Source organism: Candidatus Cloacimonadota bacterium (genome assembly GCA_028706475.1).
Lineage (GTDB): Bacteria > Cloacimonadota > Cloacimonadia > Cloacimonadales > Cloacimonadaceae > UBA5456.
Map to the genome: position 1 here is coordinate 1 of JAQWBI010000003.1, position 57671 is coordinate 57671.

55 protein-coding genes, 1 tRNA gene and 1 other RNA gene (1 of these 57 running past the window's edge) are annotated in these 57671 nt (G+C 45.4%); 28 read left to right on the forward strand and 29 right to left on the reverse strand.

All coding sequences use genetic code 11. The features are described from left to right. The 28 genes from PHF32_01345 to PHF32_01480 form a co-directional block, all read left to right on the forward strand. Nucleotides 1–1079: THUMP domain-containing protein (locus PHF32_01345; GenBank protein MDD4559377.1), on the forward strand; the 1079-nt coding region annotated here is incomplete at its 5' end. 9 nt (nucleotides 1080–1088) lie between these two features. After that, nucleotides 1089–1829, forward strand: a complete 741-nt coding sequence (locus PHF32_01350) for a transporter substrate-binding domain-containing protein (protein MDD4559378.1) — start codon at nucleotides 1089–1091, stop codon at nucleotides 1827–1829. A gap of 291 nt (nucleotides 1830–2120) precedes the next feature. Next, nucleotides 2121–2477 (forward strand): preprotein translocase subunit SecG, encoded by a 357-nt coding sequence (gene secG / locus PHF32_01355; protein ID MDD4559379.1) that lies wholly within the window; start codon nucleotides 2121–2123, stop codon nucleotides 2475–2477. A 7-nt stretch (nucleotides 2478–2484) separates the two neighbouring features. Beyond that, a tRNA-Leu gene (locus PHF32_01360) sits at nucleotides 2485–2572 on the forward strand. 124 nt (nucleotides 2573–2696) lie between these two features. Beyond that, nucleotides 2697–3050: a hypothetical protein gene (locus PHF32_01365; GenBank protein ID MDD4559380.1), complete on the forward strand. Its 354-nt coding sequence runs from the start codon at nucleotides 2697–2699 to the stop codon at nucleotides 3048–3050. A gap of 10 nt (nucleotides 3051–3060) precedes the next feature. After that, a complete protein-coding gene (surE, locus tag PHF32_01370; GenBank protein MDD4559381.1) occupies nucleotides 3061–3831 on the forward strand; it encodes a 5'/3'-nucleotidase SurE in 771 nt (256 codons plus the stop codon). 1 nt (nucleotide 3832) lies between these two features. Continuing rightward, on the forward strand, nucleotides 3833–4474 hold the full coding sequence (locus PHF32_01375) for a protein-L-isoaspartate(D-aspartate) O-methyltransferase (protein MDD4559382.1): 642 nt from the start codon (nucleotides 3833–3835) through the stop codon (nucleotides 4472–4474). Between the two features lie 3 nt (nucleotides 4475–4477). After that, on the forward strand, nucleotides 4478–4960 hold the full coding sequence (locus PHF32_01380) for a cyclic nucleotide-binding domain-containing protein (GenBank protein MDD4559383.1): 483 nt from the start codon (nucleotides 4478–4480) through the stop codon (nucleotides 4958–4960). Next, complete coding sequence (locus PHF32_01385; protein ID MDD4559384.1) at nucleotides 4947–6008, forward strand: AI-2E family transporter; 1062 nt, start codon at nucleotides 4947–4949, stop codon at nucleotides 6006–6008. The genes PHF32_01380 and PHF32_01385 overlap by 14 nt, the downstream gene beginning before the upstream one ends. A gap of 10 nt (nucleotides 6009–6018) precedes the next feature. After that, complete coding sequence (locus tag PHF32_01390) at nucleotides 6019–7197, forward strand: pyridoxal phosphate-dependent aminotransferase family protein (protein MDD4559385.1); 1179 nt, start codon at nucleotides 6019–6021, stop codon at nucleotides 7195–7197. A gap of 84 nt (nucleotides 7198–7281) precedes the next feature. Continuing rightward, entirely contained in the window at nucleotides 7282–9012 is a 1731-nt protein-coding gene (locus PHF32_01395) for a phosphoenolpyruvate carboxykinase (ATP) (GenBank protein MDD4559386.1), read from the forward strand. Between the two features lie 572 nt (nucleotides 9013–9584). After that, nucleotides 9585–10778 carry a poly-gamma-glutamate synthase PgsB gene (gene pgsB, locus PHF32_01400; GenBank protein MDD4559387.1) on the forward strand — a complete coding sequence of 398 codons (1194 nt, stop codon included), beginning with the start codon at nucleotides 9585–9587 and terminating at the stop codon, nucleotides 10776–10778. Next, entirely contained in the window at nucleotides 10771–11226 is a 456-nt protein-coding gene (pgsC, locus tag PHF32_01405; protein ID MDD4559388.1) for a poly-gamma-glutamate biosynthesis protein PgsC, read from the forward strand. The genes pgsB and pgsC overlap by 8 nt, the downstream gene beginning before the upstream one ends. A gap of 1 nt (nucleotide 11227) precedes the next feature. Next, on the forward strand, nucleotides 11228–12355 hold the full coding sequence (pgsW, locus tag PHF32_01410; GenBank protein ID MDD4559389.1) for a poly-gamma-glutamate system protein: 1128 nt from the start codon (nucleotides 11228–11230) through the stop codon (nucleotides 12353–12355). A 15-nt stretch (nucleotides 12356–12370) separates the two neighbouring features. Further along, nucleotides 12371–13195 (forward strand): hypothetical protein, encoded by an 825-nt coding sequence (locus PHF32_01415; GenBank protein MDD4559390.1) that lies wholly within the window; start codon nucleotides 12371–12373, stop codon nucleotides 13193–13195. A 4-nt stretch (nucleotides 13196–13199) separates the two neighbouring features. Beyond that, nucleotides 13200–14336 carry a hypothetical protein gene (locus tag PHF32_01420; GenBank protein MDD4559391.1) on the forward strand — a complete coding sequence of 379 codons (1137 nt, stop codon included), beginning with the start codon at nucleotides 13200–13202 and terminating at the stop codon, nucleotides 14334–14336. Between the two features lie 16 nt (nucleotides 14337–14352). After that, nucleotides 14353–14667, forward strand: coding sequence for a hypothetical protein (locus PHF32_01425; protein MDD4559392.1), 315 nt, complete (start codon nucleotides 14353–14355; stop codon nucleotides 14665–14667). After that, on the forward strand, nucleotides 14664–15689 hold the full coding sequence (locus PHF32_01430) for an NAD(P)-dependent glycerol-3-phosphate dehydrogenase (protein MDD4559393.1): 1026 nt from the start codon (nucleotides 14664–14666) through the stop codon (nucleotides 15687–15689). Before PHF32_01425 ends, PHF32_01430 begins: the two co-directional genes overlap by 4 nt. A gap of 280 nt (nucleotides 15690–15969) precedes the next feature. Then, entirely contained in the window at nucleotides 15970–16239 is a 270-nt protein-coding gene (locus PHF32_01435; GenBank protein ID MDD4559394.1) for an acylphosphatase, read from the forward strand. Beyond that, nucleotides 16220–17449: a LysM peptidoglycan-binding domain-containing protein gene (locus PHF32_01440; protein MDD4559395.1), complete on the forward strand. Its 1230-nt coding sequence runs from the start codon at nucleotides 16220–16222 to the stop codon at nucleotides 17447–17449. Before PHF32_01435 ends, PHF32_01440 begins: the two co-directional genes overlap by 20 nt. A gap of 8 nt (nucleotides 17450–17457) precedes the next feature. Next, nucleotides 17458–18345, forward strand: coding sequence for an RNA polymerase sigma factor RpoD/SigA (locus PHF32_01445; protein ID MDD4559396.1), 888 nt, complete (start codon nucleotides 17458–17460; stop codon nucleotides 18343–18345). Between the two features lie 17 nt (nucleotides 18346–18362). Continuing rightward, nucleotides 18363–19265, forward strand: coding sequence for a bifunctional enoyl-CoA hydratase/phosphate acetyltransferase (locus PHF32_01450; GenBank protein ID MDD4559397.1), 903 nt, complete (start codon nucleotides 18363–18365; stop codon nucleotides 19263–19265). Continuing rightward, nucleotides 19262–19729 (forward strand): 23S rRNA (pseudouridine(1915)-N(3))-methyltransferase RlmH, encoded by a 468-nt coding sequence (locus PHF32_01455; protein MDD4559398.1) that lies wholly within the window; start codon nucleotides 19262–19264, stop codon nucleotides 19727–19729. The genes PHF32_01450 and PHF32_01455 overlap by 4 nt, the downstream gene beginning before the upstream one ends. Nucleotides 19730–19744: 15 nt before the next feature. Further along, nucleotides 19745–19897 (forward strand): hypothetical protein, encoded by a 153-nt coding sequence (locus PHF32_01460; protein ID MDD4559399.1) that lies wholly within the window; start codon nucleotides 19745–19747, stop codon nucleotides 19895–19897. Further along, a complete protein-coding gene (gene porU / locus PHF32_01465) occupies nucleotides 19894–23757 on the forward strand; it encodes a type IX secretion system sortase PorU (GenBank protein MDD4559400.1) in 3864 nt (1287 codons plus the stop codon). Before PHF32_01460 ends, porU begins: the two co-directional genes overlap by 4 nt. A 10-nt stretch (nucleotides 23758–23767) precedes the next feature. After that, nucleotides 23768–25159 carry a cysteine--tRNA ligase gene (cysS, locus tag PHF32_01470; GenBank protein MDD4559401.1) on the forward strand — a complete coding sequence of 464 codons (1392 nt, stop codon included), beginning with the start codon at nucleotides 23768–23770 and terminating at the stop codon, nucleotides 25157–25159. Further along, the gene (locus PHF32_01475; protein MDD4559402.1) at nucleotides 25156–25971 is read left to right on the forward strand and encodes an SMP-30/gluconolactonase/LRE family protein; all 816 of its coding nucleotides are present in this window, start codon (nucleotides 25156–25158) and stop codon (nucleotides 25969–25971) included. Before cysS ends, PHF32_01475 begins: the two co-directional genes overlap by 4 nt. After that, nucleotides 25971–26591, forward strand: coding sequence for a hypothetical protein (locus PHF32_01480; protein MDD4559403.1), 621 nt, complete (start codon nucleotides 25971–25973; stop codon nucleotides 26589–26591). Before PHF32_01475 ends, PHF32_01480 begins: the two co-directional genes overlap by 1 nt. 217 nt (nucleotides 26592–26808) lie before the next feature. On the opposite strand, the gene ffh is transcribed toward PHF32_01480, so the two are convergent. The 29 genes from ffh to pheT form a co-directional block, all read right to left on the reverse strand. Next, the gene (gene ffh / locus PHF32_01485) at nucleotides 26809–28140 is read right to left on the reverse strand and encodes a signal recognition particle protein (protein MDD4559404.1); all 1332 of its coding nucleotides are present in this window, start codon (nucleotides 28138–28140) and stop codon (nucleotides 26809–26811) included. Continuing rightward, nucleotides 28141–28782 carry a ribulose-phosphate 3-epimerase gene (rpe, locus tag PHF32_01490; protein MDD4559405.1) on the reverse strand — a complete coding sequence of 214 codons (642 nt, stop codon included), beginning with the start codon at nucleotides 28780–28782 and terminating at the stop codon, nucleotides 28141–28143. Next, nucleotides 28779–29117: a DUF721 domain-containing protein gene (locus PHF32_01495; GenBank protein MDD4559406.1), complete on the reverse strand. Its 339-nt coding sequence runs from the start codon at nucleotides 29115–29117 to the stop codon at nucleotides 28779–28781. Before PHF32_01495 ends, rpe begins: the two co-directional genes overlap by 4 nt. A 27-nt stretch (nucleotides 29118–29144) precedes the next feature. Continuing rightward, nucleotides 29145–29720 carry a hypothetical protein gene (locus PHF32_01500; protein ID MDD4559407.1) on the reverse strand — a complete coding sequence of 192 codons (576 nt, stop codon included), beginning with the start codon at nucleotides 29718–29720 and terminating at the stop codon, nucleotides 29145–29147. 18 nt (nucleotides 29721–29738) lie between these two features. Next, complete coding sequence (rplI, locus tag PHF32_01505; protein MDD4559408.1) at nucleotides 29739–30194, reverse strand: 50S ribosomal protein L9; 456 nt, start codon at nucleotides 30192–30194, stop codon at nucleotides 29739–29741. Beyond that, nucleotides 30191–31027, reverse strand: a complete 837-nt coding sequence (locus tag PHF32_01510; protein ID MDD4559409.1) for a hypothetical protein — start codon at nucleotides 31025–31027, stop codon at nucleotides 30191–30193. Before PHF32_01510 ends, rplI begins: the two co-directional genes overlap by 4 nt. Before the next feature lie 5 nt (nucleotides 31028–31032). Continuing rightward, nucleotides 31033–31269 carry a 30S ribosomal protein S18 gene (gene rpsR, locus PHF32_01515; protein MDD4559410.1) on the reverse strand — a complete coding sequence of 79 codons (237 nt, stop codon included), beginning with the start codon at nucleotides 31267–31269 and terminating at the stop codon, nucleotides 31033–31035. 8 nt (nucleotides 31270–31277) lie between these two features. Beyond that, nucleotides 31278–31724, reverse strand: coding sequence for a single-stranded DNA-binding protein (gene ssb / locus PHF32_01520; protein ID MDD4559411.1), 447 nt, complete (start codon nucleotides 31722–31724; stop codon nucleotides 31278–31280). A gap of 8 nt (nucleotides 31725–31732) precedes the next feature. Continuing rightward, nucleotides 31733–32026 carry a 30S ribosomal protein S6 gene (gene rpsF / locus PHF32_01525; GenBank protein MDD4559412.1) on the reverse strand — a complete coding sequence of 98 codons (294 nt, stop codon included), beginning with the start codon at nucleotides 32024–32026 and terminating at the stop codon, nucleotides 31733–31735. Then, a complete protein-coding gene (pth, locus tag PHF32_01530) occupies nucleotides 32019–32621 on the reverse strand; it encodes an aminoacyl-tRNA hydrolase (GenBank protein MDD4559413.1) in 603 nt (200 codons plus the stop codon). Before pth ends, rpsF begins: the two co-directional genes overlap by 8 nt. 8 nt (nucleotides 32622–32629) lie before the next feature. Then, nucleotides 32630–33238, reverse strand: a complete 609-nt coding sequence (locus PHF32_01535; GenBank protein MDD4559414.1) for a 50S ribosomal protein L25 — start codon at nucleotides 33236–33238, stop codon at nucleotides 32630–32632. A gap of 19 nt (nucleotides 33239–33257) precedes the next feature. Next, nucleotides 33258–34205, reverse strand: a complete 948-nt coding sequence (locus PHF32_01540; protein MDD4559415.1) for a ribose-phosphate pyrophosphokinase — start codon at nucleotides 34203–34205, stop codon at nucleotides 33258–33260. Next, complete coding sequence (gene ispE, locus PHF32_01545) at nucleotides 34190–35035, reverse strand: 4-(cytidine 5'-diphospho)-2-C-methyl-D-erythritol kinase (GenBank protein ID MDD4559416.1); 846 nt, start codon at nucleotides 35033–35035, stop codon at nucleotides 34190–34192. The genes PHF32_01540 and ispE overlap by 16 nt, the downstream gene beginning before the upstream one ends. Further along, on the reverse strand, nucleotides 34995–37283 hold the full coding sequence (locus PHF32_01550) for a polysaccharide biosynthesis tyrosine autokinase (GenBank protein ID MDD4559417.1): 2289 nt from the start codon (nucleotides 37281–37283) through the stop codon (nucleotides 34995–34997). The genes ispE and PHF32_01550 overlap by 41 nt, the downstream gene beginning before the upstream one ends. A gap of 18 nt (nucleotides 37284–37301) precedes the next feature. Further along, nucleotides 37302–37784, reverse strand: coding sequence for an SLBB domain-containing protein (locus tag PHF32_01555; protein ID MDD4559418.1), 483 nt, complete (start codon nucleotides 37782–37784; stop codon nucleotides 37302–37304). A gap of 426 nt (nucleotides 37785–38210) precedes the next feature. Further along, entirely contained in the window at nucleotides 38211–38984 is a 774-nt protein-coding gene (locus PHF32_01560; protein MDD4559419.1) for a hypothetical protein, read from the reverse strand. A gap of 8 nt (nucleotides 38985–38992) precedes the next feature. Continuing rightward, a complete protein-coding gene (locus PHF32_01565; protein ID MDD4559420.1) occupies nucleotides 38993–40000 on the reverse strand; it encodes a hypothetical protein in 1008 nt (335 codons plus the stop codon). An 11-nt stretch (nucleotides 40001–40011) separates the two neighbouring features. After that, nucleotides 40012–45033, reverse strand: a complete 5022-nt coding sequence (locus PHF32_01570; GenBank protein MDD4559421.1) for a C25 family cysteine peptidase — start codon at nucleotides 45031–45033, stop codon at nucleotides 40012–40014. A gap of 11 nt (nucleotides 45034–45044) precedes the next feature. Then, nucleotides 45045–46286 (reverse strand): phosphoribosylamine--glycine ligase, encoded by a 1242-nt coding sequence (purD, locus tag PHF32_01575; protein ID MDD4559422.1) that lies wholly within the window; start codon nucleotides 46284–46286, stop codon nucleotides 45045–45047. 1 nt (nucleotide 46287) lies between these two features. After that, nucleotides 46288–47532: a competence/damage-inducible protein A gene (locus tag PHF32_01580; protein MDD4559423.1), complete on the reverse strand. Its 1245-nt coding sequence runs from the start codon at nucleotides 47530–47532 to the stop codon at nucleotides 46288–46290. Continuing rightward, complete coding sequence (proS, locus tag PHF32_01585; protein ID MDD4559424.1) at nucleotides 47516–49039, reverse strand: proline--tRNA ligase; 1524 nt, start codon at nucleotides 49037–49039, stop codon at nucleotides 47516–47518. The genes PHF32_01580 and proS overlap by 17 nt, the downstream gene beginning before the upstream one ends. A 599-nt stretch (nucleotides 49040–49638) precedes the next feature. After that, a complete protein-coding gene (locus PHF32_01590; GenBank protein ID MDD4559425.1) occupies nucleotides 49639–52161 on the reverse strand; it encodes a hypothetical protein in 2523 nt (840 codons plus the stop codon). After that, on the reverse strand, nucleotides 52154–53107 hold the full coding sequence (locus PHF32_01595) for a bifunctional 5,10-methylenetetrahydrofolate dehydrogenase/5,10-methenyltetrahydrofolate cyclohydrolase (GenBank protein MDD4559426.1): 954 nt from the start codon (nucleotides 53105–53107) through the stop codon (nucleotides 52154–52156). Before PHF32_01595 ends, PHF32_01590 begins: the two co-directional genes overlap by 8 nt. Then, nucleotides 53107–53886 (reverse strand): TIGR00282 family metallophosphoesterase, encoded by a 780-nt coding sequence (locus PHF32_01600; GenBank protein ID MDD4559427.1) that lies wholly within the window; start codon nucleotides 53884–53886, stop codon nucleotides 53107–53109. Before PHF32_01600 ends, PHF32_01595 begins: the two co-directional genes overlap by 1 nt. Continuing rightward, nucleotides 53887–55452, reverse strand: coding sequence for a ribonuclease Y (gene rny / locus PHF32_01605; GenBank protein MDD4559428.1), 1566 nt, complete (start codon nucleotides 55450–55452; stop codon nucleotides 53887–53889). 54 nt (nucleotides 55453–55506) lie between these two features. Continuing rightward, nucleotides 55507–55683, reverse strand: a non-coding RNA gene (ssrS, locus tag PHF32_01610) — 6S RNA. Nucleotide 55684: 1 nt separating this feature from the next. Further along, nucleotides 55685–55951 carry a cell division protein ZapA gene (locus PHF32_01615; protein ID MDD4559429.1) on the reverse strand — a complete coding sequence of 89 codons (267 nt, stop codon included), beginning with the start codon at nucleotides 55949–55951 and terminating at the stop codon, nucleotides 55685–55687. A gap of 3 nt (nucleotides 55952–55954) precedes the next feature. After that, nucleotides 55955–56278: a hypothetical protein gene (locus PHF32_01620; protein MDD4559430.1), complete on the reverse strand. Its 324-nt coding sequence runs from the start codon at nucleotides 56276–56278 to the stop codon at nucleotides 55955–55957. A 2-nt stretch (nucleotides 56279–56280) separates the two neighbouring features. Then, nucleotides 56281–57671, reverse strand: the 3' portion of a protein-coding gene (gene pheT, locus PHF32_01625; protein ID MDD4559431.1) for a phenylalanine--tRNA ligase subunit beta. Its footprint extends 1108 nt past the window's final position; the window shows 1391 of its 2499 coding nt (coding positions 1109–2499); the start codon falls outside the window, past its right edge; the stop codon is at nucleotides 56281–56283.

Sequence of the window (57671 nt, forward strand, 5' to 3'; positions counted from 1 at the left end):
CCCGGGGACTCCATTTCTGCTGCAGCAAAGAAAGCCTGTATCGCATTTTGTATGAAGCGCGGCTCATACAACGGGTGCTGATGCCGCTTCTGCATTTTGACTGCCACAGCATCAAATATCTATATCAGCAAGCGTTTAAAAATATCCCCTGGCATACGATGTTTGGGCTGAGTCAAAGCTTCGGAATCGATACAAACGTAAGCAACTCATTCACCAGACATTCATTGTATGCAGGACAAATCCTCAAAGATGCAATCTGCGATAACTTCCGGGAACGCTTTGGCGAACGTCCTGCTTTCACAAACAAAGAGCCGGACATCCTCTTCAATCTGCATATTCATGACAATAAAGTGACTATCTCATTGGATATTTTGGGGCAAAGCCTACACAAGCGGGGCTATCGGAAAGCCTCTGTGGAAGCTCCCCTACAGGAGACTCTGGCAGCAGCGATCATCCAAATGGGCTCTTGGGATCAGGAAATGCCCTTGTGGGATCCCATGTGCGGTAGCGGAACGATCCTGGCGGAAGCTTTGATGCTGTATTGCAGGATTCCCGCAGGCTATCTGAGGAATCATAGCAGGCTGGAGCTGATGCCGGCTTTTGACTCCGGATTGTGGCAAGAGGTCGTGAAGCAGGCAAATGCCGGGATACGTGAATTACCTCAAGGATTGATCAGAGGATCAGATATCAATGAGACAGCAATCAGGGCAGCGGAAGAAAACCTGAGACTATTACCCTTTGGAGATCGGGTAAAATTTGAGACCATGCGCTTCGAGAGCTATTCCGGGGATTTTTGCGGCATCATCTTCAGCAATCCCCCTTATGGAGTGCGTCTGGGAAATCATGATGACGTTGGCATACTATACTCTGCACTGGGCGATTATTTGAAACAGCATTGCAAAGGAAGCACAGCCTATATCCTTTGCGGATCAAAGGAATTGATCCCAAAGCTTCGCCTACGAGCTCATTGGTCCAAAAGCATAAAGAACGGGGATCTGGATTCCAGATTGGCGAAGATTGAAATTCGCAACTCAATAAGGCCTAGTGTTGCCAATAAATCAAATAAATGCCCAGCATAGGAGCAAGAAATGTACAAATCACTTGTATGTCTATCGCTTGTAATCGCAGTGCTGACCATCAGCTCGTGCTACAAAGCACCGGAAGAGCTCAGGCTTCTCACTGAAAACTATCCTCCTCTCACCTTCATTCAAAATGAGGAAGTAACCGGATTTGGAACCGATGTAGTAAATGCCATCCAAGCTGAACTGGGTACAGATTTTCCCATTCAGCTAACCAGTTGGGAGGACGCCTATGCCACAGCCCTTAGTGAAGAGAATGTAGTTTTGTTCACTATGGACAAGACTCCGGAGCGGGAAGAATTGTTCCACTTCATAGGTCCTCTGGGATCAAACGTGGCAAGCTTCTATTGCCATCGCGACAGGATGTTGGTACCAAATGATGTTGAAAAAGCCAAAACCTACAAATCCATAGCCACTACTACCAATTGGTTTACAGAACAACACCTCAGGGAGCTTGGCTTCAAAAACATAGTAAGCAACAAAGATCCGATTCAGTCTGTAAAGCTTCTGGCAAATAAGCAAGCTGATCTGGCAGTATTCACAGATGTCACTCTGGCGGAATTGTGCAGAGAAGCGGAAGTGGAACCGGATACTTTCACACCAGTTTTGGAGCTGCTATCTACAGATTACTACATAGCCATATCCAAGATCACAAACGTAAAGATAGTGGAAAAATGGCAGAAGGCTTTCAATACCATCAAAGCAAACGGAGAATTAGCCAGACTCCACAGTAAGTGGTTTGACTACTAATACCGTCAATTGATGGGGTCATACCTGCTGATGTTGCGCACTGCAGCGTTATGGGGCTTTGCCTTTGTGTCACAAAGCAAGGGCAGTCAGAGCCTAGCAGGAGTGTTTGCGCTATTGGGTTCACATCTTTTTCTAGCAGAAGCGTTGTCCACTAGAAACGTAACGGTTGCATTTCTAATGCTTTCAGCTATGGTTATAGTTGTCCTGTCTAAAATAAATATTGACAGAAACGGCAATCAGAATTTGAGTGCTCAAACGTAAAGAATAGAACACTAATTTGAGGATAGATAAATGGTTTTATACACAATAGCCCTGATCATTCATGTGATTATCAGCATCGTACTGGTGCTGGTGATCCTTGCGCAGACTTCCAAAGGTGGTCTTGATGCCAACCTTGGTGGAGCTGCAATGAATGTGTTTGGCGGTAGCGGTGCGTCTCAGATGCTAAAGAAATGGACTCAGATCCTGGCTCTTGTATTTGCCGCATCATGCATCCTGCTTGCTTTTCTGGTAAAGGATCTTCGCGGTGGTAGCCTGGAAGAAGTGCAGCAACGTCAAAGCAAACTTGCTGATACTGAAGCTCCCGCTGAACCCGCTGCAGTTCCCGCACCGGCAGAGACTCCCTCACAGCCTGTTCAGGGCGAATAGAGCTTTCGCAGAAGTGGTGGAATTGGCAGACACGCAAGACTAAGGATCTTGTGCCTGTAACGGGTGTGCGGGTTCAAATCCCGCCTTCTGCACCAAAAATAAGCCTCCCAAGTGGAGGCTTATTTTTACATTGAACCGGTGGAAATACCAAAGCCAAAGTCTAAAATTCCCTTGACAAATAGCCTGTACCAAAAAGAGATAAGAAAAACAGGAGCATAAATGAGTAGAAAACGGACTAAGATTGTTAAAGAGCTTGATCCACAGGAAGTTGAAGGCTTCAGCCAAGCTCGCATAAACCACTATTTGAGCTTGGGGTACAAGCCATACCTGGATGAGAAATCACATGTTAAGTGGCTCACACAGGCACAACTAGGTATGCGGGATGCTGTAACCAGACACCGGCCATTCCGGATTCAACGCCCTCCACACTACATCCGCAAAAAGCACCGTCGCAGATGGATGCGTCCCAGCCTTTGGCACATAGTCTGCAGCTCTTGGCCTTTCTTACTGCTATTAGGAATACTGGCGGTTGGAGTGGCACTAATGCTCATCAGACCGAATATCTTATTCTAAGGAGAATGCATTGAGAATACTACTGGTAAATGATGATGGTATCAACGCACCCGGAATCCGCAGTTTACAAGCAGCCTTGGCTGAAGCAGGACACGAACTGATTATTGTTGCTCCCGACAGTGAACGCAGCGCCGCATCTCACTCCATCACACTCAGGAAAGACATCACAGCCACACGTATTGGGAAGAATGAATGGGCGATTGGCGGGACCCCAGTGGATTGTGTGGTAATAGCTTTACAGAAGATAATTAAAGACAAGATAGATTTGGTAGTCTCCGGGATCAATGCCGGGCAAAACATGGGAGAAGACGTTCTCTATTCTGGCACTGTGTCTGCAGCGGTGGAAGCTGCCATGTTTGGTCAGCGTGCCATTGCTCTGTCCATAAATGCCTACAAGTGCCAAAACTTCGATTCTGCCACAAAGTGGTTCATGAAGCTTCTGGGACATGGCATCGATAATCTAGCAAAACCTTATGAAGTGCTCAACGTCAATTTCCCCAATATCCCTTTTGAAGATGTAAAAGGTGTTCGTCTTACCCGCACCGGGCATCGTAAGTATTACAATTTTATTTCCATAGTATCGGATGCCGAAGACAGCTTCAGCTATCGAATAGGTGGAGATGTTCCCCAATGGGATCGTGAGCCGGGCACAGATTCAGAAGCTGTAAACGACGGTTACATATCCATTACACCCTTGGGATTCGAGCTAAACAAAGCTGAAGCCTTCCCACCCATCTTGAGCTGGATCGAATCACAGAAGCTATTGGAGTTTACTCACTAAAATGCGTTTTGAAGATCAGAGGCTGCAACTGGTTAAAAAGCTAAAGAATTCCGGGATTTCCGATCCCTTGGTCTTGGAGGCATTTGCCAAGATACCCAGAGAGGACTATGTGTTACCTGAATACCGTGAATATGCCTATCGCAATCAACCTCTGCCGATCTTAGAAGCCCAAACCATCTCTCAGCCGACTATGATCGCCCTGATGCTTAGTGAACTGAGGCTTAGCCCCGCCGATATCGTATTGGAAATTGGTACAGGCAGTGGTTATCAAACTGCGCTTTTGGCAAGCATTGTAAAAGAAGTGTGTTCGGTGGAGCTTTTGGACGGCCTTTCTCTTAGGGCACAGAAAACCCTGAGAGCTGCCGGATTCCGCAACCTTTATTTCCGCATCGGTGATGGCTGGCAGGGTTGGCAACAAGCATATCCCCCCTACATCGAATTCAACAAGATTATAGTATCTGCCGCTGCTGATGAAGTACCTTCCCGATTGTGCGAGCAACTGGCGGAAGGCGGGATTATGGCAGTTCCAGTGGGTGAAGCCGGAGCTCAAACTCTTTACATCATCCATCGTGAAAACGGAGAACTTAGATATCGAAAGAACGTATCCTGCGCGTTTGTCCCCCTTGTGAGGAGTGGGAGGTAATAAATGGACAGCTTCTTCAGATGGTTAAAGAACCGCTTTACAGCATCTCGCAAACATCTGGAACTCAAACAATACCAGGTTTTTGCAGATTTAAATGATTTTGAGCTATATCTACTAAATGAGCTGATACATACACGCAGTTTCAAAGCTGGCGAATTGATCTACGAAGAGGGCTACCCTCTGGAAGTGATCTATTTTGTGCAAAGCGGAGAGATTGAGCTGAGTGGCATCTACGGCAGTAAATTGAACAAGACAGTAGGTCCGGGGGGACATCTGGGCATCCTGGATATGTACCATGGTAACCAGCGCAGCAGCACCGCAACAGCCAAGACAGATATTGAGGCACATGTGATTTCCAAATCCGATCTTAGCTCGTTTGTGGAATTGAAGCCTCGAGCAGGATTGAAGATCCTATCTGCCATAAACCAAGAGTTTTGCCACTTCATATTTGATCTGGCAGGCACTAAAGAACATGAATTGGACTAAGCTGATTTTCAACCTTATCCTGGGCATTCTGTTTGTTGCCGGCTTAATCTTTTACCGCTGGGTATTCATCTATTTGATCTTTGCCGTGATCTTCACATATATCCTGGATCCTGCAGTTACCTGGCTGGAATACAAGCATTGGCCCCGTTGGCTGGGAGTGATTGCCTTGTACCTTAGCATTCTGGGCATTCTTGCCTGGTTTACCAGCCGTCTGATTCCGGAGTTGATTGCTCAAGGCAACAGCCTGCTTGCTATTTTGGGTCATGAAGAGGTCATGAATGTGGATTATCTGATCCAGATTCCATTTGTAAACAGTATTTACGAATATGCCCTCAATCTGGACGCTCAGATTCCCGGATTGGATGCCGCCACCTGGCTTACGAGTGTATTGGACAGTGCCGTAGATTTTTTGGCTTACCTGCCAAAATTCCTTCTGGACAATTATTCTTCCATCATCGGCGCCGTCTCGTTCATTGGAATGGTTCCCCTGATCAGCTTTTTCTTACTACAAGACAAGCACAAGATTCGTAGAAGTATGTTGGGACTAAGTTCAAACCGCTATTTCGAGCTTGCGATCATTTTGCTGAGTAAGATAGATAAAACTGTGGGAACATACTTGCGCGCCATGCTGTTTGAAGTGATTGCCGTGAGCATTATGGCTTCCACAGCACTGAGTATTGTAGGGGTCAGCAATCCCGTGTTAATCGGTATTTCAGCAGGATTTGCCAATATCATTCCCTATTTCGGACCCTTCTTTGGTGGAGCGTTAGCTGTCTTCACCGTATTCTTTGCAGGTGGCCCTTTCCTGCAGATGGTATATGCCGCTTTTGCCATGTGGCTTGTGCAAGTAATAGATAATAATATCGTTTACCCTGTAGTTGTTGGAACCACCATAAATATGCACCCGCTGCTGGTACTGCTTACTGTTCTTGCCGGCGGATGGTATGGTGGCATACTATGGATGCTGATTTCCGTACCCCTGGTTTTTCTGATCTATAGTATAGTAAGTGTGTTGTATAAGAATTTGAAAGTATATCGAATAATATAAGAGGAAACTGATGAGCATATTGGATAAGTGTTTCAATTTCACCGATGCCCGTAAAGCCATGGCTTTGGGCTACTATCCATATTTTAGGGAGATATCCTCCGAGCAGGACACCGAAGTAATTTGCAACGGTAAAAAAATGCTTATGATGGGTTCAAACAGCTATTTAGGCCTTACCAACCACCCCAAAGTGAAGGAAGCCGGCATCCAAGCCATGAAGAAGTATGGTAGCGGATGTGCCGGTTCCAGATTCCTGAACGGCACTTTGGATATCCATCTGGAGCTGGAAGCAGAATTGGCACTCCTGGTTGGAAAGGAAGCAGCCCTGGCATATCCCACGGGTTATCAGGCAAACGTAGGCTGCATCTCTGCCATGGTAGGCAAAAACGAATATATCGTTACTGATAAATACGATCACGCTTCCATCATCGACGGCTGTAAACTGTCGGACGGCATTATGGTGCGTTACAATCACAATGACATGAACTCCCTGGAACGCTGTTTACAAAAGCTGGGAGGTAAATCCGCACTTATTGTTGTGGATGGCATATTCTCGATGGAAGGTGATATTGCCAATCTGCCCCAAATATCCGCTTTGGCAGATAAATACGGCGCTATCCTGATGGTTGATGAAGCACATTCTCTGGGTGTTTTAGGCGAAAAGGGAGCCGGAGCTACAGCTCATTTTGGCCTGACGGCAAAGACCGACTTCATCATGGGAACATTCAGCAAATCTTTGGCTTCAGTGGGTGGATTCATCGCAGCAGATGAGCCGCTGATTCACTATTTGAAGCATAAATCCCGCGCTTTAATCTTTAGCGCATCGCTTCCTCCTGCTTCTACGGCCAGTGTTTTGGCTGCCCTCAAGATTATGGAAGAAGAACCTGAACGCATAGCAAAGCTTTGGGAGAATACCGATTATATGATGCAGGAGTTCAAGGCAATGGGATACGACACAGGGTCCAGCTGTACTCCTGTGATACCATTATATGTGGGCGACATGATGCGTGCCTTCCAAATGTGGGCTCGCTTGGGAGAAGAAGGTGTATTCATAAATCCCGTGATTCCCCCAGCAGTGCCGCCAAACGGCTGTCTGATCCGCTGTTCCTTCATGGCAACTCACACCCGCGAACAACTGGATATGGCCCTGGACAAATTCCGGATGATCGGTAAGGAATTGGGAATTATTTAATACTCTGCTTGACATGAAAGCATAAAGGTTTTAAATGCCAATTAACAAACTTGATACTAAATATCAGCCATAGATGGAGGAATAATGGCAAGCAAGAGCAGTGCTGAATACTACAGCGATCTAAAAGCGATGTCCCCGATTCGCGCAATAGCGGAGACATTGATGAACAACCACAAAGTGCGCAAAATTGACATTCGAGAAGCCTATGAAATGGCGAAGAACCAACCCGGTGTGACCGTCACGGACATTCCGATGTACCCTGAATATGTCAAAATGCACAATCTTCCCGCTGATGCAAAGGTCTTGGACGATTGTCATGGAAACATCCTGGGCAGAACAGCCAAAGCCAGACGCTTTTACCACCGCCTTGATGCCAGCAAAAAGAACAAGCTGGAAGGTGATCTACGCGAAGCTGTTTGGCAGATGCAACACTATCCTCTGATTAAAGCCGAAGCAGTGTTGGGCATGGATCAGGATGTGATGATCAAGGCTACTTTTATCACTACCGAAAGTGACGTCGCCAATGTATTCAACTGGCTATTGAACTTCTCTCCCTATGAGTCGGTAGCAAAGAAGTATGCTGCCAGCCCCAAGCTACCCATTCAGGACATCATCCTCATCGCCTTCAATGAATGGACTTGCGACGATCCGTTCTACAACAATGTCGGCGCTCCTCAACTGGCTCTCGTTGATGAAAAACACAATGTGATGGTGAACTTGGGAATGCGCTACTTTGGCGAACGCAAAAAGGGAACCCTTACCATGGCATGGACCTCCGGCATCCGTATCGGGATGGCTGCTTGTCACGGCGGAATCAAAGAAATTGATTTCAGTACCTGCGAAGACTCTGCCTATCACAAATTCGGTAAGCGCTCGATTGCATTCTACGGACTATCCGGAACCGGAAAATCCAGCCACACAAATTCACATGATAACGCTGGTACGCTGCCCAAAGGATTTTCCAAGGTAGTATTGCACGACGATGCTTTCCAGATAGACTTGGAACAAAAAGTATGTCGTGCTTGGGAACCTACCCTCTTTGACAAGACAGACTCCCGCCCCATCGACCATCCGGACTGGAAATATGCTCTTGCCTTGATGAACCACGCCATACTCAATATCGACGGCAAACGCATCCCAGTGGGTCAGGATCTGCGCAACCAAAACGGCCGTGCACTTCTGGATCGCAGCCTGCTGGGCAATTATGTGAACCGCTGTGCCTTCCCCAAAGCCTTGGTATGGCTTATGAAAGACAGCGTTTTACCTCCCGCATTAAAGCTTACAAACAAGTATCTCGCAATCTCCATGGGAGCGGCTTTGATGACTCAGCGTAACCGCGCCGAAAACGTAACTGAAGATGAATTAAAGAAACTGGTGTTCGAGCCATTTGCCAATCCTTTCCGTGTTTATGAGCTCTATCGTGATGTGGAAGCTTTTCTGAATGTTGCCGATAATGGTGCCGATTTCTATTGCTTCAACTCCCGTGGTTATTGGAAAACCTCCGATAGCGAACTGGAAGCTATCCCGTTGAAGACTTCTCTCACTCTGCAGACAGCTATCCTTACCGATCAGATTGAATGGGAAGAATGGAGTCTGTTACCAGGTGCGTTGATCCCTTCCAAAGATTCAATCGAAAAGCTCTTGCCCGGATATTATGAGACCTACAATCCTGCAAAACGCGGCAATATGGATAACTACATCAGCCTTCTGAAAGACAGATTCCAGCAGCGCATCGACTTCTTGAGAGAAAGCGACCTCAAGGAGCGTCCTGAAATTCAAGCGGAGCTTCTAAAAGCGCTTCAAATAAAAGCATAATACAGACTCATCATACAAGGCCTTCCCTGGTGGAAGGCCTTTTGTAATTGACCCATATAATGCACTGGAGTTCTAGCCACCTATGTCATCTGTCTCTGTCAAAATAAGTTAAGAGATGGTTTGGACAATACATAGTTTCCACCCCATGTATTGAAGTCCATTTGACCGTATAACATATAGGTATACAGTAAGATACGTAAGGTCTAGTGAAATCCATTCGCATTATCCAAGATTAAGCATAACTTGGACAAAAAATCTTCGTAAATCAGCTTGATCTGCGGCATCTGCTTGCTATCCTTCCTCCCTGCTTCAAGCAGTGACAAAGCAGATATAAAGCCGTTATCATCGAGTGACCACTGGATCATTACCCGATTATAACAGCTTCATCCTTCGAAGATCAAGAGGGAGAGAACCGGGATTTGTTTATACAGGCATCTTCGATCAGTTCTGAAAAGAAAAGGATATTTTCCTGCTAGTGGAATGGATATTGCTCCATTACATTCTTTAGGTTATACTACCCCGAAATGAGCGAGAGTAGTAGCGTAATCAGACATTTCTACTATGAGGAATAGATGACAATACTGATCATTGCGACCATTATCCTGATCTTGCATTGGATATTGGAGTATCGCAGACATGTGCATAAAGTACTGGCTATCCCTGTGCGAATCCATGTGAACGGCACCAGAGGAAAATCCAGCGTTACAAGGTTGATTGCCGCTGGCTTGCGTGCCGGGGGCAAAAAGACCATCGCCAAGATTACCGGAACTTTACCCCGAGTAGTGCTCCCCGATGGCAGAGAGGCCGCCATCATTCGCTTGCAAGGGGCGAACATCATCGAGCAGAAATATATCTTCCGCTATGCTGCAAGTGAAAAGCCCGATGCGATTGTAATCGAATGTATGGCTGTGAATCCAGTATTCCAATGGATTACTGAACGCAAGTTTGTAAAAAGCACAATTTCGGTAATAACAAACAGCCGTCCCGATCATTTGGATCTGATGGGCGGAACTGTACAAAGTGTCACCATGAGCCTATCGAATTCGATTCCGGTGGGTGGAGTGTGTTATACGGCAGAAAACAGCCAGTTTCACATTCTGAAAAAAGTAGCTGAAAGCCGTAACACCAAGATTCACAAGATATTACCCACTGATGTCACAGACGAAGAGATGAGCAGATTCCGTTATATTGAGCACAAAGAAAACGTTCAGCTTGCTTTGGCAGTATGTGCTGAAGCCGGAGTACCCCGGGATGTGGCTCTCGCTGGAATGCAGAGCGCAAATCCGGATCCGGGCGCTCTGAAAAAGTACTTGATTGAAGACAGGGGAAAAGACATCCATTTTTACAATGTCTTCGCCGCAAACGATCCGGAATCCACAGTCTATATTATTAACATGGTTACCGGCAATTTGAACGGTGAGCAAACTATAATAATCGTGAATTCCCGTGCGGATCGTCTATTCCGATCTCAGCAGCTTATCGACGCTCTATCGCAAGTGAAATATGATTATGTATTACTTACCGGAGAGATTCCTGAAAAGGTAGAGAATTATGCTCTAAGTCATGGCATTCCCAAAGACAAGCTATTTGCAATGGGGCAACCACTCACCGAAGATATCTACCAAAAAGTTTGGGATCTAACCCAAAAGGAATCTCATGTCTTGGGAATCGGGAATATAGCCGGTGAGGTCAAATATGGCGCTCAGATAGTGGCGCATTTCAAACATAAAATAGCAAAAGTAAATAAAGGAGCTGGTCGTGGTTGATGCAGTAGTACAAGCCGCAGTAGGACTCGGCGTTATCATTAGTCTGATCTTTTCTGAATTGTTGGGAGCATCTGCTGGCGGAATTGTAGTCCCCGGCTATATTGCGCTCTATTTAGACAAACCAATGCAGATATTGGGTACCTTGGTTATCAGTTTGCTTACTTGGGGGATCATCCGTTTGGTGGGAAGATTTACCCTGCTCTTTGGCAAACGCAGAATGGTACTAAGCATATTGATCGGATTCATCCTGGGCTGGGCTTCCAGACTTTTGGTTTTTCATGAACTTACTATTCACCAATTGCAAATGCAATCTATCGGATATATCATCCCCGGCTTGATCGCAAACTGGTTTGAGCGTCAGGGATTTTGGAAGACTCTTTCTACAATAACCATCGCTGCGGTATTGGTGAAACTATTGTTGATTGTGATATTTGGCGGGGAGGTCTAAGATGAATCACAGAATGTACCGTCCCAACCTGAAATCCGGCTGGTCACTGATAATGCTCTTTGTGTTATCTGTGGTTCTGTATCTTATAGCCAGTAACAACTATGTGGAGATTCGCACCGACAATTATGAAGAGAAACTGGCCGCAGTCAATCTGATGCAGGATTATCTGGACATCCTGGAAACAGAGATTATGGCTCGCGGTATTGAGATCGATCCCATCAACGATCCTTTCCACAGCGGTTTGATTGGTCAGCGGCTTTCTTCCATCACTACAGACCGGGGTCTGCTTTCGGAGAAACAAGCTGCTATCAATCCCAATATCGCTGCCATATTTGTGGAAGAACTATCCCGTGTCAAAAAAGGCGACAAGATAGCCGTAGGTATCACAGGCAGCAACCCGGCAGTAAACTTGGCGTTATACGCCGCTATCAGCGTTCTGGAATTGGACCCGCAGATCATCGTATCGCTTTCTTCAGCCTCCTACGGAGCCAACCGTGAGGAAATGACATGGCTGGATATGGAAAGGATTTTGAAGGATAATGGACTACTGAAGTTTAGCAGCAAATATGCTTCCATCGGCGGCAGTGAAGACCGCGGTATCGGTCTGTCGGACTTCGGTCTCCAATCTCTTCGGGAAGCCATGAGCAGAAACGGAGTACCGCTGTTGCTGGGTTCAAGTTTGAATGACAACATAGACTTGCACATGAAAGCTTATGAAGAGCTTTTGGGAGATACCAACCGCTATAGCCTCTTTGTAAATATCGGTGCAGGTTTGGCCAATGTAGGCAGTGAACCCAATGCCCGGTTGATCCCTGAAGGACTGAACACAAAGCTGGCCGAACGCGATTTTGAGATAGAAGGCGTAATGATGAAGATGGCAAAGCAAAACGTACCCGTACTTCATATTCGCCGTATTCTGAGATGGGCTGACAAGTACAACCTTCACCTTACTATGGAGAGAAAACCAGTTCCAGGAGAAGGATCGGTATTCAGCTCTACCATTCTGAATGTTACTGTCGCTTCGATCTGTCTTGCACTATTGATACTGGCCATCATCTTGGTAATCATCTTTGACCGCCACGATAGACGTTTTATGGCAAACATCGTGGATCCGGACGACGAGTTATAGGAGACTTTTATATAAATGACAAAGAAAATCAGCTTCCTGATCCTCTTTTGCCTCATGGCGTTAACAGCTTTTGGGCAAAATTATCGCACCCGCATCATGGATTTTGAGAATCCCGGCAGCCGTAGAATCCGCAATTTTGAAGACGCTAAGCATTGGTTTTATCGCAGTCTGCCCGAAAAGACCATGACGCTGAGAACCGAAGGAATTGAGCGCATCCAAATCCGCAGTTTCAGCATAGAAAACCTCCGTAAACCGCAGATTTTTATCCTGGTCGGCAAAGATCGCATTCCCTTTGAACTAAGCTTGAACCAGCGCTTGGATGGATACTACATCTATAACAATATCGAATTTGAGATCCCCGAAGGTGCTGAAAAAATCGAATTGCTCTGCTATCAACGCAGCATATATTTACGTGCTTACGAGATGGAAAAGATCATACCAAAAGTGAAACCGGTGACCGTGCCAAACCGGGTAATTAATGCTCATGCCGGTATGATAGACATCTCCCACAATTCCACAACCAGCGAATACTATACCTTCAACAGTACACAGGCATTCCGCTTTACACATAACAACGCCAAAGACGGTATAGTGTATGTGCGTGCCCGGCTTACAGACCGTACCTTGCCCAAATTCAGCCTGTGGCACAACGGTAAGAAGGTGGAAGAATATGAATTCGGACTGTCTCGCAGCACGAAATACAGTGCTCAGGGAGTAAACTATCTCACCATAGGGAAAAAGATTGATTTGCCTGCTAATGACGGCAGTAGCCAATATGAATTGAGGGCAGAATCAGAACATATGTTCATGGCTCGTCCCTATCTACTAAAGAACAGGTAGATTCATGAGTTTTACAGAAGAAATCAGTAGCGAGACCAAATCTCAACGCGAGATATACCCGGATCAGCAAGAGGATATGAAGTATCCTGAGGAGAAGAAAGTGCGAAACCCCCGCAGTCTTGCTCGAAAAAAGAACTTCCGCCCCATCATCTTATGCCTGAGTCTGTTTCTGCTTGCATTTGGCATGGCACATGCCCAGTTGGAAGGAGAGATAAGCCTTGGAGCGGGTTACTCGGATAATCTGTTCCAGTTGTCAGATGATGATTTGTCCAGATGGGAAAACGGTAGTTCAGCCCTCGATTGGGCAGAAACCACTGACGACTTGAATCTCTTCACAAGAGTGGATTTAGCGTATCCAATCCCTTATCGCTGGTGGACATTTACGCCTTCCGTTACCGGAACCATCAGCCAAAACCTGAGTAATAAAGATAAGTATCGCACAGACAGCATTGCCAGAATCCGTGTTGATCGCCACTATTGGAGTATTAGCGCTCTGTATGGCTACTATCCCCATATTTATTACCGTCATTACAAAGATAGTGACGGTAGCGGAGACCACGAGCAATACTCCTATTCAAGAAACCTCTATCGGGGAGATATTATTATCCGTCCAATGAAGCACTTTACGGCTTTTGGGAACCTCCGTTATGAAGACTTGTATTATAACAAATACTTCAGCGAAGCGGATGGCAACAGGCTCACCACAGAACTCGGCGCCAGATACCACTTCCCCGCTTTCACACTGCAAGGATCCTATGCTTTCCGAACCTACGATAACACGCGTTATGATGAACTGAACGATGACGATGGCAGCTACGACAGCAATATCTATCGCTGTGTTCTGCGGATGAAGGAAATGCCCTTCAGCGGTGATAGCACCAAAAATCAGAGTTGGCAACCCTATCTGGAGTTAAGTCGTGAAGACCGCTTTTACCAGGGAGACAGCCAATGGTATGGCGGGCGGGAGTATTGTATCTACAACACAACTGCCGGCTTGGACCTGAAGCTGCATCCGGATTGGAAATTATCACTTGACTACTTGCACATATACAGGAATGTAGAATCTCCGAATGAGAGCGTGCTCCGCTTAAAAGAATTCAGCGAGAACCGCTTCTCCGCCTCGGTAAGTCATAAATTTTAGAACAGCGAGGTACATCATGGAGTTTCACCAAGAAAAAGATCGCAAAAAGATCAAGGAATTCTTGGATCTGGTCGAGAATCATAAAATAGAATTACGTCACTTTAAAAATCCGGTTCTGGTGTGGGCAAATGCCGACGGTGTGTGCCACTATTCCTTTTGGGAAGAAGAGACTCTGGATAAATTCGGCTTTGTTAATGTGGACGGTTGGGATTTTGAAGAAGATCTCCTGTTTTGTCCGGATTGGGTGGCAGACGAAGACGAAGACGATGATTTTGATGACGATGAAGATGATGAGGATCTAATAGCATTCTGCGACCTGATAAAGAAATGAAGATATCCATCATCGGTGGCGGAGGTTGGGGCTTGGCTCTGGCCAAGTTACTGGCAGAAAACGGGCATGAACTCTTGGTGTGGGAGTACAATCCAGATTTTTTGGCGTCGCTCAAAGAAAACCATGCCAATCCAGTTCTGTTAAAAGGAATTAGCCTGCCGGAAAGCATCGCATTCAGCGATTCTTTTGCGGATGTTGCTGATTTCTGCAGTGATATTATGCTCCTGGCTACTCCTTCCCAATTCATTCGCAATACTCTTCGTTCCATTCCTTCCGACATTGCCGCCAGGATCTGGCTCCGACGGGATTTGATGGCAATCGTGAATGTTGCCAAAGGCATCGAAGAAAATACCTTGAAAACCATCGATAGGATACTCATTGAAGAGCTGCCCAAAACCGTACACAACAAGATTTGTGCCCTTTCCGGACCCAGTCACGCCGAAGAAGTGGCTCGTGAGGTACCAACCACAGTAGTGATCGCCGGTAGTGATGAAGAGCTCTTGAAAAGACTCCAGGGAGTATTTTCCAATCATTACTTCAGAACCTATAGAAGCTCAGATATTATCGGAGTGGAGATTGGCGGAGCAATCAAAAACATCATTGCCATTGCAGCTGGGATTGTAAGCGGATTGGGCTTTGGGGACAATACTATGGGCGCACTTCTGACAAGAGGAATCGTAGAAATTAGTCGCTTCGGAAAAAGCATGAATGCTCAACCAGAGACTTTTCTAGGTCTCTCTGGTATCGGAGACCTTATTACCACAGCCATCAGTCCCAATAGCCGAAATCGCTATGTAGGCTACGAGATTGGCAAAGGTAAAACTCTTGCGGAGGTTCAAGCTTCCATGCAGATGGTAGCTGAAGGTGTTGCCAGCACCCGTAGTGTGTATCAACTGGCGAAAAAGCTAGATGTCGAGATGCCGATCGTAACTCAGGTATATAGAATCTTGTACGAGGATAAAGACCCGCAGGAAGCCATGAGAGACTTGATGTTACGTGAATTGAAGGCAGAATTTGTATAGTCCCTTAATGCCTGATAAAGAGCCAGCACCAGGTTGAGCAGTTACATCGATTCTTTTTTGAGTACTATCAAAGCTATCTATTTCAAGTACCAGTTTGTACCTTTCATCCCCGCAAACGCGAAAGTGGATAAAACCCGCGAAAAGCAGAAACCCGGTCGTTTGCTTTCTCTATCTTTGCAGATTTCTGATATATCAATTGAGCACATTCCGTATTGAAACGAATCCTTGACAAATATCATAGTCTGAAATAGAAAGAACCTAAATCTGAAAGTGAGTAATTATGCCGATTTACGAGATTCACGTTCGAGGCCGGGTACAGGGAGTTGGATATCGCTATCATGCGAGAGAAAGCGCTCTGCAAATGGGGATTACGGGATATGTCCGCAATCTGCCTGACCGAAGCGTGTACATCGTAGCTGAGGCTGATGAATTTCTGATCGACAGCTTTTGTGAAATGCTACGCAGGGGAAATGGCTTTTCCCGGGTAGAGCAGATCACAAAAGAAATAATGAACACTGAAAACAGGTATCATGATTTTGAAATTGGATAGAATACGCTGCCTTGTGCTGGTTTTATTGATGATTCCGGTAATGGCATTGGCACAAGTGCAGAACCATATTGTAAAACGCGGCGATACTCTCTACGGCCTGGCCAGAAAGTACGGAATGACTGTGCAGGAAATTCAGGACTTGAATCAGTTAAGCACCACCAACTTATCCATTGGTCAAGTACTGAAAGTACGTGTCTCAGAGACAACTCCTGTTTCCACCCCTGCTCCTGTAGAAAGGGATAAACCGCAAGCCACGCAACCCGTTCAACAAGGCCCAGCTACAGTAGCTTCACCTACTCCAACTCCGGCTCCTGATCCAGCTCCCACATTTCAAAGATCATCTCTTCCCGCAGACTACTTTTATAAAGTACAAAGGGGAGATAACCTCTTTAGAATTGCCAAAAACCATAACATCAGCTTCCATGAAATGCTGAAGTGGAACAGCTTTGAAACTGAAAAAGTATCCATTTACCCCGGACAACGGATCATCATAAAGGATCCCTACAAGGCACCAAAGTCTGAAAGTGACAATGAAGACACTGATGTAAATGAGATCAAACCGCAGATCCCGGTTACTACGCCACCAACATCAGATGCAGATACTGAAGTCATAGAAAAGGTGTATATAGTTCAACCCAAAGACACTCTCTTCAAGATCGCCCGGGAAAACAACATGACCGTGGATGAGATCAAAAGGATCAACTCCCTGCTTTCAAACGATATCCGGGTAGGACAAAAGATATATCTGGCAGGAAGCCCCAGACCCGGAGGATCTACACCTTCCGGAGTATCACTCACCGAAGCAGACATCATCAACAAAGACAAGATACGAGATGATCTAATAATGCCTGTGGAAGGGAAGATACTCTCAGAATACGGTTTGCGCAATGGCAGACCACACAAGGGGATAGATCTCGGAGCAAAGAACGGAACTCCCATCTACGCAGTTTTGGATGGAACCGTGGTTTACTCCGGTGTGCAGGGAGCCTATGGTAATGTTGTGGTCATTGAGCATCCAGATTTTGTGATGACCGTGTATGCCCACAATGAAAAGAATCTCGTGGCAGTGGGCGATAAGATCCAAAAGGGTCAACAGATTGCAACGGTCGGATCTACTGGAAACGCTACTGGGTCACACTTACACTTTGAGTATCGCATCAAAGGTAAAGCAATCAATCCTCGAAAAGTTCTACCTCTGGGACAAGGGTGATTTTGAATATGCCCAGAAGAGTGAGAAGAGATAGTGTCTTTGCAGATAAAGCTCTGCAGAGCTATCTGAATGAGATTTCAAAGTTCAAGCCCTTGAGCAGGCATGAAGAGCATGAATTGGGGAAGAAAGCCCGCAATGGAGATGCTGAAGCGATGAACCGCCTCATTCAGGCGAATCTGAAATTTGTGGTCAAGATCGCCGCCCGTTATCAGAATCGGGGCTTGTCTCTATCGGAATTGATCAGTGAAGGCAACATCGGCCTTATCAAAGCCATAGAGAAGTTCGATCCAGATAAGGATATCAAGTTGATCTCTTATGCTATTTGGTGGATCAAACAACGGATTATGCTGGCAGTTTCCGAGAAATCGTCTCTTATTCGTGTCCCCTTGGGAAAATCCAGTACTGCACACCGCATCAAGGCTACTCAGGAGAGAGTGTTTGCAGAGACCGGGGAAAAAGCCAGCTCAGAAGAGATAGCCGACAGACTAAACATCACAGAAAAATCAGTGGATTTGCTCAAAGAACAGATGCCGGATACTTCATCTTATGACGATATCATGCAAACCACAGACTTTCAAGACTACACTACCAGGGATCTTCTGGAAGATAAAGACACCCTGGATCCGCAACAACTATACCAACAAGATAAACTTACATCACGCATCCACAATGCTATCGATAAATTGGAACACCGCGAAGCGGAGATCATCCGAACTTACTTTGGCCTAAATGATAAGCATGAGACCAAGAATTTCGCTCAAATCGCAGAAGTAATGGGACTTTCCAGGGAACGCGTCCGACAGATCCAGAAGGAAGCCCTGAAGAAAATTCTTGTGGAACTGAAACCGGAAGAAGATGCCTTTGTGGATGAATTCATAGACCGTTATAATTATTAGCCAAAGGAGCTTTCTAAATGATTAAAGATTTTAATGAGCTTGTACAAAAAGTGAAAGATTCCCGCCGTGGCACTGTTGTTATCGCCGCTGCACACACCGAAAGCGTATTGGACGCTGCTATCCTGGCTAAAGAGGAATCCCTGGCAGAAAGCATCCTTGTGGGTGATGCTCCGTCCATCCGGGAACTGCTCCAGCGCTTGGCTCCGGAACACTCTCATAGTTTTGAGATAGTGGACACAGGAAAAGACCTTGTTCTTGCTGCAAAGACATCAGTAGCTCTGGCAAGAGAGAACAAAGCCGACATTATATTGAAGGGTAAGACCGACACATCAATGTTGCTGCGTGCAGTATTGGATAAAGAGAAAGGACTGCGTACCAGTGATGTGATATCTGATGTTTTGGCTTATGAGCATCCGGAAGGAATCAAGCTGATGAGCGATGGAGGAATCAACCTCATGCCAGACCTCTCTGAAAAGATCGCCATCATCAGGAATGCAGTTCAGGTAGCCCACTATCTGGGCAATCCCAACCCTAAAGTAGCAATCCTTTCAGCAGTTGAAGTTGTAAATCCAAAAATGCCGGCAACTATGGATGCTGCGATGATCTCCAAAATGAACGAACGCAATCAGATACCCGGATGTATCATCGAAGGACCTCTTGCTTTCGACAACGCTGTGGATATCAAGGCCGCAAAGATGAAGGGTATTAACAGCCCAGTTGGCGGAAATGCCGACATCATGATTGTACCAAATATCGAAGCAGGCAACATCTACGGAAAGATGTTGACCTACTATTGCAAGTACCGCGTAGCTCATGTGGTAATGGGCACAAAAGCCCCTATCCTGATACCGTCCAGAGCAGATGACGGTGAAATAAAGATGCTCTGCATGGCACTGGCTCTGGCTTCCATGATAAGATGAAGATCAGAATCATACAGCTGGGCAAAGACAAAGACAGCTGGCTGACGGTAGCTATTTCGGAGTACCTGAAGAGAATAAAGCCATACTGCAAATTGGATATCGTGCAACTGCCCGATGTTAGCATCAAAGAAACCGGAAATAAAGATTTAGTAATCAAGAAAGAAGGACAAGAAGTGTTATCTAGAATCGAGACCGGAGATTATCTGGTATTGTTGGATGAGAAAGGTACAATGAAAACTTCTCTTGATTTTTCGCAGTTTCTGACTAATATATCTATCGGTAAACGTATTGTTTTTGTGATTGGTGGAGTATATGGCAGCAGCGACGAGCTGAAAGCCTCTGCCGATGTTTGTCTTAGTTTGTCGAGCCTCACCTTCACTCATCGAATTGCACGCTTGGTTCTGATCGAGCAAATATATCGTGCCATGATGATCAAGAATGGCCGACAGTATCATATAGAATGAAAGAGGATATGCCTTATGTTGCAACTACTGCTTAGTAAACCTGAAACGATACAATACTCGCTCTGGATGATGGGCCAGGGCATGCTGGGGATATTTGTGTTTACCGGAATATTCTACCTGTTGATCTATGGTTTGGAGAAGATATTTACCCCAAAGAAGGACAAATGAAACGGATCATTTTAGCACTGAGTATGTTGTTCTCCATTATATGGATGCAAGCAAGCATCACAGTGGTAGATCAAAGCAGCGATGAAATAACCTTGGATTTTATCCTCGATGACTACGATATTGCGGAGGGCCCAGACTTCAGTTCCCTACGCTATCGCGAAGGAGCTTATCCGGAGATACCCGGCTCTCCTTCCATACCGACTCTGGAATTCAAGATAGGCGTTCCTTCAGATGGCAGCGCCAGTGCTACAATAATCTCCAGCACAAAGACCCGTATCTCCCTTAATAAGAGGATAAAGCCTGTTCCCACACCGATTTCTAGTGAGGGTATATCCGACTATCTGTATGAAATAAACGAAAGTCTGTATACCACCTACGAGCAAAGCGCATTGTACAGTGTCGGGCTTCATTCTTTCCGGGATCACCCCTATATGGTGTTTATCATCAATCCCTTCATCTACGACGGTAATCTGGGTCTGGAAGTAATTAAAACTGCCAGAATAAATGTGCAGATAGCAGGAAATACAGACCAGAAAGGCATCCTCCGCTCAGATCACATGAGCGATGTTTTCTTCAATCAGGTCTTGAATAAAGATAATGCCAAGTATTGGTTGAAAACCTACCGCACTGATGTTCAATACGCAGACTTTTCTCAATCCCCCTGGTGGGCAAAGATTGAAGTGGACAAGACCGGTATGTTCCGCATCAACAGATCTCAACTAAGTGACTTTCTTCTTGAAGACATTGATCCCCGTAGTTTCAGACTCTTCGGTACGACAGGGCAGTATCAAGACCAAACCGAGATTATGCCAGGAGACAGATTTTCCGAGATACCAATCCAAGTAGTAGGCGCAGATGATGGCAGTTTTGATGCTTCAGATTACATAGTATTCTATGGAGAGGATCGTACCGGATACGTGAAGAACTCCATTTTACAAACCTCCGATCAGAGCATCTATCATAATCCATACTCTCACAATGGTATATACTGGCTTAGTTTTGCCGGAAACTTCCCCAGTCCCCCTCTCCGAATCCAACAGGACGACGTCGTGTTCGCCTATAATGACAGCACCGATTATCACACGGCAAACGTACATATTGAACAAGAGTCCTACCGCCCCTCCATAACCGGATATACCTGGTATATGGCCAGAATGAATGGCAATACCACTATGGATTACTCTTTCGATATAGATCTTCCTGATCTGGATCCCAGTATTGATCAACAATTGATAATGCGTATGCGTCAGGATTCCGGAACGGGCGCCGTCACAAACCAGATTAGCGTATATGTGAATGGGAACTTGGTTCCCAGCTCTGAAACCAATACCAACGTACATACATGGTATGGTTCTACGATCTTCAAGTTCTCCAGATCAACCCAATACTTTGTAGCAGGAAGCAACACGATTACCATCAGAGTGATCAGAAACTCGTCGAACAACATCAATCTGGATTACTACAGCGTTAGCTACGCTCGCAAATTAATCAAAAAAAACGAGCAATATACAGTGAATGCAGTGGAAAACAATTTCATGCTGCCCGTGAAGTATATATTTAACGGATATGCCTCAGACATTACAGTTTACAAGGTAATGCCTGGCAACAATATCAGCAACATAAACATAATGCCGGAATCCGATTCGTTTCATTTTATTACACGCTCAAATGCCGACACCAAATTCTATGTATCCCGTCCTGCAGAACTCTATAGCCCTGCATCTATCACTGTGCTCGAGCCAAAGGATCTTACTGCTCCCAAGGATCCTGTGGAAAGCGTGATAGTAGTACCCGAAGAGTTCGCGGGGAAAGCAGAAGAACTAGCAGAGATGTATAGGCAAAACTGGGGCATGGCCACCAGAGTAGTACTTCAATCTGACATCATGAACCAATTCAATGGTGGTTATCCCGATCCCATGGCTATCCGGCAGTTCCTCCGGTATCTTTATCACAACCTTCCGGAACCCAAGATACGATCGCTCACTCTATTGGGAATGGGTACCATGGATTGGCGAAATTACTCCCGGGTCGCCGCTGGAAAAAACAAAGTGATGATATTCCAACATCCTACAAATTATATCACTTCGGACGACTATTTCGGCATGCTCACAAACCTGAATCACCCCGAAATTGCCATCGGGAGATACCCGGTAAGCACTTTGTCTGATTTGAACATCATGATGGAAAACTTCAGACGCTATACTCAAGAACCCAAACCGGGATTGTGGCGCAACAGCTTGCTTTTCCTTGCTGATGACAACGTAAACGGCACCAATACTATGGACTGGCAACATACCAGAGACATGCAGTCACTTTCCACGTTCATAAATCCCCAGGTATTGAACACCAAGATCTTTGCTGCTGAGTACGACACCGATGAGTTTTTGAACAAACCCCGGGTAAGGGACGAGATGTTTGAAGAGATCAATGAAGGCAAGTTGATCTGGTATTATATCGGTCACGGTTCTTTTGACACACTGGGTATGCAAAACTACTTTACGGGTTCTACAGACATAGGGAAATTCCGCAATCCGGATATGCTGCCCCTCTTTATCGCCGCATCCTGTGAGATAAGTGCATTCGACCATTGGTCTTACGAAAGCCTGGGCCAAAAAACTATTCTTGTCAATAATGGCGGCGCTATAGCGTCCGTTGCTGCTACCCGGAAGAGCTTCCCAGATCCAAACAATGATCTGATGGAACTCTTTATCCCAAATATGACAAATTCCCGGATGCCTCTGGGCACAGCGCTCACAGCCGCAAAAACCACTTATACGCAAAGCGTAAACAACGACGCCATGTATATAATTCTGGGGGATCCGAACCTATACACAGTACCCCCGCAAAGCATCCCTTCTATCAGACCAATATCTGGAGGAAAAGATAAAAATCTCTTTCACTCCCGCCAACATGCTAGTTTTTCCGGCCATATGAACGAAAAAGGCATTAGTGGAGAAGCCTTGTTTAAAGCTTACAATTCCGATTCAGAATATACCTTTGCCGGTATTGACATCAGTAAAAAGGGCAATCCCATTTTCAATGGTAGTGTAACAGTAAAAGAATCCAGTTTTCATGGTGGTTTCTGGGTTCCCGACGATGTCTTAAGCGGAAACAGTGGATTGGTACTCAGCTATCTCTGGGACAATGCCAGTAATACTGACTACATCAGTTATTATCACCCCCTCAATCTCTCTGATGAAGTACTGCCGGATTCCATGCCGAATGAAGCTCCGCCTGCGATTGACATATTCCTGGGATCTTACGACTTCCGTGCTGGTGATACCGTGAATACTTCCCCTGTACTCTATGCAAAAATTGCGGATAGCAATGGAATAAACGTAACCGGAAGTGCTGGTCACAACATCCTTTTGGTGATTGACAACTCATTGCAGCCATTAGTAGTAACCGGATATTTCACCTATGATGTTGATTCTGCTGTATCGGGTACGCTCACATTTCCAATGCCAACGCTGGACGAGGGACCTCACACAATCCAACTTATCGCTTTTGACAACTTCAATCTTCCCTCTGTAGCCACTACGCATTTCATCGCCAAAGATAGCGGCCCCATATCATTACAGAATCTGCTGATCTATCCCAATCCCATGAAGAAGGATGCCCACATCACTTTCATAATTTCCGAAAGCGCAGAAGTAACTGTGGAAATATTTACCATGAGCGGAAGACGCATTCGTCGCATTGAGACAACTGCCCAGCAAGGATTTAACAAAATCCCCTTTGATGGCAGAGACCAATTTAACGATAAATTGGCCAATAATACCTATTTCTTCCGTGTAAAGGCCAAAACGCAGGATGGCAAAAGCACTGAAGCTCGTGACCGCTTTGTGGTTTATAAATAACGGATAAAATATGAAAATCTATAATACCCAATCCCGCATGAAAGAAGAGTTCATTCCCCTGGAACCGGGAAAACTAAAGCTGTATGCCTGTGGTCCTACGGTTTACAATTACTTTCACATCGGAAACGCTCGTGCCTTCATCTTTTTTGATGTAGTGCGCCGCTATTTTGAATACCTGAACTACGATGTGACTTATGTCCAAAACATCACCGATATAGACGACAAGATCATTGAGCAATCGAAAAGTGAAGGACGTGAATTCCGGGATATCGCCGGGAAATATACTCAGGCCTTTTTGGAAGATTGCGCAGCTCTGGGCATCAAAGCCCCAAACCATCAGCCTAGAGCCACTGATACTATGCCCCAGATTATTGAGTTGATCCACGATCTGCAGAAGAAGGGATTTGCTTACGAAGTAAACGGAGATGTGTATTTCGATACAGCTTCTTTGCCCGAATATGGCAGTCTCTCTGGCAAGCAAGTAGACGATCAGATGGCAGGTGCCAGAGTTGCGGAAAATACCGCCAAAAAGCATCCCGCGGACTTCACTTTGTGGAAAGCCAGCAAACCCGGAGAACCCTTCTGGCAAAGTCCCTGGGGCAACGGCCGCCCCGGTTGGCATACCGAATGCGTGGTGATGAGCCGGCACTATCTGGGTACCACTTTCGACATCCATGGCGGAGGCATCGATCTGGTTTTTCCCCATCATGAGAACGAAAATGCACAAGCGATTGCACTCTCCGGACAACCCTTGGCACGCTATTGGATGCACAACGGTTTCTTGAATGTGGACGGCGAAAAGATGAGTAAGAGTCTGAAGAACTTCTTTACCGCACGTGATATCCTTCAGGAATATGATGCTGAAGACATCCGACATTTCTTCCTATCAAAGCATTACCGCTCTCCCATCGATTTTACCCGGGAACTGATTGAGGAATCTCACAAAGCCATGCAAAACCTGCATAAAGCAATGGGCGGACATGATTATTACGATCTCCTGCAACTCATGAATCAGGATAAAGCGATCCTTGCTCTGGAGCAGGAGTTCAAAGCTGCGATGGATGACGATTTTAACACTGCTAAGGCAATAGCCATCCTCTTTGATCTGAGTCATATAGCCAAAAAACAGGCAAATGATCCGATAATCTGCAAGGAAGCATCAGCGATGTTACTTAAACTGGGAAGAGTTCTTGGATTTTTCCAAAAAGAAACCCAAGCTAAAAGCGAAAGCATACCTGATCTTTCCGGTTCTTTGATCGAATTGATCCTTTCCTACCGGGCAGAAGCCAGAACAGAGAAGAATTGGCTGCGCTCGGATAAAATCCGCGATGACCTGCAGAAGCTTGGTATAGAGATAAAAGACAGTACACAAGGCAGCACATGGAGTATAAAAGAAACATGAAAAAAAAATACATCATATTGATAATAGTGATCCTGGCTATCGTAGCAGCATTAATCTACGTACTCGCAGGTGGTAAAGACAACTACTTGAACAAACCCGAGAGTGTGGCTTACGATTCTGTAGGCGAACGCTTCCTGATCTCGAACGTGGGAGACGGCAGCATCGTGGCGATGGATAACCAGGGACAATACAGCGAGTTCATCAAAGAAGGGTTCGAAGCTCCCAAAGGGCTACTGCTGGTAGGTGATTTGCTCTATGTAACCGATCCTGCTCAGATTCATGTGGTGAGCGTTAGCGAAGCCAAGATAATCGAAAGCTACCCCATTAATGACGCGGTGGGTTTGAACGACATCGCTATGGATGAATATGGTAAACTCTATATTACGGACACTCCCGGCAACAGCGTATTCGTGTATGATCCCCAATCCAAGACACAGCAGCGGATTTCTCACGAACTCATCTCAGCGCCAAACGGCATCATCTACGATCGCCCCCGCTGGCAGATGTTCATCGTAGGTAATAAGGAACAATCTCCCATCCTCAGCCTGGACACCCGGGATATGAGCGTCAGTATTTTTAAGGATACCATGTACTCCAATCTGGATGGCATCGCCATTGATGACCTGGGACGTATCTATTTCAGCTCCTGGAAAGAACAGATGATCATCGAAATCCCGCAGGAGCAGAATCGTTTTATCACAGACCTGAAGGGATATGACAGTGCTGCAGACATCTATTATCATCTGCCCTCAAACGAACTGATTGTGCCTATGCTAAAGCAAAACAAAATCGAGCGAATCACCCTTAATTAATGATAGACAGACCCAATATCGTACTATATCCAAAAGAAATCATCAAGACCTTTAGCGATCCGAAGTGCTATGAAGCCGAATTGAAGGTTTACAATCTCAATCTGCCTCATGTCCCCCTATTACTCAGCCATGGAAAATCCGAGAAAATAGGGGAATCGCTATGGTATATTAGCACTCAAAGGATAAAAGCCTCCTCATATATGGATCAGTTGGGCTTTGATTCCGCCCATCTCGGTTCTGCAATAGCAGATTTTCACACTGCGAGTATGGAAGGACATAAATGCATATGCCACATAGATAACCAACCGAAGAACATCATCCTTTGTGGTACCGATTACTACTTTGTGGATTTTTCGGATAGCAGAGAGGACTTCCCCGAGACCGATGTCTCGCACCTCTTGTTATTTTGGGCGGAAGAATATGAATATACAGATTTCGTCAGTATCGCCGCTCCCTTTCTTGACCGTTATCAGGATCAAATCCAACTGAACCATCAGCTCTGGACAGGCTGCTTGCAACAGAGCATCAAACGTTTCGACAAGCGCCGAATCCGCCATCGCGGGATGATACCTTCCGTTCAAAGCAAGCGTAACAGAGACTGGCTTCATGATATAGTGTAGCGATCAGATTTCCCTGCCGCCCGGAATTTCTCTCCCCGTCTTCTCTCTCTTTGGGTCAAGCTGTAGCGATCGAGATATCATGCAGTGATGATCGAGTGAACACTAGATGATAACGGGATAATATCAGCTTGATCATAGCCTAATCTATTGGCAAAGACAAAGGCCGTGATCAACTGGGAATCACGACCAAAGCATAATATTGGATGGGTATCCGGCTCTACTGCTGTCCCTTCATCATGGATTCCAACTGTTTCATACCTTTGGGACTGTTCATCTTTTTCATCATTTTTTTCATGTCTTCAAATTGACGCATCAAGCGGTTCACTTCCATTACGGGACGTCCACAACCCTTGGAAATGCGCAGTCTTCTGCTTCCGTTCAAAATTTCCGGCTTCTCACGCTCCATATTAGTCATGGATTGGATGATAGCTTCCACGTGTTTTAAGGCATTATCATCGATTTTCAGATCTGCAGGCAGCTTTGAGCCGATCCCTGGAATCATCTTGATGATGGACTCCAACGGACCCATTTTCTTGATACTTTGAAGCTGTTTTAGAAAGTCGTTTAAGGTAAACTGGTTCTTCAACATCTTGCGGGCAAGCTTTTCTTCTTCTGCAGCGTTCAGGCTTTCTTCCGCTTTTTCGATGAGGCTGAGCACATCGCCCATACCGAGGATGCGTGAAGCCATCCTATCTGCATGAAACACTTCCAGATCGGGGATCTTCTCGCCGGTTCCCATAAAGGCCAAAGGCCTACCGGTTACAGCTTTAATGGACAGCGCTGCACCTCCGCGGGCATCTCCATCCAGCTTGGTGAGTATTACACCGTCGAACTTTAATTTATCATAGAATTCATTGGCAACCGTCACGGCATCCTGTCCGGTCATAGCATCAGCTACAAAGAAGATATAATCGGGCTTCACATGGTCTTTCAGACGCGCTACCTCATTCATCATTTCTTCATCGATGTGCAAGCGTCCGGCAGTATCGAAAATGAGAAGATTGGTAAATGCAGTATAGGCTTCTTTAAGGGCTTTTTCCGCAATCACCAGGACATCTTTGCTCTCGTCGGCAACAACGGGGATATCGATCTGACGGCCAAGTACTTTGAGCTGTTCGATAGCAGCAGGACGATAGACATCGCATGCCACCATCATCGGCTTAATCCCTTTTTTGCGATACATAGCAGCCAGTTTCGCGCAAGCCGTGGTTTTGCCGGAACCTTGCAATCCCACCATCATAATTTTTGTGAGTTTATTGTTATAGACCTTCATTTCAAAGCCCTCAGTGTCCATCAGGGCAATGAGTTGTTCATGAACGATCTTTACGATTTGCTGGCCAGGAGTAAGGGATTTCATGACTTCAGCGCCTACTGCCCTGCTCTCTACTTCTGCTATGAATTTCTTTACGATCTTGAAATTCACATCCGCTTCAAGCAACGCTAGACGAATCTCGCGCATACTGTCTTTGATGTTCTGCTCGGTAAGGTAGCCACTACCTTTCAGGTTGCGAAATATGGAGTCCAGGCGTTCGGACAGGCTGCTAAACATTTACTCTCCCTTCAATGTGTGTATAGACGCAGTGTAATCCTGCGAAGCAAAGATATAAGATGCAGATACCAGGATGTCAGCTCCGGCTTCCCTAAGCTCCCTGCAGTTGTTGCCATTCACTCCTCCGTCCACTTCAATCAGCAGATTGGGATACTTCACTTTCAGAGCTTTGAGTTGAGCGATTTTATCGATGGCGTGGGGAATGAATTTCTGAGCTGAATAACCCGGATTTACACTCATTACCAGCACGAAATCCAGTTCTGGCAGGATATCATCCAAAGTGTTCACGGGAGTGGCAGGATTGAGTGCGATCCCGGCTTTGATACCGAGGGATTTGATCTTTTGTACCATGCGATGACTGTGATACACTGTTTCCTGATGAAAAGAAAGGTATTGGATGCCGATCTCGGCCAGCGGTTCCACATAGACATCAGGATTTGTAACCATCAGGTGAGCATCAAGAGCTTTATCGCTAAGGCTTCGAATCGCTGAGATGAGGGGATATCCGAAACTGAGATTGGGTACATAATGACCGTCCATCAGATCCAGATGGATTATGTCGGTTGCTTGCAGCTTCTTTATCTCAGCGGCGAGATGGCCAAAATCTGCAGAAAGTACGGATGCGGCAATTTGTACGCTCATTTTTTTCTTTTACCGGGGCTTTGGATTAGGTATATGATGTCTTGTAGTTGCTCACCATAATTGGCATATTTGGCGATGATATCCGTCTTCAATAAGACCAATTCCTGCATCCAGGAACTATTCTGAACACCAACGAACAATACATCATTCTCCAGCTTGATGGGTTGTGACCGTTCAGCCAAGAGAGGACCGACAATCTTCTTCCATCCCAAGTAAACATGGATAAATCGATTGTATTTTTCGCCTGCTATTTGGTAGATTATCTTGTTGAAACGCTGATTAGCAAGAACGAAAGTCATTCTGAAAAAGAGAAGTAAACGGGAGTACTGCCCCAAAATGACATACTCCCGCTTAATACTGTGTTATTCTTGGTTGAAGTAAAGACCAAAGGCGTTGTAAGCCAGGATCAATACTGCCATAGCTACATAGTAAACCGATCCGATACCCATGGTGGTGCTGTCCACGAGGGACATCAGCAAACCGGGGATCATAGAAGCGATAATAAATACTATGTATCCGATGGCACGTTTGGCCGCGGTCGTACCTTTTCTGTTGATCAGGTACACGGTTACCAAGATCATCAGGATAAACAGAATGCTGAGACCAAGCATCATGGGAATCACAACACCGGAGCTCAGGGTTTGCGGCAGACTGATCACACTGGTACGTGTAGCGATAATCAAAGGTGTTACAATGGCCAGGATCATCAGAATCGCAGCCACTATCCTTTTAAGGCCTTTGTTTGAACGATACGTTACCTCAAAGTGTCTTTGATTGTTCTTCAGTGAAAAATATACAAGTACACTCAACACCAGAAAGAATGCAGCGTATGCAAGCATCATAATCGGACGCTCGGTAATCATCCCCACCGTGGATAGAACCGCGATGAAGATAACCACTGTGGCTATCTGCTTGATCTTGTACAATGTATCATGCATGGGAACCTCCCGGGAATATTATTCAACTTCGGTTTCTGCTTGAACCACAAAAGCCAGATTTGTGACTACCTCTTTGTGTAGCCTGATGGAAATGCTATGATCTCCCAGTTCCTTGATATGGTGCTCCATTTGCACCGTTGAACGGTGTATGTCCACTCCCTCTGCTTTCAGGGCATGAACGATATCGTTCTCTGAAACTGAGCCAAACATGTTTCCCTGTTCATCCACTTTGCGGTTAAATGTCAGTTTTACAGAAGCTATTTTTTCGGCAAGGTTTTTTAACTCCAGGATATTTTTTTCTTCTATTGCTTTGAGCTCTTCCTGAATACTGCCCAAGCGTTTCATATTATAAGGTGTGGCGTAACGAGCGAAGTCCCTAGGGACTAGATAGTTTCTGGCATATCCCCGTTTTACGTTTACTACTTCGCCTTGATTACCCAATTTTTCTATGTTTTCGAGCAAGATTACTTTCATGCGGTATTTCCTCCACGCGTTTTGTTGCTACTCATCCAGCTATCGGCAAAACCGATGAGAATGAGCGGAATAAAAGCATATATCAGCAATACAAACATGATTATGCTTTTTATGATATTATTAGATACTATTCTGGATACGAATGTCCAGGCCAGGAAGAAACCCTGGGTCAAGGGCACGGTGCAGAGTAGGATCAGAGTGTTTACAAATACTGTCTTTGTAGCTTCAAACATATACAAGGGAAGCGATGCCAAAATCAGGATATTGTAGAATACTGTGAATTTCATATCCGCCGGCACAAACGGTATATGGATTGTGCGGTGAAAGATGATATAGCCGATCAAAAGGGCAACAATCTGCCCTACACCCCAGAATGCGGGCATCAAGTTTTCCCACATCCTGGCGCTAAGCTGCGTGTATTCATTATCCAGGAAAGCTGGCATCTGCTCCTGTATCATCTGCATCCCTTCCAAATAGGCCTTGCTTAGGATCCCGCCAAAGATGTACATCCTGGCAAGTGAATAAACTATTATCACTAATATCCCAGCAAGTAAAGCCTCACTGAGCACCTGATTGCGCCTGAGAGTAAGCAAAAAAACGTAGATCACCAAACCCACTCCAAAAATCGCATCAGAAGCAATCAGTGGAATGTCTCCGTGACGTCCGTCCATCAGCAGAACCAGGATCGGCATCACAAAGAACAATACTATCGCTCTTTGCGGAGATACCAAAGCAGGGCCCAACATTTTGGCGCTGATATACATCACCATTATCATCCCCAGGAAGGGACTCAATAGCGACATAGTTCCGCTCAGGAAGGGTAGCAGGAACATCGTATTTATTCTACAACGTAAGGGATCAGAGCCATCTGACGGGCACGTTTGATCTCGGTGGTAAGCTTGCGCTGGTGTTTGGCGCAGGTTCCGGTGAGACGTGCTGCTTCGATCTTACCAACGTCAGAAGTGTATTGACGCATCAGATCGATGTTCTTGTAATCGATTACAAGATCAGGATTGGCACAGAACTTACAGTATTTACGGCGAGTGAACTTTTTCTTTCTATCGCTGAAATTCATTGTTTCTCCTAAAATGGGACATCATCGTCGGTGACACTTTTGGAATGAGCTGGCGCTTCGCTTGGCATTGGCGCTTCATTGTGACCTTGAGGAGCTTCTCCATCGCGGAGAGGCCATTCAAGGAAGTGCACTGCTTCGACATTTACTTCAGTGCTTTTGCGGTTTTGGTTGTTTTGATCAGTCCAGTTCCTGGTGTCAATACGACCTTCAACGATGATCGCGCTACCCTTGTGGGCAGTGTTGGCAATCATCTCGGCAGTTTTATTCCAAGCTACGCAATCGATCCAGCTTGTTACTGTCTGCCACTGGTCAGAGTCGTCTTTATAAGATCTGTCTGAAGCCAGAGTGATACGGATTACAGGGGTACCCTTGGGGGTAAATTTCAGTTCCAAATCATTGGCTATACGGCCACTGCAGATGAACTTGTTTAGTCTGGGTAATCTTAGGTCTGCCATAATTCCTCCTATTTCTCGTCATGAGCAACGAACATATGTCGGATTATGTTTTCATTGATGTTGAACTGCTGTTTGATGGCCTTTACAGCAAGGCTGTCCATCTTCATGTAGTTCACATAATAATACGCTTCCAGATGCTTTTCGATGGGATACGCAAGCATGCGCTTTCCCCAAGCATCAGTCTTGATGATCTCAGCACCGGCTTCACGCAAAAGGCTAAGAGCAGCATCATGGGCTGCATCTGCTTTTTCAGCGGAAAGCTTTGGAGATAAAATCATCATGAGTTCGTAATCTTTAATCATCCTTTTCCTCCTTTGGACTTTTGATTCCGACGTTCTTGCCATCGGAATAGGATTTTTTCCATTTACTATATTCGTTCAACATAGCGTTGAAGTCATCACTTACATAGGTATCTAGAAATCTGGACACCAAGGATAGACTCTCGTCATAAGCAGCCAGCTCTTCATCGGCAAATTCGTCCAGGACATATTTGTCGGCTGGAAGGCTTTGTGAGCGCCCAATTCCAATCCTGATTCTCTTCAGGTCTGAAGGAGGCATCACATTGAATAGGGATTTCAGGCCGTTGTGCCCGCCATCTCCCCCACCGCTGCGAATCCGCAGATGTGCTGGAGCCAGTTCGATATCATCGTGCAAAACTAGAATCTCGGAGATTTTCCAGCGTAATAGTACCTCTTTGAGAGCCTTTTCAACTAGATTCATGAAGGTCCTGGGTTTGATCGCTACTACCTGTCTATACACAATATAATCGTAAAGCTCACTATGACTGAAGCTCAAGTTATGCGTAAGAGCCCATCGGTTCAAAGCAATAAAACCAATATTGTGTCTGGTCTTTTGGTAGCGGGGAGGATGATTCCCCAAAGCCAGGATCAACTTCATTCTGCGTTCTAAGCTTCTTCTTTTTTCTCTGCAGAAGGAGCTTCTTCAGCGGGAGTATCAGGTAGGGCTGATGCTTTCGCATGGATAACCACAAGAGTGACATCATCGGCCTCTTTGTAATGCCAAGTTCCCTTGGGCAGATCTCCGATATGTTTGGTATCTCCAACTTTCATTTCGCTTACATTCAGTTCCAAACCTTCTGGAACGTCATTAGCTTTGCATACCACTTTTACCGTACGTTGGATTATATCCATGAAACCGCCTTCCTTGATTCCGGCTGCTTCTCCCGTGTAGGCTACGGGGATATCTACTTCGATGGTGCTTTCTGCATCCACTACGAAGAAATCAAGATGCAAAAAGTCTCTGCGTACAGGGTGCATTTGCTTGTCTTTCAATATAGTGTGGTACTTCTTGCCATCCAGATTCAGCTCGTAGAAGGCCAGATCCGTAAAGCTCTTTTTGTAGCACTTTATAAATTCATTGCTGTTTATGGAAAGCTTCAGCGCTTCCATTCCTCCACCATATAGAACTGCTGGGATCATTCCGCTGGCGCGTAACTGAGTAAGGTCACTTTTCTTTACGGTGTTTCTTGTTTCTGCGGTAAGAGTAAATATCATTTATTCCTCCATTTATTTACTATCTAAATAACAGGCTTATGGATTCACCAATGTGGATTTTTTTGATGGCAATTGCCAACATTTCCGCAATGGAGAGTTGTACAATCTTCAGGCAGCTTCGTTTGTGTTCATCCAGCTTGATCGTGTTTGTAACAAAAAGCTTCTCAATAGGAGATGCTTCTATGAGGTTAACCGCTTTGCCGGATAATACTCCGTGAGTGCAAGCGGCAAAGATCTTTTTGGCTCCTTGTTCCTGCAATGCTTTGGCAACTTTGATCAAACTGCCTCCTGTATCGATGATGTCGTCGTATAGGATAGCTGTCTTCCCGGCAACGTCACCAATGATGTTCAACAGCTCTGTTTGATCGTTGTTTCCGCTACGTCTTTTATCTCCGATTGCCAGGCCACAATTGAGCCTCTTGGCCAGTGCTCGTGCGCGGTTTGCCCCTCCAGAATCAGGAGAAACCACTACGATGTCTTCCATCTGCATTATGCTCTTAAAATAGCGAGCAAAAGACGGAATGGCATAGAGATGATCCACTGGGATATTGAAGAATCCCTGAATCTGGTCAGCATGCAAATCAACCGTAACCACGCGATCTGCTCCTGCCACAGTAATGAGATCAGCCACCAGTTTTGCCGTGATTGGCACTCGGGGCTGGTCTTTCTTGTCGCTGCGAGCATAAGCATAATAGGGTATCACGCAGTTGATTCTTTGGGCACTGGCTCGTTTCAGAGCGTCAATAATAATCAGCAAATCCATCAGGTTATCGTTTACCGGATAACTGGTGGGCTGGATCACAAAGACATCAGCACCTCGCACATTGTCGTTGATCTTCACGAAGGATTCGTCGTTCGAAAACTTAAACAAATCTATGTCGCCCAAAGGGATGCCTGCATGTCTTGCTACTTCCTCCGCTAAAGGTAGGTTCGCATTACCCGTGATTAGTTTTAACTTTGAAAACATCTTTGGTACTCTCTTCGTGTTTTGGTTCTGGTTAGATGGGTAAAATAACCCTTTTGTGCAAAGTGAGCTGCGCATAACTCAGCTGTCTTTACGTCTTCAAAAATTCCAAAGCAGGTGGAACCACTTCCGCTTAACATACTCTTGATTGCACCGAAATCATCAAGCTCGATCAATAAGCGATCAACTTCTGGGTATAGCTTGCGTACACCGGGTTCAAGTCTGTTATACATCGTGGCAATAGGGTGAAGGGCATCAAACAGCTTTGCCTCGCCGGGAACAGGGAGTTCCACAGCGCCATAAGCAGTACCGGCAGAGATAGCAATGCCGGGATTCACCAACAAAATGTTATCAATCTTGATATCATCCATTGGGGATATCTTTTCACCTCTATTTTCACCAAGGGCCGTTCCGCCGTGCAGAAAGAAGTTGATATCGCTGCCAAACATGGCAGCAATGCGTTCTTTTGCAGCCGGATCAAGGTTCAATTGCCAAAGGCGATCAAGTGACTCAATAGCATTAGCAGCATTGGAGCTTCCTCCACCTAAACCGGCTGCTATGGGAATCCTCTTTTTCAAGTGAATATCCACACCGCAGTCAACTTTGTACTCATCTTGTAAATACTTGGCTATCCGGTAGATGAGATTGCTTTGACCGTCTAGTTCAGCAATAGAAGACCACAGTATTATGGCCCTACTTTTTGTCAAAGCATATTTGATACTGTCAAAAAGGTCAATACTGCTGAGTACAGTATTGACCTGGTGGTAGTTACCGGGAAGGCGTCCCAGTATCTCAAGAAATAGATTTATTTTTGCGTAAGAAGCGGTTAACATTCTTCCGTTGCTTTTTGGGTACCTCATCACCATAGTAATAGTAATAATAGTAGTAATAATAGTAGTAGTTCTGCTTGTTATAGTACTTTTGGACGTAGATGCCGTTAACGATGATTCCGTCGATCCTGGCATCGATGTTCTCCATTAGTTCTTTAGTGCGTTTGATGATGCCCTTATCGGTGAATCCGCACCGAACAACTACAAAGGTCATATCGACCTTTTTGGTAAGGATCAGAGCGTCCGTTACAGCGATCACGGGCGGAGTATCAAAGAGTATGTAGTCATACATGGATTTGAGCTCTCTGATCATCTGGTCAAATCTGTTTGAGGCAATCAATTCAGAGGGGTTGGGCGGCACAAATCCGCTGGTAATGATATCCAGATTCATGATGCCGGATTCTTTTACCACTTGTTCCACCTTCAAATCTGCATCGATAAGATAGTCGCTGGAACCGTTCTCTTTATCCAGATCAAACCTGGTATGAATGGTAGGACGTCTCATATCCATATCCACCAAAACCACTCTTGAGTTCATCTGCGCCAAAGTGATGGCAAGGTTCGCTATAGAAGTGGATTTACCTTCTTTGGGACCAGAGGAAGTAACCAAAAGGGAAGTACTGCCCTCGGCTTTACGGGATAGAATGTTTGTACGCAGTGTACGATATGCTTCTGCAATGGGGGATTTGGGAGCATAGTGCGAAACCAGTTGCTGCATCACGAAGTGCATGGATTTTGCCAATTGTGCCCGGGCTTCTCCCTCGCTTTTCTCGATCATATCGTTAAATTCAGCAAGTTTGCTTTCAGCTTCACGAATAACGGGGATAGTACCCACAATCGGTAGTCTTACAAAGCTTTCCATGTCTTCCAGTGTACGCAGTTTCGTATCCAGAGAATGTACCAGGAAAGCAGCACCAACGCCCAAACCAAGACCCAGGATGATACCGACAAGAATGTTCCCCGATACCCGGGGTTTGATGGGAACATCCGGACGAGTAGCATAATCGATGATACGGATATTTCCCACTTTTGCTTGCTCGGCTATCTTGGCATCTTCATACTTCTCCATCATAATGCCATGGATCTTACTATCCAGCATCATGTTCCGGGAAAGTCTCGCCAACTCAAGCTCAGTGTTGGGTAAAGAGATAATGCGCTGTTCATACATCTCTTTAGTTTGTTCCAAGCCATTCACTCTGGTACGGGCTAATTCCATATCCACATTGGCCTGAAGCAAGCGATTTACTAAGTCACTTCTGGTGGAAAGAGGATCCGCGGAAATGGATACACTTACTAGCTTGCGTATTTCCCGATCCAAGTTTGCCCGCGTATTCTCCAATTCACGATTCAGGAGTAATATCTGGGGATGATCCAGAGGATATTCGTTTTTGGTGAGTAGCTTGGTGATGAGCGCTTGAGTTTCCACCACTTGTTTCCGCAACTCTGTGATGTATGGCGTCTTGATCATGTTGTCGATATCGACCAAAAGGGAATCTTGATCTCGCAATTGCTTGGTTATCAAGTCCAGGCTTTTGGCTTTCACGGCCATATCCGTGAGAGAAGCCTCCAATTCGGCTTCAAGCTCGGAAGATTGTTCGATCAGTTTTTCTGTTTCAGCGGTCAATTCAGTAAGGCGGTTTAAGTTCTTGAACTCCCTCAAATCATTCTCAGAAGCCTGTAAGCGCCTGCTGATGGCATCCAACTGAGTTTCCAGGAACTCCCGGATAGTAGTGTATTCCAAGCGCGCAAATTGAGTGTTTTGCTGCTGAATAGCTTCGGCTATGGCATTCACGGCGGCTTGTGCTTCAGACGGGCTAGTGGATTCTATGGAAATAGTGAGAAGATCTGTTTCACGTTTGGATTCCACCTTCACTTCGTCTAGTGCCGCAGCAGGATTCTCACGGGATGCTATGGGGAAAAGATCCCAATCGGGATACTTTTTCATGATTTCCCAAGCTAAGGTGAGAGTGGGACGGCTTTTTATGATCTCAATCTGATTGTTGATGCTGTTTTTTCCCATCCCGGAAGCACCCATAAAGAGGAATTCCGCTCCTTGATTCTGGTCTTCCAGCATGATGCGTGAAGAAGCTGAATAGATCTTGTCTTGTCTTGCAGTATATACAATTGTAACTGCCATCACGAGCACAAATACCAATACGATCAGATAGCGGTATTGCAGGATTATCCGTATATAATCTGAAAGTTTAATTTCGTCTTGCAAGGGCTGTTGGTTTTGATATTGATTTTCCACTTATGCCTTCCTTAGAGATTATAATCCAGTAACAAGATTGTACACGCTGAGTGTGACTGCTGCTTTCGAGAGGAAATCTGCCACTCTTGAGAATGCATAGAATATTGTTCCGGAAACGACGATGGTGTCACCGGGCTTCATTACTGGAATCAATGCCGCATCTCCGGTTTCCATGTACTTTTTAAAGTTCACCCACACTACTTTTTCCCCTTCTTCGCTGGGTCGTACTATCCTGATTTTTGAGAGCTTTGCGTCTTCCTTTGGACCACCGGCCAGAGCCAGCAAGGTAAGAAAATCAGTGTCGTCCGGCACTACATAGAGCCCTGGTTTTGCTACTTGGCCCAAAATAAATGTATTCATCTTGAGCTTTTCTACCCCACTTCTACTGCCATCGAATGTATATGCCGAAATATTGCTCGACGGTGTAAAGGTCGAAGTGGTCTGACCAAATAGACTTAAACCAATACAGATCAATAGGATCGCAAACAGAATCTTCTTCACATTTTCCTCTTTCGCATTTTACGTAAAAATCCTAAGCTTGTCTTTCCAGTCAAGCATTTTCTTATAATGTTGTTTTGTGGTACCTGTATTGTACATCATCGGGCTGGTTACACTCTTGAGCAAATCATGGGATTTCCAAGACGAGTCTAGTGTCATGTCAAGCATGAGATGGCAATCTCCGTATTTCTACAGCGACCGAAAGGAGCCTTTGAGTCATTTTTATCTTCCCCTTTGTTCGATCCAGTGTTGAAGCTGATATCAAGGTGTTATCATCCTGTGCTCACCCGATGATCACCCGATGATATCAGGTTCAAGTATCGATAACCCAAAGAGGAATGAAGCTTCTGAATCATCGGCAGAAGTATCTGGGAGATTGGAATTTGGCAGTGCAACAACAAAACAACATTCATGCCTTGAGTCACTAGATTATAAAACAGTAAAGACCCGTTCCAAGGATTCCGAGCCCATATACATCTGTTTATCCCCATCCAAAACAAAGTAATCTACTCGCCAGCGTAATACGCTTCCCGATGCGATTGGGGGATTAAGCTGCGGTAGCTTTAGAGACAAAGGCGGATCTTCTGTAGCCAAGTCGAAATCATTACTCCAAAGCAGATCGTTGTTCTCGTCCCATACAAGAACGCGATAGAAACCAATACTATCATCTGCTAAGCCCCACACAAAGCTGAGACCTTCCGGAGTATTAAGATTCACATACGCATTGTTCTCCGGAGATATCAATCCTGGCTTACTCAGAATGGCATAATGCACAGTGTCCGATATACTGCTATTCCCGCTAATGTCAAACAGTTCAATATAGTAATAATACCAGTGCTTTTCCACCAAGTCATTTTGATCGAGATAGTCCCGATTACTTGCTGGGACTTGAGCCAGCTCCAGCGGATCCGGTTCGATATCGGAATAACGGTATATTTTCAAGTAACTTAGATCGTTATCGACAAAAGGTTCCCAAGTAAGGTGGATCATGTCACCTTCTGGAACGGTGTCGATACCGTTATTTTCATCGTTCAATGTGATATAAGTGTCTTCGTCCAAGAAGAAAACACCGTCACCGGTATCACCCCGGTGAGCGATCAAAACGGGCTTTACCGGAGGAATGTTATCCTTTCCGATTTCGTCTTCACCAGAACAGGAGCCCAACATAAGGGCTATAAGAACAATCCATATAATGTTTCTCATTATTACTCCTAAAAACTGATTCTCAAACCCAGTCTGTTGGTTATCCCAACCGGGTTTGTGATAAGGGCATAATCCAGCATCACACCATATACTTTCACGCTGGCGCCACAACTGAAATTTGTATCGTAATAACCCAAACGCAGATTGGCTTTGTTATCATAATTCCATTCTATCCCATAATGATTGGTGCCGCCATACACATAATCGTAGTCATAGGCCAGTAGTATTGTACTTTTCAGCTTTTCCAAAGGCTGCACCAGAGCGACACCGGCCTTGGTATTGAAAAGAACTTCATCCCGAATCTCGCTGTTCGTATCCCAGCTGATCGTAGTCCCTGCCACATCTTGGAAATTGATACCTACATGTAGATCGCCCAGGTAATCCTCATCAAACAGTACGGACATATCGGTACGCAGCTTCACTCCCAGATCAAATCCAGTACCCGTACCCAAGTTGTCTTTCAGTTTGCGTTGAATGAATTTCACATTGCCGCCCAAGCCGAGTTCAAAAGGTATCTCAAAGAACTGCCAGCCCATATTTACACCAAACTTGATGTTCTTGGAAAACGCAAACTGGTACAGATCGTCCGTTGATCGGAAGTGTCCGTCCGGTATTCCCGGCAATTGGTTTGCAATGCTTTGGATTCTCTGATCCACTGTCCCCTCCAGATGGCTCTCGTCGAATATGGGGATATCGTCCACAGACAATCTGGTTAGGTTAAAGGCAATTGATACATCATTCGGCAATGGTTGCACATAACCCATATAATCATAGCTGGCCAAATTACCGTACAGGAAAGCATGCATCACCTGAACTTCAGAATCGCGGATTTGGGACAACCCTCCGCTGTTCCAATAGATCGCCGAACCATCGTCTGCCAGAGCCGAGAAAGCACCACCCATGCCCAAAGCGCGAACTCCGGAGCCTATCATCATGAAGTCACCGGCATATCTGCCCGCAAAAGCTGGTGCACAGCAGAACAAGCTCATAAGGCCAAGAAAGAATATCTTCTTCATCTCTGCTCCCCTTATCTCAGAATGGCCATTTTCATGGTCTTCTCGATTTTCTTGTTCCCCCGGCGGGCAACCACTCTATAGAAGTAAGTCCCATTCGCCAGAAGGAAGCCTTGTTCGTCCCTACAGTCCCATGCATAAAGGGTTCTGGGATATTCATGATATCCCACCCCCGTAGGAAGATCCCTAAATGTCTTCACCAATCTGCCGCTAATAGTATATACTTTAATGTAAACCTCATCCGCAGAGTCGGTTAGTACATATGTGAAACGAGTCCGACCATCATTCTTGGGATCTTGAGCCTGGCCTAATACCGGATTGGGATAATTGGCAATATTCAGTATGTTGAATTCGTCGTTTACGATGAATTGAGCTTCACGGGACATAACATTACCGTTTAGATCTGTACAAACAACCTTGAGGTTGTGATCTCCCTTCTGCAGATCGAGCTGATACTTCACCGGTACCCGATTGATGTTCTCTTTATTGATGCTGATCACATAATCTGTTTCGGGAATTTCTGAACCATTCAAAGATAGATGGATTCTGTTGTCGATCAAATCGATACCGTTGGCATCGCTCAACAGCAACGAGATCACTCCGTCTCCCGCCACGTAGCCGCCTACAGTAAATTCCTGATCCTGAACGTTCACTTCTATTGTTGGAGGTGTATTGTCCGTATTCCGGAATATGCAATAGGTACCCTGTCTTGCCACCTCAAAACTTACGGTGTCATTCGACAGATCCATGTGTCCGCCTACCAGAATCCACTTCTGATAGTCGGTATTGTAACGATATATCTTGAAGCTGTATTCAGATTCAAAGTCTTGCGTATCATCGTCATTTGAGCTGTACTTGAATGTGAGGTTCAGCTTTTTGCCATTATCGAAGAAACCCAGAGAATCCACCAGACTGGTATTCAACAGCTTGATCTCATACGGGATGGACAATTGGAGATCGCTGCCTTCCGCAGGATTCTGCATCAGGATTGTTTGAAGATCAGGCTGATTCAGCAATTGGATATTATCCAAGTCATTAACAGCAAATCCAACTGATCCGGAGTTCACAAATCCTGGAGGCACAGTACAAGTAAGGTTGTTGTCTAGGCTGTTGATGCTGGCTCCTCCGCTGTCCACACTGAAGTAATTCATAGGTATTTCAATGGGAATGTAGTTGTTTGTGTTTACAAAGAAATCCCATTCCTGAAATACAAAAGTGGTATTCACTCTCACTTCCAATTGATGGTTACCATTGGGTAAATCTTCCAATGAGATAGTATCCCAACGGTATTCTTCCACATCCAGAGGAGCAAAATCCTGCTCCGAAACCATTATCCAAACATCTCTAACCCTCTTGAACAGCCTCAAATCAGTTGTAAGCGACGCTGCGTTCCCCACATTGGTCGATTTTACTTTCAGTACAGGAATACCATCGTTTGCATCTAGAAGTATCTCCTGAAGGAATAGATCCGGACCTGCTACGTGGAAAGACTGCAATGGGCTTTCAAAAACCAGCGTATCCTTATCCGTGATATAATACTTGAATGGTATTTCACGCTTGGTCGGAAATTTGCGAAGCTTCGTGTCGGTCTTCCACAAGGTGTTGTCTTCAGCATCCGGACTCATGGAATAGTTCTCCCATAGCACTTCCCACGTTTGTGTTTTGGGGTAATAGACACTATCGGTTCTTACTGCCACATATAAGCTCATGATGTCCTGGGGATTGAAGACTCTTGCCATAAATACCGTAGAATCAGTATAAACAGGCTGGGCAGGAATAAATCCTTCGTGTTTTACGGCAGGACGTCCCACGCTGTAGAAAGTGGTGCCAATATATTGTTTGGCCGGTGAATATCCCGATACCATTATCTTGTTTGTATAGTTACTGGAGCCCTGAGGTATTTCATAGTTGGATAGGAACTCACCTGAGACCAGATCTATGTCGTATGGCACGTTTTTTACGGTCTCATTCTCGTTCATGATATACATCCGAGCCCTTGCTACATCAGCAGGGAATTGGGCTTGCACGCTCAAGGACTCTCCTGGTTCCGGATTGTGGTTCTGAGTAACCACTGTGTTATGCACTATCGGTTTGTTCAAGCTTATCAGAGGATCCCCCAAATAGACTGACCCATTTGTGAGGGCGTATCTGGAGGCAGCGCTGGAAGTGGTCGTATAGTACCTTGCCAGAGCAAATACATATGCCTCTCCCAAGGTATCGAAATCCATCTTGAACGCAGCTTCACTAAAGGCATGACCCCAGTCCTCATCCTGCATAAGGTATCCCAATCCGGAAAAGCCCAAGGTTACGATTGCTCCTTTATCTGGTTGAGCAATAAGCGCTTCAGATATCGATGCAGCACCGTTTGTATCAAATGCTGAGGCATAACATGCCAAAGATAGTACTACCGGAAGGACTTGATTGTTCAAAGTAGCCACATCATTGAAGTTAAACAAGTTGTAATCTGCCCATACACGACCGCCACCGTGCCCCATAAATTGGACGAATTGAGTACCGCTATTTATTGCGTCTTTCAAGTCAAATGTGCCCCCAAAATATTCGCTGCTGACGGTTTGAGTACTGGTATATACCCTAGTTACGCGATAGTGTTCTGGGATGCTTCTGCGGCGGATTCTCTCGGATTGCTGAGAGAAGATGTCGTTTCCATCGTCTATCTTGCCTCCAGCAGTTAATGTAACATGGTTGTTCCATTGACGGTTGGTGTACAGATTGTCTCGATAGGATTTAGCTTTCAGGGCATAGTCTGAGATTTGTTCTTCTGTCCATACATTGATGCGCGCAAGACTGATATCCGGCACCAAATCATCACCCACAATGCAGGCATACCAGGTATCGCTGGCAGTTGCTCCATGTTTGAAAGTCCAAGTCTTCTTTACAGGAATCAGGTTGTACTTGCGGCTAGGGCTGTTGTCCCTTGTATCATCAATACCTTCGCCCAAGAGAATTACATGACTCAAACGGGGAGTTCTCCAATGATTGTAAGCGTGTGTCAGAAAATCTTTAATTGCCTCGGCAGACACAATACCGTTGTTGAACTCATCATATATATCCTGAATATCTACTGTCTTCACAGTATGGCCTTCTGAAGACCAGAGATCGGTCAGCATCTGAGTCCCTTCCGATTCCATAAACTGATATGGAGTAATCACGACCACATTTGCTGAATTCATCGGATTCTTCAGATCTGAGGGCAGGTTCATGCGCAGTAGTTTTGGGCTCTTTTTGGCACCCTCTTCCACGGCATAATAGAGGACGGCATTTGAGGATACACTATCCTGTAAACTAACGGTCCAAGGAGCAGTACCATCCATTGTAAAAGGCTCTATTTGTAAGCCGTTAAACACACTGGAGCCAATCTTGTAAACAGATACATTGGGAGACGAAAACCCTCCTATATCAAATTGGAACAATCCATTGGGGCGATCAATGGGCTTAGTAAACTTAATGAAGTCTCTGTCGGTTCTATACTCTCTCCAATACTGCAGTTTGATGTAATCCAACATTACCTGTTCTTTCTCCAGCATCGTTGTGTTTCCGGAAAGACTGATATAGACATTATTGGTACCGTGGTGAAAGAACGAATTGGCAATCGGTTCCTTGTTTAGAAAGATCTTCTCAGTTTGCCCAATCCAGGAATGAGTGTTCACCATAGCCTGATTTATCCTGATGGATGCATCGTGATCGACCTGCCCTACCGAGAGAGTATCATTATATGTAAGGCCATGTAAAGCTATTTCTGTGTTCCCCTTGCGGACTGCACTATCAATGGGATACTCCAATTCGATGGGAACTATTTCCAGATTGGGTGCCTTGATTTTTTCCCAAAACCACACATCTTCACGATAAAACTCCTGATCACTATTCTGCCATCCCCTTCCCAGTTTATCGCTTACCAATTGTTTTTCAAAATGGACAGATTCCAGATATGCATCCGCCAGCATATACTCCATCGGATTACTGCTGATCAAACCTCCGTTTTCTACGGCCATGCGGGCTCCATATCCTTCTGTCACACCTAAAGTATAAACATTTTCGGCCGTATAATCGTCACTATAGCGTTCGTCTCCGTAATGCCGATCGCCAAAGAACTCGAAGAAATCGCCATTATCGAAGCTACCGTCCTCTTCTCCATGGAAGTGTATCGGTACTTGCCCATACTCATCTCTCAATTCCAGATTACGTGGATCCACCTGGTCGATGTTCCAACTCATCTCCACCTGCAGTGAATCTGTCATCTCCGCAATAAAATCTCTCAACTTACTGTATTGAACTTTGAATATGCCTTCGCTATCTACGATTATCTGGATATCAGACACGTGATTCTCAGATCCCTTGGGGCTTTCGTATTGATAATCCTGTTTTGGTAGCTGACGCCATGCTTTGGAACTGGCATTATTCACAAAAAAAGCATCGCCTGCTACATCAATCGGGCTGTAGCCAAGCTGCCAGTTCTGTGCGGGGCTCTTAGTTCCGGAGATATTTACACTGATCTCCATCTCTTGATATACTCTCAGCTCTTTGCCGGCAGCATTATACTGAAAGGGGTATATTCGAAGAGTCACAAATCTCCGATCTCCCACAAAAGCCGGTTTGGATACTTCCAACACCTGTGTGGGATACATACCTGCTTTTGAATAAGCACGAAAATCTCTCTTGGAACTGTACACCGGCATTTCGTCCCGCAAATCCATAGTTGGAACAGGATGGATCAATACTTCAGTTACAGTGTTTTGTACTGAAGATAGCAAGCGGGCAGAAGCTCCGCCATCGATGGGAACAGCGATAGGAACGCTAAACATCCTCAGTTCGGGATAGCCTTCGTCCGCTGTGCTTACACCATCATCCATCATCAGACGTTTGAATCGCAAACCATCTACATTGATTTCTGTTAGATTGTACTCGGGCATCACAAACTTCAGAGTAATAGTATCCTTGTTTTCGTTTACCACGCTGATGGGATTTGCCAAGAGAACAAGCGGCAACAAGATCAGCAAGCATATATATAGTCTTCTCATCATAACTCCCTTCATGAAAGCTTGTTTGCCCTAAGGCCGATATCTTTACGATAGACCATTTCCGGAAAACTTATCTTATTTATATCTGCATAGACTTTATCACGTGCTTCGACCAAACTGTCAGCAATTGCTAATACTGTCAACACCCTTCCTCCGGAACTGCGTAAACCACTTTCTGTTTTTTTCACTCCGGCAAAGTACAATTGGGATTCGAGCTGCGGTATTGATATCGGAATGTCTTTCCGATAAGTGCCTGGATATCCCGGAGCAGCCAATACCACTCCGACTGCGCAACGTGAGTCCCATTCCAGCTTCAGTTGATCAACCTTACCATCGCATGCGGCCACACATATATCCATGATATCAGTCTTTAAAAGAGGTAATAGCACCTGAGTTTCTGGATCTCCCAAACGGCAGTTGAATTCTATCACTTTCGGCCCTTCAGTAGTAATCATCAAGCCCATATACAATATCCCGCTATATGTGCAATGCTCTTCCCTTAACGCAGTTAGCACTGGTTCCAATATTTTATTTTCGATGTACTTCCGGTATTCTTCAGCTTCGCGTACAGGACAGTATGCTCCCATACCCCCTGTATTTGGCCCAAAATCACCATCGTACAACTGTTTATGATCCTGAGCAAAAAGAGTAGTACGGAAGTTTTCGCCGTCACAGATAGCAAAAAGGGATACTTCCCAGCCGTCCAGATATTCTTCCGCCAGCACTCCATTTGCTCCGCAATTCTGCTCCAGGAGTACTTTACACGACTTAATCGCTTCGCTAAGATCGGAAGATATCACCACTCCCTTACCGGCTGCCAATCCATCAGCTTTCAGGACTACAGGCATCTTGAAGCACTTCAGAATGCTCTCTGCTTCATTAATGTCTCGGATGATCCGATACCTGGCTGTTGGTACGTGATACTTGCCCATGATCCTTTTTGCAAATTCTTTGGAATATTCTATTGCAGCGGCGGCTTTTGAAGGAGCAAACACCATGATCGAGTGCTGTTTCAGGTAATCCGACAGACCTTCTGCAATTGGCTGTTCGGGCCCGATGAAGACTAGATCTATCCCTGTATTCTCACAGAAGTTCCTGATCTCTTCAAATCCCTCCAGCTTTATGCACTCAAAGCTTTCTGCTATTCCATCGTTCCCTGGACTTACGTAAATTTTGCTTGTTTTAGGACTACGGTCAAAGGCATCCGCTATCGCATGCTCTCTGGCTCCGCTTCCCAGTATCAATACTTTCACGTTACTCATTCCTTAGTGTATTTGCTAATTCCAAGATTGCTGCTTCAGCGGCTTTGTAGCGTATGCTTTCTCGATCGCCATTGAACACCTTGTGTAAAGCATATTCTTTATCCTGGATTCGCCAACAGTAGTATACTGTACCCACAGGTTTATCTGTTGAACCCCCATCAGGACCAGCGATGCCGGTAACAGCTACCACAACATCTGCCCGGAGCAATCTTTGTATCCCCTGCGCCATAGCCCGCGCGCATTCTTCACTTACGGCACCAAAACTCCGTAATATGGACTCATCTACCTTCAAGAGCTCGGCTTTTATCCGATTCGCATAGCTTACCACTCCGCCCAGGAACACATCTGAAGAACCCGGAATATCCGTAATAAAACGCTGAACCAGTCCCCCAGTACATGATTCTGCAACCGCCAGGCTATACTCTTTTTTCTTCAACAATTGCAGCAGATATTCTGCTGGAACTGTATCTTCATAGCCCCATACATAGTCACCGGTCTGCCTGTGCAGATACTGCTCCGCAATCTCAATAGCCGCAGCATCCTCGCCGTATAATCTCAAGTCCACTCTGCCTGTTTGCGGAAGCCAAGCCAAGCTTACTCCCTCCGGAAGCTCTTTGGGGTCCAACAATTCTGCCAAAGCAGACTCAGCAATACCATATGTATGCAGATTTCGCACCACCAACCCTTTAGCTTCGTGATATGCTTGTTTGAGTATTGGCTTTATGTAGTTTTCGAACATATACCGCATCTCCAGAGGTACACCCTGTAGCACAAATATATGCTTCCCATCGGTGTTATAATGCAAACCTGGAGCAGTACCCCTGTCGTTCTTCAAAGCTTCAAAACCTTCCGGCACCATGGCCTGGCTGCGATTGGATAGGGGCATTGTGACATTGCGGTGGGCAAACCTATCCTGAATGTGTTGCCAGATATTCTCGCAGAAGTGCATATCCTTACCAAAGTATTCAGCAATAGCTGCTTTGGTGATATCGTCCTGAGTAGGACCCAAACCTCCGGTGCTAATCACAACATCGTAGTTTTGCCAGCACTCATGAACTGCCTTTTGAATGGCCTCATAGTCATCCTGGATGGTCAAGCTGTACGCCACCGGTATGCCCAGTTCCGCCATTCCCGCTCCCAGATAGGCGAGATTACTGTTCAGGGTTCGCCCGATCAGTAGCTCGTTTCCGATGCTGATTACCGCACTTTTCAGTTTCATATCAATAGGATTTGGCAAATACTACGCGTCGTTTGGAAGTCTTGCCACAACAGATGCATCGCCCCTCTTCTTCAATAGCGTCAAATGGGATACAGCGTATCGTAACTTTCAGATCTTCCTTTATTTTCTCTTCACATGCTACATCACCGCACCAGTGAGATTCTGCAAAGCCACCATGAATTTCTGGCATTTCAGCGTTTTTGGGACTGAAGAATTTATAGAACTTTTTGTTGTCATCGATCTGCTTGGTGTTTTCTTTCCGAAAGCTCAGTGCGCGCTGATAGTAGTTTTCCTGAATCTCGCTCAGACTCTGTATTACATAAGCTTTTAAGTCTGCCAGCGAAACACTTTGTTTTTCGCGGGGTTCTTGGTCTCTGCGAGCAACAATCACAGAATCTGAGGCTATATCTCTGGGACCAATCTCGATTCTGAGCGGGATCCCTTTCTTGATCCAATACCAATTCCGTTCACTACCGGTAAGATCCCTGTCGTCCAATTCATAGTAAATTCTGATGTCCTCAAAGTACTCGTTGCTGAAGAATTGTTGGATCTTTTCGCAATACTGTAATACCGCAGCTTTCTCTTCTTCATCTCGAAAGATCGGTATAATTGCTATATGTGAAGGTGCTATCTTTGGTGGCAATGCCAAACCATTATCATCGCTATGCGCCATTATCAGCGCTCCGATCAAGCGTGTTGATACACCCCAAGATGTAGTCCAGGCATACTCAAACTCTCCGTTGCGACCTTGAAATTTGATGCCGGAGGACTTGGCAAAGTTTTGTCCCAAAAAGTGGGATGTTCCTGCTTGAAGTGCTTTTCTATCCTGCATCATGGCTTCAATACAATAGGTATTAACGGCTCCGGGAAATTTCTCCCCTTCTGTTTTCTCTCCGGTTATCACCGGTAGAGCCAGGTACTCAGCGGCAAATCTGGCATATACTTCCAACATCTTCAGAGTTTCGTCCATTGCGTCTTCCGCTGTTTCATGCACTGTGTGCCCTTCTTGCCAGAGAAACTCCGTGGTACGCAAGAAAAGCCTGGTACGCATTTCCCAGCGCACAATATTCGCCCATTGATTGATCAACAGGGGAAGATCACGGTAGGAATTTACCCACTTGGCAAATGATGCTCCGATGATTGTTTCACTGGTTGGGCGCACGATCAACGGCTCGGTCAATTCACCTGCGACCTTCAAACCACCCTCTCCGTCATCCTCCAATCGCGAATGGGTCACCACTGCACATTCTTTGGCAAAACCATCTACATGCTCTGCTTCTTTTTCAAAGTAGGATTTGGGGATAAACAATGGGAAGTAGGCATTACGATGCCCTGTAGCACGAAACATTACATCTAGAGATCTCTGGATGTTCTCCCATATTGCATAGCCCCAGGGTTTTATAACCATGCATCCGCGGACATCGCTGTTTTCTGCTAAATCAGCATTTTTAATAACTTGTTGGTACCATTCTGCATAATTTTGCTCTCGCGTAGGTTCTATAGCTGTCTTCTTTTGTTTGCTCATCAATACTCCATGATTTTTGCCTGATGTCACATTGATAAATGCAGTCATTCTGTCAATGAACTTTAGTATCCGCTGGCCCGGCCTAATTATCTGCTTTCGTATGACAGGGTTTATAAACTCAAGTAATGCAATGGAGTTCATTTGACCTTATGTATCTTATTGTATACCTCTATGTTATATGGTTAAATGGACTTAAATAACTGGGGAGGATACTATACATTGCATACAGTCCAAGCTACCCTTTAACTTATTTTATCAGAGATAGATAGCACAGGTGTTTGAACTCCAGAGCATTATTCGGGATTAAAGAAGCTATGAAACGTGACCAGTAGTATACAACTATCATTCTATCAACCAGTTAAGTGCTTTATCGAATGTGGAAGATTTTCTATCTCTTTACTCTACTGGCATGTAAACGGGTACTAAAGCAGATATCATGGGGTTATCATCGGGTGGCCACTGCTTTATAACGGCTTTATATCAGCTTCGGCACATATTGAACCATAGGGCAGTATTAACTTTTAGCAATGGAATCATCCAAAGAAAAGAGACCAGCCCAAGCGAGCCGGTCTCTCCTTTCTATATAATTGTTTGGGATATTACATTAATTCAGACCAGATCTTCGTGATCAAGGCTTTGCTATCCTCAATTTCCATGTAGGAAAGCGGGAAAGTAAACAGGTAAGCTCTGGACATTTTGTTGCTCTCGCCATTGATGTGTCTCATCCCAATTGAGCGTCCGTTGTAAAAATCAAACTGCTCTTGCGTAGGTGGACGTACAGGCCAATCGACAGGTTTTGCTCCGATGGAGTAGATGTTTTCTCCATTGTGGTTTTGTTCTCCGTTTGAATCATCGAAATAAGCAATACCGGCAAATCCCTGTAACAGGTTTACGACCGGATTTATCCATTCATCGTCCGATTCATATTCATAGCGCAGATCAAGATCTGGATACCCAAGTTGAGTATTGCCAACTGCTTTCATAAAGAACACATCATTGGTGGGATTGATAAATTCCTTGAGCTTGGGAACATTTGGTAGTCCAAGAGCCTTTAACAAGCTTGATTCTGAGCCGGTATCCGGTTTGTAGGTAAGTACTGATATATCTTCCAGCTTGGATTTTATAAAGCGGGAATATGATATCACCAAGTTACCTCCATTCGTCATATAAAGAGCAAGAGCGTCATTCTCATTACTCAGGTTGCCGCCGACCGTCGGATGATCACAATGATAGATCACCATTTTGTAGTTCTGTAGCAAACCGTAGGCCAATTTTCGCTTGCGGCCATCTGTCGGTAATGAACCCACACCATTGGGGCTGTACTTTACTACATCAATATCGCTGGCAGCAAGACCCAATCCGCTGGTCATTTCTCCGTAGAGCTCATCTACTATGGCATCGGGGGAATAATTTGCGTTATCTTCATCGTCATCCACAATCAGAACACCACTGCGATTTGCGGGATCTATCTGTTCTCTGATCACAAAGTTTATCACAGCGGGATTCTCAGAAGCGATTCCCTGCATGTCAACGCAACGAACTTCAAATTTGTGGAACCCAGGCTCTACCATATTTGTAGTGAGGACGATAGACTGATTAAGCGGAGAGGAAACCGGAAGTCTCAGCCATACCTTACCATTTTCATCCATGTAATTATACTCTTCACCAGGGAAAGGCGGGAATACATAAGGATTACCGTCGTAGCGAAGATCATAGTGGGTGATCTCGCTATAGTAATTCACAGGATTATCTTGATCTGGAGAGTTATCGCTGAGCACCACATCAACCTTTTTGGGGAACTTTGATGAGGTCGGATCGTTTTCATCATGTGTGGGGTATGTATTGTCTTTATCATTCACATATTCACCCCACCAACCCCAGCGTAACCAGATCTTCAGGTTCGGGCTGTGAACCACGGAGTAAATCTCAGTTGCCAAGGTATCGCCTTCGGGGATGATATTTTCTTTGAAAAGTGATGTTCCATAGCGTGTCCTACCACCGGAAAGACTTACAGGCGGAGTATCAACATTATAGCTATCGTTGCTGTAGTCATCAAAATGGTTATCACCTAAGGCAATAATTTTTTTGTGGTACAGCAAAGTGCGAGGGCTAAAGCCTGGCTTTACTTTGAAGGTAATAAAATTTGTAGAGTCTCCCACAGCAGGCTGTGATGTTGCGCCGGCAAGATCAGTCGCCCGGCCTTCAATCTTGGTGATTGTACCCAAATCCACGCCGTCTTCTGTATAGTCATATACCAGAGGGGGATCGGTAAATCCAGTTAGCAGATACTCGTCTATCCGGTCTGCATCATCTGTTTTAATCCAATCTGTCATTGTCCCAGGTACCGTCACTCCAGCTTCGTTGATCTTCATCATACGAAATTCAAATCTATGTGGAACTTCATCAATAAATGGATCAGAATCATGCATGGTAAACTTCAGTTTGATGCCGCTACCCACATCCTTGCCGTTGGGATTACCCTTGGTGGTATCCATCAGGCAAGTGGGACGGGCGGTATCCGTGCGGAATCTACGCCAGGCAGATTGAGCAGTGATATCACCACGGTTGTCGATTGCTATCACTTCAAAATGGCAAATCAGATTCAAAGGATTACCCAAGGAATCTGCAGCGGGGAAGTTGATGACAGCATATTTCTGAGTAGTCCATATAGTTCTATCAGCTTCAGGGCTGTCCAATGGTATGCTCTCGTCCGCACTTGGCAGATAGTGATACGCCCAGCCTTCTTTGGAATTGCCCTGGAGTGTCTCACTCTGCAAGATAACATCAGGGATCATGCCATCTTCAGCACTGCTGATGTATTCGTATCCGGGAGTTGGAATGGGTTCCATGTTTTCGTCCAAAACGCGGAATGCAAAGCCGGTTATTACGCCATCAGGATCGGTAGCATGCCAATAGATTTTCTGTTGAAATGAATACTTGAAAGATAGTGTGTCCACAGTGGCGGGAACATTGTCGTCAGTCCAGCCTTCATATGAAGTAATGCTGATCTCCGGAGGCAGGTTCTCAAATCTGCTTCCTGACTTTCCACATCCGGTTACAGAAAGCACTGTAACTGCCAGTAAAATGATGATTGCCAAGAGATTATATCTCTTATTACTCATCGGTCCTCCCAAACATCAGGTTGTGTTTTTTATTATGGTCTTCACTAAAATTGACGTCTATGATTTCGTCAACATATTTATTTATTCTTCTTGCCATCAGGTTTGCTTTTACCAAGTTTAAGTACAAAACAGAAGTGGTTATACGGCCAATTCCTCCGGGTACGGGAGTAATAGAACCAGCCTTTTTGGCACAGGCATCATAATCCACGTCTCCCACAAAAGAGCTGCTGCCATCAGGACTAATAATCTCATTGATCCCCACATCGATCAATACTGAGCCTTCACGAATCATATCAGCTTTCACAAAATGCGCTTTGCCAATGGCGGAAATCAGAATGTCTGCCGATCTGCATATTTGCTCCAGATTCCGGGTTTGGCTGTGGCATATTGTTACGGTGGCGTTTGCAAAAGGTCTCTTCCACAGCAAGATGTTTGCCAATGGCTTACCAACCACGTTTGAACGCCCCAGAATCACAGTGTGTTTCCCCTTGGGGTCTATCCCATAATATCTCATGGTATAATAAACCGCAGCAGGTGTACAGGGCAAAAACACCTCATTCTCCATCAGTATCTTACCCAAATTCACCGGATGCAGAGCGTCCAAATCCTTATCTGGGCTCACACTGATGTTTATTATGCTGTCATCAATGTCTTTGGGCAAGGGTTTCTGGATCATGATCCCGTGAATATCAGGATTATCGTTTGCCTCAGCAATAATTTTCAGTAGCTTTTCCTGCCCACAATCTATTACTAAAGCAAGCAATTCTGCCTCGCAACCAAGTTTTGCAGCTGTATTCACTATACTTTGTACATAGTAAGAGCTGGCGGGATCATCTCCCACTTGAATCAAAAGCATCTTGGGCTTCAAATCATACTCTGCCACCAAGCTTTTGGAAACCTTGTTGATTGCCAATGCTATTGCTTTTCCGGATAATACTTTTGGCACTATACCTCCACCGGATAACGTAGTCTCGAGATGTGGGTTGCTCGCTTCCCAACATCATCCAGATCTATTATAACCGCATTCACCATTAGACCTCCATCAGCAGATTCAAAGCGATGCGGTACTGAAGTACTCAGCTTTTCCAGTATAATTTCTTTGCGGACTCCGATCACGCTGTTGTGAGCGCCCGTCATGCCAACATCTGTAATATAAGCCGTTCCGCCGTGCAATATCTCCTCATCTGCAGTCTGAATATGGGTATGAGTACCCACCACCACTGCAGCTTTTCCATCCAGATACCATCCCATTGCGCGCTTCTCTGAAGTGGATTCTGCATGGATATCTACAAACAAAGGCGTCCCCGTATTCCGCCCACTCCAAAAGCTATCAAAAGCTTCAAAAGGAGAGTTGCAGGGAGGCATAAATATCTGTCCGGTAAGGCAGATAATCTCCAAGCACAAGTCATCCTTCTGCAAAAGGAAATTGCAATTTCCCGGAGCCGCACTGGGGTAGTTCATGGGTTTTAGAATTCTGGGTTCGCGAACTATATAATCCAGGGACTCTTCGCGATCCCAAAGGTGATTGCCGCTGGTAACAGCATCCACACCCGCTGCGAACAGCGGCTTTAAGGTCTTTTCGGTTAGGCCTTTGCCATCGGCAAGATTCTCCCCATTGGCGATCACAAAATCGACTCGGTATTCACTGATCATGCTCTTCAGATGAGCACATAAAATACTTCTGCCGGGTTTGCCAAAGACATCGCCAAAGAAGAGTACTCGCATCTATTTTGCCATGGCTATCTGCCGCGTCTCGCGGATCACTGTCACTTTTATCTGCCCTGGATACTGCACTTGTTTCTCGATGGATGCTGCGATTTCTGTAGCTAACAGCGGAGTCTGATTCTCTTCTACCATCGTAGGCTCCACGATAATGCGCAGTTCTCGACCGGCTTGAATGGCGTAAGATTTGTTTACACCCTCCACCGAGTTTGCTATCTCTTCCAGCTTGGCCAGACGTTGCATATAGGTTTCCAGCATTTCTCTACGCGCTCCGGGACGAGCTCCGGATATGGCATCGGAAGCTTGGACCAAGGCAGCAAACACCGATATGGCTTCCACCTCTTCGTGATGCGCTTCTATGGCGTTTACAATTAGCTTTCCTTCCCCGTTCTTACGGGCCAGATTTGCTCCAATAATAGCATGAGTGCCGTCAAATTCGTGGTCAACCGCTTTCCCAATGTCATGCAACAATCCGGCTCTGCGGGCTATCTCCTGATCCAATCCCAGTTCTGCGGCCAGTATCCCGCAAATCCATGCAGCTTCGATGGAATGTTGCAGTACGTTTTGACCATATGAGGTACGGTAATTGAGCCGACCAAGCACCTTAATCAGGTTTGGTGAGATGTTGTGAATATTGGTTTCCAATACCGCTTTTTCACCTATCTTAACTAGGGTTTCGTCCATTTCTTTGGTTGTCTTTGAGATCACTTCTTCGATTCTACCGGGATGAATGCGGCCGTCTGATATGAGCTTTTCCAAGGATAAACGAGCAATTTCTCGCCGTACGGGATCAAAGCAAGACAGTACTACCGCTTCAGGAGTGTCATCGATGATCAGATCTACTCCGGAAGCCTTCTCGAAAGTACGGATATTGCGGCCTTCACGCCCAATAATACGTCCTTTCATCTCGTCCGAAGGCAAAGAAACTACCGAAACAGTGGTCTCTGAAACGTGATCCACTGCCATCCGTTGTATAGCAGTAGAAAGGATCTCGGCAGACTTTTTGGAAGCGTCCAGCTTGATCTGTTCAATGCTCAATTTGGCATCGTTTGCAGCAACCTGTCTGGCAGTGGTAATCAATTCCTGACGCAGGCGTTCCAAGGCTTCTTCGCGGGAGAGACCTGCCACTTCGGCCAACTTCTGCTTCTGTTCGTTCAACACTGCTTCATATTCTGTTTTACGCTGTTGAATTTCTTCTTCTTTGCTCTTTAGCTTTCGTTCTTGTTCGCTGAGGCTGTTTTCCTTTTTATCCAGAGAGTCTAGCCGTTTATCCAAACTACTGAGGCGCTCATTGTACTTCTTTTCCTGCAAGCGCAGTTCGCGCTGGCGTTCTTTCACTTCTTCGTCAAGAATGCGTTTTTGCTTGAACCAATCTTCTCGGGCTTCCAGCAGAGCAGCCTTCTTTTCGTTCTCCGCTTCCGTTTGTGCGGTTCTTCGGATGTTTTCTGCTATCTGGTTGCTCTGTGATATCAGTTTGAAAGCAGAGTTTCGCTTTGCAAGGTATATCACCAAGGCAATGGCAAAGCCCAAAACAAGGCCTATTGCCAACATGATGTATGCATTTGGCATAATAATATTTCCTTCGATCTATTTACGCCTCCCCAAGAAAGGGAAGGGCGGAATTAATGGCCCGCGAGTACCGTGTATGTTTGACTTTTTACAAAGCCGTTTTGCAGGTGGGTATCTACCTTGTGGGCTTTATGTATCCGAAACAAGTCGGCACGCATGCTACCCATGGCTCGATTCCCTTCATAGTGAATGGCTTTTATGCAATCCATATCACGCATACCGCAGGCATATGTTATAATGTCATCATTTTCTCGATCATTTGGTTCACTCGGTTCAGTTCACTCTTCAGGGTATCGTTCTCTTCCAGGGCCTTCTGTAGGTTTTCTTCCCGTTGAAAACACGCAAGGAGCAGTAACCGGGCAAAATCCAGATGTTCGTATGTTTCATATAGTTCTGTTATTTGTTGCGACAATTCTGCCGCAATCCTCTCTGTGCGGGTGGGATTGTCACTTCTCAGGCGAAAACGACGCCCAAAGATCTCCACCTCTACTGATTGCATGTTTTACTCACTTTCCTGAAGCTTGGGAAATATGTTGTCGATTTTCTTTATGGCATCATCAGCAAAGCTCTCTATGCCAAAGAGCATATTTTGCATTTCTTTGTGTTTGTTTTCCAGTTCTTTATGCTCTATTTGCAGGCTCTTCAGACTGCTCTCGGACTCTCCCAGTTGTTTGGCATAGTCTTCGATCTGAGACATCAGTTGCACATTTTCTTCTCTTAATTGTGCATACTGCTTTTTTAGCTCTTCCATAGTCTTTTTATCTGCGCTGTATTGATCGATCAGTTTCTGCAATCTCTCCTGCAGGTTTACAATAGGGCTTTCCATCCTTACCTCATTCTTAAATCATATTTATCTGTCAGTGTATTTTGAATTAATGTCATGACATGATCAACGCGTTCATCTGTCAATGTTTTTTCTTGGTCTTGTAGTACTATATGCAAGCTTAGGCTTCTAAAACCTTCCGGGATTTGCTTTGAACGGTACTCATCGAAGACTTGCACATCCAATACAAGCCCTTTATCCAAAGCCATGATATGTTCCCTGATCTCGCAATAACTAAATGCATCGGCCAGCAAGAAAGAGAGATCTCTTATGACAGCCGGATGACGGGGAATATCACGATAGCTAATGCTTTGCGTTCTGGAGGCAGATATCAATTCCTCCATCTCCCAGTTCATTATCCATACTTCTTGTTTCAATACGGTTGCATCTATCCCCCAAGCTTCCAAGACCGGGGCTGTGATTCTGCCGAAGTAACCCAGTAAACGATCGGAGAAGTAATAGGCAAACGACTCATCCTCAACCAGATATGGCAGCTTGATACTTTTACTTTTCCAATCGAGACCGATGCTATTCAAGAGGCCTTCAAAGCAGCCTTTCGCCCAAGCGTAACCCAATTGACTGCTTTTTGCGCTATAATGTTCATCTTGTACATTACCTGTGCAGATTGCTCCCAGATGTCTGGGTTCCACATGCCCGTCCGCTGTCTTGAGATACACTTTACCCAGTTCAAAGAGTCTCACATTACGTTCAGCATGGTTCAAGTTATAAGCAAGATTAGTCAAGAGTTGTGGTACCAGTGATACCCGCATCACGGATTGATTGCTACTTTGCGGATTGATCAGGCCTATATAGGGCAGTTCACTATCGGTCATCCCCAAGTTTTGCATCTGTAGAGGATCAGTGAAACTGTAGTTTAATGTCTCATAAGCTCCCCAAGCCACCATCCATTCTGCGGCTTTTTTCTGAATCCGGTATGCATGACGGTCCATCACTTGCTTGGGCGGAGTTTTAACAGGAACTTTATCGTAACCGATAAGCCTTGCAAGCTCTTCCAGGATATCTGCTTCCCGGCTTACATCCTTTCGGTAACCGGGTACACGATAGTATTGAGCATTGTCTTTTTCGCTTTTCGGATCCGCCAGATTCTGCAGATCTGCCACCGGTCCCTTTATGTAAGCTGCGTCTTTCAGATACACAAAACCCAGTTTCTGCATTATCTCTTTTATCTGAGAGGGATCTATGCTAAAGCCTACCAGATGCTCAAAGCGGGAAGGACGAACTCCCAGGATGATCTCTTCTTCCACGAGAGGATAGCTATCAATCAATTCACCCATAGCGCTGGCACAGCCAAGTTCCACCAGAAGCTGAGTAGCTCTATCGCTGATCTCTTTGGCATAGCGAGCAGATAGGTGGCGTTCAAAACGGTAGGAAGAAT

Bases quoted from the DNA above. Each gene is read 5' to 3' on its own strand.
- PHF32_01350 (MDD4559378.1), top strand. From the start codon at position 1,089: ATGTACAAATCACTTGTATGTCTATCGCTTGTAATCGCAGTGCTGACC.
- secG (MDD4559379.1), top strand. From the start codon at position 2,121: ATGGTTTTATACACAATAGCCCTGATCATTCATGTGATTATCAGCATC.
- PHF32_01365 (MDD4559380.1), top strand. From the start codon at position 2,697: ATGAGTAGAAAACGGACTAAGATTGTTAAAGAGCTTGATCCACAGGAA.
- PHF32_01375 (MDD4559382.1), top strand. From the start codon at position 3,833: ATGCGTTTTGAAGATCAGAGGCTGCAACTGGTTAAAAAGCTAAAGAAT.
- PHF32_01380 (MDD4559383.1), top strand. From the start codon at position 4,478: ATGGACAGCTTCTTCAGATGGTTAAAGAACCGCTTTACAGCATCTCGC.
- PHF32_01385 (MDD4559384.1), top strand. From the start codon at position 4,947: ATGAATTGGACTAAGCTGATTTTCAACCTTATCCTGGGCATTCTGTTT.
- PHF32_01390 (MDD4559385.1), top strand. From the start codon at position 6,019: ATGAGCATATTGGATAAGTGTTTCAATTTCACCGATGCCCGTAAAGCC.
- PHF32_01395 (MDD4559386.1), top strand. From the start codon at position 7,282: ATGGCAAGCAAGAGCAGTGCTGAATACTACAGCGATCTAAAAGCGATG.
- pgsB (MDD4559387.1), top strand. From the start codon at position 9,585: ATGACAATACTGATCATTGCGACCATTATCCTGATCTTGCATTGGATA.
- pgsW (MDD4559389.1), top strand. From the start codon at position 11,228: ATGAATCACAGAATGTACCGTCCCAACCTGAAATCCGGCTGGTCACTG.
- PHF32_01415 (MDD4559390.1), top strand. From the start codon at position 12,371: ATGACAAAGAAAATCAGCTTCCTGATCCTCTTTTGCCTCATGGCGTTA.
- PHF32_01420 (MDD4559391.1), top strand. From the start codon at position 13,200: ATGAGTTTTACAGAAGAAATCAGTAGCGAGACCAAATCTCAACGCGAG.
- PHF32_01425 (MDD4559392.1), top strand. From the start codon at position 14,353: ATGGAGTTTCACCAAGAAAAAGATCGCAAAAAGATCAAGGAATTCTTG.
- PHF32_01430 (MDD4559393.1), top strand. From the start codon at position 14,664: ATGAAGATATCCATCATCGGTGGCGGAGGTTGGGGCTTGGCTCTGGCC.
- PHF32_01435 (MDD4559394.1), top strand. From the start codon at position 15,970: ATGCCGATTTACGAGATTCACGTTCGAGGCCGGGTACAGGGAGTTGGA.
- PHF32_01440 (MDD4559395.1), top strand. From the start codon at position 16,220: ATGATTTTGAAATTGGATAGAATACGCTGCCTTGTGCTGGTTTTATTG.
- PHF32_01445 (MDD4559396.1), top strand. From the start codon at position 17,458: ATGCCCAGAAGAGTGAGAAGAGATAGTGTCTTTGCAGATAAAGCTCTG.
- PHF32_01450 (MDD4559397.1), top strand. From the start codon at position 18,363: ATGATTAAAGATTTTAATGAGCTTGTACAAAAAGTGAAAGATTCCCGC.
- PHF32_01455 (MDD4559398.1), top strand. From the start codon at position 19,262: ATGAAGATCAGAATCATACAGCTGGGCAAAGACAAAGACAGCTGGCTG.
- PHF32_01460 (MDD4559399.1), top strand. From the start codon at position 19,745: ATGTTGCAACTACTGCTTAGTAAACCTGAAACGATACAATACTCGCTC.
- porU (MDD4559400.1), top strand. From the start codon at position 19,894: ATGAAACGGATCATTTTAGCACTGAGTATGTTGTTCTCCATTATATGG.
- cysS (MDD4559401.1), top strand. From the start codon at position 23,768: ATGAAAATCTATAATACCCAATCCCGCATGAAAGAAGAGTTCATTCCC.
- PHF32_01475 (MDD4559402.1), top strand. From the start codon at position 25,156: ATGAAAAAAAAATACATCATATTGATAATAGTGATCCTGGCTATCGTA.
- PHF32_01480 (MDD4559403.1), top strand. From the start codon at position 25,971: ATGATAGACAGACCCAATATCGTACTATATCCAAAAGAAATCATCAAG.
- ffh (MDD4559404.1), bottom strand. From the start codon at position 28,140: ATGTTTAGCAGCCTGTCCGAACGCCTGGACTCCATATTTCGCAACCTG.
- rpe (MDD4559405.1), bottom strand. From the start codon at position 28,782: ATGAGCGTACAAATTGCCGCATCCGTACTTTCTGCAGATTTTGGCCAT.
- PHF32_01500 (MDD4559407.1), bottom strand. From the start codon at position 29,720: ATGCATGATACATTGTACAAGATCAAGCAGATAGCCACAGTGGTTATC.
- rplI (MDD4559408.1), bottom strand. From the start codon at position 30,194: ATGAAAGTAATCTTGCTCGAAAACATAGAAAAATTGGGTAATCAAGGC.
- PHF32_01510 (MDD4559409.1), bottom strand. From the start codon at position 31,027: ATGTTCCTGCTACCCTTCCTGAGCGGAACTATGTCGCTATTGAGTCCC.
- rpsR (MDD4559410.1), bottom strand. From the start codon at position 31,269: ATGAATTTCAGCGATAGAAAGAAAAAGTTCACTCGCCGTAAATACTGT.
- ssb (MDD4559411.1), bottom strand. From the start codon at position 31,724: ATGGCAGACCTAAGATTACCCAGACTAAACAAGTTCATCTGCAGTGGC.
- rpsF (MDD4559412.1), bottom strand. From the start codon at position 32,026: ATGATTAAAGATTACGAACTCATGATGATTTTATCTCCAAAGCTTTCC.
- pth (MDD4559413.1), bottom strand. From the start codon at position 32,621: ATGAAGTTGATCCTGGCTTTGGGGAATCATCCTCCCCGCTACCAAAAG.
- PHF32_01535 (MDD4559414.1), bottom strand. From the start codon at position 33,238: ATGATATTTACTCTTACCGCAGAAACAAGAAACACCGTAAAGAAAAGT.
- PHF32_01540 (MDD4559415.1), bottom strand. From the start codon at position 34,205: ATGTTTTCAAAGTTAAAACTAATCACGGGTAATGCGAACCTACCTTTA.
- ispE (MDD4559416.1), bottom strand. From the start codon at position 35,035: ATGTTAACCGCTTCTTACGCAAAAATAAATCTATTTCTTGAGATACTG.
- PHF32_01560 (MDD4559419.1), bottom strand. From the start codon at position 38,984: ATGAGAAACATTATATGGATTGTTCTTATAGCCCTTATGTTGGGCTCC.
- PHF32_01565 (MDD4559420.1), bottom strand. From the start codon at position 40,000: ATGAAGAAGATATTCTTTCTTGGCCTTATGAGCTTGTTCTGCTGTGCA.
- PHF32_01570 (MDD4559421.1), bottom strand. From the start codon at position 45,033: ATGAGAAGACTATATATATGCTTGCTGATCTTGTTGCCGCTTGTTCTC.
- proS (MDD4559424.1), bottom strand. From the start codon at position 49,039: ATGAGCAAACAAAAGAAGACAGCTATAGAACCTACGCGAGAGCAAAAT.
- PHF32_01590 (MDD4559425.1), bottom strand. From the start codon at position 52,161: ATGAGTAATAAGAGATATAATCTCTTGGCAATCATCATTTTACTGGCA.
- PHF32_01600 (MDD4559427.1), bottom strand. From the start codon at position 53,886: ATGCGAGTACTCTTCTTTGGCGATGTCTTTGGCAAACCCGGCAGAAGT.
- rny (MDD4559428.1), bottom strand. From the start codon at position 55,452: ATGCCAAATGCATACATCATGTTGGCAATAGGCCTTGTTTTGGGCTTT.
- PHF32_01615 (MDD4559429.1), bottom strand. From the start codon at position 55,951: ATGCAATCAGTAGAGGTGGAGATCTTTGGGCGTCGTTTTCGCCTGAGA.
- PHF32_01620 (MDD4559430.1), bottom strand. From the start codon at position 56,278: ATGGAAAGCCCTATTGTAAACCTGCAGGAGAGATTGCAGAAACTGATC.